The organism is Clostridium cylindrosporum DSM 605 (assembly GCF_001047375.1).
Classification (GTDB): domain Bacteria; phylum Bacillota; class Clostridia; order Clostridiales; family Caloramatoraceae; genus Clostridium_AB; species Clostridium_AB cylindrosporum.
Map to the genome: position 1 here is coordinate 57672 of NZ_LFVU01000002.1, position 57671 is coordinate 115342.

Annotated in this window: 55 protein-coding genes, 1 pseudogene, 3 riboswitches and 1 other annotated feature (2 of these 60 cut by a window edge); of the genes and pseudogenes, 11 read left to right on the plus strand and 45 right to left on the minus strand. The window is 29.9% G+C overall.

Annotated features, from left to right (window positions below; all coding sequences use genetic code 11):
* Together CLCY_RS00875 and CLCY_RS00880 are read right to left on the minus strand one after the other, a co-directional pair.
* Window positions 1-291: the beginning of a ribonucleotide-diphosphate reductase subunit beta gene (locus CLCY_RS00875; RefSeq protein WP_048569252.1), read on the minus strand. Its footprint begins 744 nt before the window's first position; the window shows 291 of its 1035 coding nt (coding positions 1-291); it begins with the start codon at window positions 289-291; its stop codon lies beyond the left edge, outside the window.
* 10 nt (window positions 292-301) lie between these two features.
* Window positions 302-2524: a ribonucleoside-diphosphate reductase subunit alpha gene (locus tag CLCY_RS00880; RefSeq protein WP_048569253.1), complete on the minus strand. Its 2223-nt coding sequence runs from the start codon at window positions 2522-2524 to the stop codon at window positions 302-304.
* A 277-nt stretch (window positions 2525-2801) separates the two neighbouring features.
* Between CLCY_RS00880 and CLCY_RS00885 the strand changes: the two genes are divergently transcribed.
* The gene (locus CLCY_RS00885) at window positions 2802-2981 is read left to right on the plus strand and encodes a hypothetical protein (RefSeq protein WP_048569254.1); all 180 of its coding nucleotides are present in this window, start codon (window positions 2802-2804) and stop codon (window positions 2979-2981) included.
* A gap of 176 nt (window positions 2982-3157) precedes the next feature.
* Here the strand turns inward: CLCY_RS00885 and CLCY_RS00890 are convergent, their stop codons facing one another.
* The 10 genes from CLCY_RS00890 to CLCY_RS00935 all read right to left on the minus strand — a co-directional run bounded on the left by CLCY_RS00890 (window position 3158) and on the right by CLCY_RS00935 (window position 14539).
* Window positions 3158-3496, minus strand: coding sequence for an arsenate reductase family protein (locus CLCY_RS00890; protein ID WP_048569255.1), 339 nt, complete (start codon window positions 3494-3496; stop codon window positions 3158-3160).
* Window positions 3497-3581: 85 nt separating this feature from the next.
* Complete coding sequence (locus CLCY_RS00895; RefSeq protein ID WP_048569256.1) at window positions 3582-4301, minus strand: PHP domain-containing protein; 720 nt, start codon at window positions 4299-4301, stop codon at window positions 3582-3584.
* A 92-nt stretch (window positions 4302-4393) separates the two neighbouring features.
* Window positions 4394-5875, minus strand: a complete 1482-nt coding sequence (locus tag CLCY_RS00900) for a vWA domain-containing protein (protein WP_048569257.1) — start codon at window positions 5873-5875, stop codon at window positions 4394-4396.
* A gap of 19 nt (window positions 5876-5894) precedes the next feature.
* A complete protein-coding gene (locus tag CLCY_RS00905; protein WP_048569258.1) occupies window positions 5895-7076 on the minus strand; it encodes an AAA family ATPase in 1182 nt (393 codons plus the stop codon).
* Between the two features lie 154 nt (window positions 7077-7230).
* Window positions 7231-9009, minus strand: coding sequence for a bifunctional homocysteine S-methyltransferase/methylenetetrahydrofolate reductase (locus CLCY_RS00910; RefSeq protein ID WP_048569259.1), 1779 nt, complete (start codon window positions 9007-9009; stop codon window positions 7231-7233).
* Window positions 9010-9088: 79 nt separating this feature from the next.
* Window positions 9089-10111: a 3-deoxy-7-phosphoheptulonate synthase gene (gene aroF, locus CLCY_RS00915; RefSeq protein WP_048569260.1), complete on the minus strand. Its 1023-nt coding sequence runs from the start codon at window positions 10109-10111 to the stop codon at window positions 9089-9091.
* Between the two features lie 149 nt (window positions 10112-10260).
* Entirely contained in the window at window positions 10261-11205 is a 945-nt protein-coding gene (locus CLCY_RS00920; protein ID WP_048569261.1) for a ribonuclease Z, read from the minus strand.
* A gap of 144 nt (window positions 11206-11349) precedes the next feature.
* Window positions 11350-12249, minus strand: a complete 900-nt coding sequence (locus tag CLCY_RS00925; protein WP_048569262.1) for a chemotaxis protein — start codon at window positions 12247-12249, stop codon at window positions 11350-11352.
* 212 nt (window positions 12250-12461) lie between these two features.
* Window positions 12462-13904, minus strand: a complete 1443-nt coding sequence (locus CLCY_RS00930) for a DEAD/DEAH box helicase (RefSeq protein ID WP_048569263.1) — start codon at window positions 13902-13904, stop codon at window positions 12462-12464.
* A 17-nt stretch (window positions 13905-13921) separates the two neighbouring features.
* Window positions 13922-14539, minus strand: coding sequence for a hypothetical protein (locus tag CLCY_RS00935; RefSeq protein WP_048569264.1), 618 nt, complete (start codon window positions 14537-14539; stop codon window positions 13922-13924).
* A 316-nt stretch (window positions 14540-14855) separates the two neighbouring features.
* Here CLCY_RS00935 and CLCY_RS00940 point away from each other — a divergent pair, with 316 nt between their 5' ends.
* Window positions 14856-15368, plus strand: a complete 513-nt coding sequence (locus CLCY_RS00940; protein ID WP_048569265.1) for a ferritin-like domain-containing protein — start codon at window positions 14856-14858, stop codon at window positions 15366-15368.
* Between the two features lie 150 nt (window positions 15369-15518).
* Entirely contained in the window at window positions 15519-16406 is an 888-nt protein-coding gene (locus CLCY_RS00945; RefSeq protein ID WP_048569266.1) for a DUF1002 domain-containing protein, read from the plus strand.
* Window positions 16407-16477: 71 nt separating this feature from the next.
* Here the strand turns inward: CLCY_RS00945 and CLCY_RS00950 are convergent, their stop codons facing one another.
* Together CLCY_RS00950 and CLCY_RS00955 are read right to left on the minus strand one after the other, a co-directional pair.
* On the minus strand, window positions 16478-17770 hold the full coding sequence (locus tag CLCY_RS00950; protein WP_048569267.1) for an aminotransferase class V-fold PLP-dependent enzyme: 1293 nt from the start codon (window positions 17768-17770) through the stop codon (window positions 16478-16480).
* A 110-nt stretch (window positions 17771-17880) separates the two neighbouring features.
* Complete coding sequence (locus CLCY_RS00955; RefSeq protein WP_048569268.1) at window positions 17881-18309, minus strand: hypothetical protein; 429 nt, start codon at window positions 18307-18309, stop codon at window positions 17881-17883.
* A 290-nt stretch (window positions 18310-18599) separates the two neighbouring features.
* Here CLCY_RS00955 and speD point away from each other — a divergent pair, with 290 nt between their 5' ends.
* The 4 genes and pseudogenes from speD to speB all read left to right on the plus strand — a co-directional run bounded on the left by speD (window position 18600) and on the right by speB (window position 22609).
* Entirely contained in the window at window positions 18600-19454 is an 855-nt protein-coding gene (gene speD, locus CLCY_RS00960) for an adenosylmethionine decarboxylase (RefSeq protein WP_048569269.1), read from the plus strand.
* Window positions 19438-20808: pseudogene (locus tag CLCY_RS00965) on the plus strand (aminotransferase class I/II-fold pyridoxal phosphate-dependent enzyme); the annotation flags it as partial. The gene speD and the pseudogene CLCY_RS00965, both read left to right, overlap by 17 nt.
* A 99-nt stretch (window positions 20809-20907) precedes the next feature.
* Window positions 20908-21762 (plus strand): polyamine aminopropyltransferase, encoded by an 855-nt coding sequence (gene speE / locus CLCY_RS00970; protein ID WP_048569343.1) that lies wholly within the window; start codon window positions 20908-20910, stop codon window positions 21760-21762.
* Window positions 21755-22609 carry an agmatinase gene (speB, locus tag CLCY_RS00975; RefSeq protein ID WP_048569270.1) on the plus strand — a complete coding sequence of 285 codons (855 nt, stop codon included), beginning with the start codon at window positions 21755-21757 and terminating at the stop codon, window positions 22607-22609. The genes speE and speB overlap by 8 nt, the downstream gene beginning before the upstream one ends.
* Window positions 22610-22648: 39 nt before the next feature.
* On the opposite strand, the gene CLCY_RS00980 is transcribed toward speB, so the two are convergent.
* The 13 genes from CLCY_RS00980 to CLCY_RS01040 form a co-directional block, all read right to left on the minus strand.
* Complete coding sequence (locus tag CLCY_RS00980) at window positions 22649-24343, minus strand: HD-GYP domain-containing protein (RefSeq protein ID WP_048569271.1); 1695 nt, start codon at window positions 24341-24343, stop codon at window positions 22649-22651.
* 59 nt (window positions 24344-24402) lie between these two features.
* Window positions 24403-24537: an AgrD family cyclic lactone autoinducer peptide gene (locus CLCY_RS00985; RefSeq protein ID WP_048569272.1), complete on the minus strand. Its 135-nt coding sequence runs from the start codon at window positions 24535-24537 to the stop codon at window positions 24403-24405.
* A gap of 34 nt (window positions 24538-24571) precedes the next feature.
* On the minus strand, window positions 24572-25192 hold the full coding sequence (locus CLCY_RS00990; RefSeq protein ID WP_048569273.1) for an accessory gene regulator ArgB-like protein: 621 nt from the start codon (window positions 25190-25192) through the stop codon (window positions 24572-24574).
* Window positions 25185-25652, minus strand: coding sequence for a hypothetical protein (locus tag CLCY_RS00995; protein WP_048569274.1), 468 nt, complete (start codon window positions 25650-25652; stop codon window positions 25185-25187). The genes CLCY_RS00990 and CLCY_RS00995 overlap by 8 nt, the downstream gene beginning before the upstream one ends.
* A gap of 19 nt (window positions 25653-25671) precedes the next feature.
* On the minus strand, window positions 25672-26223 hold the full coding sequence (locus CLCY_RS01000; RefSeq protein WP_048569275.1) for a DUF5317 family protein: 552 nt from the start codon (window positions 26221-26223) through the stop codon (window positions 25672-25674).
* A gap of 263 nt (window positions 26224-26486) precedes the next feature.
* Window positions 26487-27818 carry an MATE family efflux transporter gene (locus CLCY_RS01005; protein WP_048569344.1) on the minus strand — a complete coding sequence of 444 codons (1332 nt, stop codon included), beginning with the start codon at window positions 27816-27818 and terminating at the stop codon, window positions 26487-26489.
* A 69-nt stretch (window positions 27819-27887) separates the two neighbouring features.
* Entirely contained in the window at window positions 27888-31136 is a 3249-nt protein-coding gene (locus CLCY_RS01010; protein WP_048569276.1) for an ABC transporter permease, read from the minus strand.
* Window positions 31137-31138: 2 nt separating this feature from the next.
* Window positions 31139-31843 (minus strand): ABC transporter ATP-binding protein, encoded by a 705-nt coding sequence (locus CLCY_RS01015; protein ID WP_048569277.1) that lies wholly within the window; start codon window positions 31841-31843, stop codon window positions 31139-31141.
* A 177-nt stretch (window positions 31844-32020) separates the two neighbouring features.
* Entirely contained in the window at window positions 32021-33529 is a 1509-nt protein-coding gene (locus CLCY_RS01020) for a DUF1846 domain-containing protein (protein ID WP_048569278.1), read from the minus strand.
* Between the two features lie 247 nt (window positions 33530-33776).
* Window positions 33777-35441 carry a 2-isopropylmalate synthase gene (gene leuA, locus CLCY_RS01025; RefSeq protein ID WP_048569279.1) on the minus strand — a complete coding sequence of 555 codons (1665 nt, stop codon included), beginning with the start codon at window positions 35439-35441 and terminating at the stop codon, window positions 33777-33779.
* A 57-nt stretch (window positions 35442-35498) separates the two neighbouring features.
* Window positions 35499-35690: a binding site (T-box leader), on the minus strand.
* A gap of 62 nt (window positions 35691-35752) precedes the next feature.
* Window positions 35753-36463 carry a phosphatase gene (locus tag CLCY_RS01030; RefSeq protein ID WP_048569280.1) on the minus strand — a complete coding sequence of 237 codons (711 nt, stop codon included), beginning with the start codon at window positions 36461-36463 and terminating at the stop codon, window positions 35753-35755.
* A 76-nt stretch (window positions 36464-36539) separates the two neighbouring features.
* Window positions 36540-38198, minus strand: coding sequence for a ribonuclease J (locus CLCY_RS01035; protein WP_048569281.1), 1659 nt, complete (start codon window positions 38196-38198; stop codon window positions 36540-36542).
* 87 nt (window positions 38199-38285) lie between these two features.
* Entirely contained in the window at window positions 38286-38957 is a 672-nt protein-coding gene (locus CLCY_RS01040) for a DUF1232 domain-containing protein (RefSeq protein ID WP_048569282.1), read from the minus strand.
* Between the two features lie 185 nt (window positions 38958-39142).
* Between CLCY_RS01040 and CLCY_RS01045 the strand changes: the two genes are divergently transcribed.
* Window positions 39143-39763, plus strand: a complete 621-nt coding sequence (locus CLCY_RS01045) for a manganese efflux pump (RefSeq protein WP_048569283.1) — start codon at window positions 39143-39145, stop codon at window positions 39761-39763.
* A 74-nt stretch (window positions 39764-39837) separates the two neighbouring features.
* Here the strand turns inward: CLCY_RS01045 and CLCY_RS01050 are convergent, their stop codons facing one another.
* The 11 genes from CLCY_RS01050 to CLCY_RS01100 form a co-directional block, all read right to left on the minus strand.
* Window positions 39838-40899 carry an ABC transporter permease gene (locus CLCY_RS01050; RefSeq protein ID WP_048569284.1) on the minus strand — a complete coding sequence of 354 codons (1062 nt, stop codon included), beginning with the start codon at window positions 40897-40899 and terminating at the stop codon, window positions 39838-39840.
* A gap of 1 nt (window position 40900) precedes the next feature.
* On the minus strand, window positions 40901-41635 hold the full coding sequence (locus CLCY_RS01055) for an ABC transporter ATP-binding protein (RefSeq protein ID WP_152668062.1): 735 nt from the start codon (window positions 41633-41635) through the stop codon (window positions 40901-40903).
* A 24-nt stretch (window positions 41636-41659) separates the two neighbouring features.
* Window positions 41660-42343: a TetR/AcrR family transcriptional regulator gene (locus tag CLCY_RS01060; RefSeq protein ID WP_048569286.1), complete on the minus strand. Its 684-nt coding sequence runs from the start codon at window positions 42341-42343 to the stop codon at window positions 41660-41662.
* Window positions 42344-42434: 91 nt separating this feature from the next.
* Window positions 42435-44915, minus strand: coding sequence for a YhgE/Pip domain-containing protein (locus tag CLCY_RS01065; protein WP_048569287.1), 2481 nt, complete (start codon window positions 44913-44915; stop codon window positions 42435-42437).
* Window positions 44916-45093: 178 nt separating this feature from the next.
* On the minus strand, window positions 45094-45477 hold the full coding sequence (locus CLCY_RS01070; protein WP_048569288.1) for a YbaN family protein: 384 nt from the start codon (window positions 45475-45477) through the stop codon (window positions 45094-45096).
* Window positions 45478-45607: 130 nt separating this feature from the next.
* A complete protein-coding gene (gene thiE / locus CLCY_RS01075; RefSeq protein ID WP_048569289.1) occupies window positions 45608-46225 on the minus strand; it encodes a thiamine phosphate synthase in 618 nt (205 codons plus the stop codon).
* Window positions 46226-46245: 20 nt separating this feature from the next.
* Window positions 46246-47028 carry a hydroxyethylthiazole kinase gene (gene thiM / locus CLCY_RS01080; RefSeq protein WP_048569290.1) on the minus strand — a complete coding sequence of 261 codons (783 nt, stop codon included), beginning with the start codon at window positions 47026-47028 and terminating at the stop codon, window positions 46246-46248.
* Between the two features lie 23 nt (window positions 47029-47051).
* On the minus strand, window positions 47052-47849 hold the full coding sequence (gene thiD / locus CLCY_RS01085) for a bifunctional hydroxymethylpyrimidine kinase/phosphomethylpyrimidine kinase (protein WP_048569291.1): 798 nt from the start codon (window positions 47847-47849) through the stop codon (window positions 47052-47054).
* A gap of 117 nt (window positions 47850-47966) precedes the next feature.
* A riboswitch (TPP riboswitch) is annotated at window positions 47967-48064 on the minus strand.
* Between the two features lie 144 nt (window positions 48065-48208).
* The gene (locus CLCY_RS01090) at window positions 48209-49534 is read right to left on the minus strand and encodes an APC family permease (protein WP_048569292.1); all 1326 of its coding nucleotides are present in this window, start codon (window positions 49532-49534) and stop codon (window positions 48209-48211) included.
* Between the two features lie 74 nt (window positions 49535-49608).
* Window positions 49609-49782: riboswitch (Lysine riboswitch) on the minus strand.
* Window positions 49783-49918: 136 nt separating this feature from the next.
* Window positions 49919-50368 carry a YaiI/YqxD family protein gene (locus CLCY_RS01095; protein ID WP_048569293.1) on the minus strand — a complete coding sequence of 150 codons (450 nt, stop codon included), beginning with the start codon at window positions 50366-50368 and terminating at the stop codon, window positions 49919-49921.
* A gap of 14 nt (window positions 50369-50382) precedes the next feature.
* Window positions 50383-51171: an SDR family NAD(P)-dependent oxidoreductase gene (locus CLCY_RS01100; RefSeq protein ID WP_048569294.1), complete on the minus strand. Its 789-nt coding sequence runs from the start codon at window positions 51169-51171 to the stop codon at window positions 50383-50385.
* A 219-nt stretch (window positions 51172-51390) separates the two neighbouring features.
* Here CLCY_RS01100 and CLCY_RS13395 point away from each other — a divergent pair, with 219 nt between their 5' ends.
* The 3 genes from CLCY_RS13395 to CLCY_RS01110 are packed head-to-tail and all read left to right on the plus strand — an operon-like array spanning window position 51391 to window position 52421.
* Window positions 51391-51564 (plus strand): spore coat associated protein CotJA, encoded by a 174-nt coding sequence (locus CLCY_RS13395; RefSeq protein WP_082141648.1) that lies wholly within the window; start codon window positions 51391-51393, stop codon window positions 51562-51564.
* 20 nt (window positions 51565-51584) lie between these two features.
* Entirely contained in the window at window positions 51585-51836 is a 252-nt protein-coding gene (locus CLCY_RS01105) for a spore coat protein CotJB (RefSeq protein ID WP_048569295.1), read from the plus strand.
* A 12-nt stretch (window positions 51837-51848) separates the two neighbouring features.
* On the plus strand, window positions 51849-52421 hold the full coding sequence (locus tag CLCY_RS01110) for a manganese catalase family protein (RefSeq protein ID WP_048569296.1): 573 nt from the start codon (window positions 51849-51851) through the stop codon (window positions 52419-52421).
* Window positions 52422-52464: 43 nt separating this feature from the next.
* Here CLCY_RS01110 and CLCY_RS13255 read toward each other — a convergent pair whose 3' ends face one another.
* The 7 genes from CLCY_RS13255 to CLCY_RS01145 all read right to left on the minus strand — a co-directional run.
* Window positions 52465-53637, minus strand: coding sequence for an ATP-binding protein (locus CLCY_RS13255; protein ID WP_053083209.1), 1173 nt, complete (start codon window positions 53635-53637; stop codon window positions 52465-52467).
* Window positions 53638-53811: 174 nt separating this feature from the next.
* Window positions 53812-54411: a thiamine phosphate synthase gene (locus CLCY_RS01120; RefSeq protein ID WP_242844921.1), complete on the minus strand. Its 600-nt coding sequence runs from the start codon at window positions 54409-54411 to the stop codon at window positions 53812-53814.
* Complete coding sequence (gene thiH / locus CLCY_RS01125) at window positions 54412-55515, minus strand: 2-iminoacetate synthase ThiH (protein ID WP_048569297.1); 1104 nt, start codon at window positions 55513-55515, stop codon at window positions 54412-54414.
* Window positions 55516-55521: 6 nt separating this feature from the next.
* Window positions 55522-56292 carry a thiazole synthase gene (locus CLCY_RS01130; protein ID WP_048569298.1) on the minus strand — a complete coding sequence of 257 codons (771 nt, stop codon included), beginning with the start codon at window positions 56290-56292 and terminating at the stop codon, window positions 55522-55524.
* Between the two features lie 26 nt (window positions 56293-56318).
* Window positions 56319-57125, minus strand: coding sequence for a sulfur carrier protein ThiS adenylyltransferase ThiF (gene thiF / locus CLCY_RS01135; protein ID WP_048569347.1), 807 nt, complete (start codon window positions 57123-57125; stop codon window positions 56319-56321).
* 1 nt (window position 57126) lies between these two features.
* Window positions 57127-57321, minus strand: a complete 195-nt coding sequence (thiS, locus tag CLCY_RS01140; protein WP_048569299.1) for a sulfur carrier protein ThiS — start codon at window positions 57319-57321, stop codon at window positions 57127-57129.
* A 112-nt stretch (window positions 57322-57433) separates the two neighbouring features.
* Window positions 57434-57534, minus strand: a riboswitch (TPP riboswitch).
* Window positions 57535-57594: 60 nt separating this feature from the next.
* On the minus strand, window positions 57595-57671 hold the end of the coding sequence (locus CLCY_RS01145; RefSeq protein ID WP_048569300.1) for a pentapeptide repeat-containing protein. It continues 577 nt past the right edge of the window; 77 of the gene's 654 nt are visible here — the last part of the coding sequence; the start codon falls outside the window, past its right edge; the stop codon is at window positions 57595-57597.

The following is a 57671-nucleotide window of genomic DNA, read 5'->3' on the forward strand; positions in this document are numbered from 1 at the left end:
TCCTAGATTTGCAGTTTGAATAGAATCTAAAAATATTAAAAATGATAATATCTTATCGTATGCTACTTTTTCTTCATTCTTTAATTTACTGTAATCTTTTAAATCCTGTGAAAGATTTATTTCCTCTGGTATCCAAAAATTATTCATAGCATTTCTATACCAATCAGATACCCAAGTATACTTCATATTGTTGAAATCATTTAGATTTGTTGTGTTTCCATTTATCATTTTTCTTTTAATTAAATCAATGTCTCCAAACTCATTAAAAAGCGGTCTTTTCTTTATACCCATAATATCCTCCTTAAGAACTACAACTCTCACACTTTTCTATTTCCAGTGACCTTGAGCGTACATAATATATACTTTTTACACCTAATTTACAGGCTTCTACATATAGATTCATTATTTGTCTCATTGTATAATCAGTAGTTATATATAAATTAAATGATTGTGCCTGATCTATATGTCTTTGTCTAATTGCATTAGCTTTTATACTCATACTTTGATCAACATTATAAGCTGAAATGTAAAACCAGAAGTTTTCCTTTGATAGTTCTGGTGCAGTTTTAGGAACTATACTTCCCTTTTTTTCTTCAAGCCAAAACCTTGAAATAACAGGATCTACACCCTCTGATGTTCCTGCAATAGTTGCGGTTGATCCATTAGGAGCTACTGCTAATAAGTATCCATTTCTGATTCCATATTTCTTTACTTCTCTTTTTAATTTATCCCATCTTTCTGATGTATAATTTCTTAATCTAAAATAATCTCCTGTATCATAATCTGAACCATCAAAAGCACTATACTTCCCTTTTTCTTTTGCTATGTTTAATGAAGCCTTAATTGCAAAATAATTAATATCTTCATAAACCTTATCACAAAATTCTAAATGCTTTTCAGATAACCAGCCAATTTTATTTTTAGCAAGCATATGATGGTATCCACTTGTTCCGAGCCCTACTCCCCTATACTTTTCATTTGTAACCTTCGCATATGGAACTGCATAGTAATTAAGATCAATTACATTATCCATTGCCCTTATTTGAGTTTCAACTACATATTCAAGTTCCTCTTTATCATTTACATCTACATTACCTAGTACTATTGAAGAAAGATTACAAACTACAAAGTCACCTGACTTTGTTCTTTCAATTATTATTTTATTAGAGTTCTCATCTATAACTTCAGATTGTTCAATTTCTAATTCACCCATGTTTTGCATTATCTCACTACATAAATTAGAAGAATAAATCATACCTTTATGTTTATTAGGATTCATTTTATTTGCTGCATCTCTGAAAAACGCAAATGGAGTCCCGGTTTCAGATGCACTTTTTATAATGAGTCTTATAATATCTTTTATCTTCATTGCTCTCTTATCAATTCTATCGTCATTAACACAATCAAAATACCTTTTCTCCCATTCATCTCCATAAAAGTCCTCTAAGGAATATCCTTTTATGGTTTTCACTTCATGAGGACACATCATGTGCCAACTACCATCTATATTACTTTCCGCCATCTTCCAAAATAAATCTGGATAACATATCCCTGGAAAAACATCATGTGCCTTTTTTCTATCATCACCATTATTTGTTTTTATACCTAAAAATTCTGGAATATCTTTATGCCATACATCAAGCCATACTGCAACTGAACCATTCCTAACACCTAATTGATCAACTGCAACCGCTGTATCATTATATAACTTTATCCATGGTATAACTCCTCCTGATGCTCCCTTAAATCCTCTTATTGTTGATCCAAGTGCCCTCACCTTTCCAAAGTATATACCCATTCCGCCGCCAAATTTAGAAATACTTGCAAAGTTATCAAGGCTTTTATATATACCTTTTAAGCTATCTCCAACAGTATCAATAAAGCATGAACTTAATTGATAGAAAGGCTTCCTTGCATTACTCATTGTTGGTGTTGCCATAGTTGCTTTTAATGTACTTAGACAATTATATATTCTTTTAGCCCAGTATAATCGATTTTCCCTTTTCTCTGGTATTGCAAGATGCATTGCTATTCCCATAAACATTTGTTGTGGTAGCTCTAAAACCTCTCTATTATAATTTTGTATTAAATATCTTCTTGAAAGAAGATGTATTCCACTATAGGTAAATAAAAAATCACGATTTGGATCAATTTCCCTTTCAAGCTCTTCAATTTCTTCCTTGCTATAATTATCTAATATATACTTCCCATAAAGACCCAAACTTGTAAGTTCTCTAATAAAACTATAAAAACCTTGATATGGACTTGAATATTTTATACCTCTATTTTTACTTACCTCTTCATAAAGCTTTAAAACGTAAAGTTTTGATGCAGCAAATTGCCATTTTGGCTCAGTCTCAGATGTAAGTTCAAGTAAGGATTGAATAATTGAGTCAATTAACTCATCCCTAGTCATGTTTTCTCTTATAATATTTTTAAGTGCTTTGTGTAAATTATCTATACTATAAATATCTTCACTAGAATCAATCGCACCTAAAGCTATTTCACATAATTTCTCAAGCATATATTACCCACCTAACTACAATATCTTGTATATCATATAGCATATAAATTCCTATATATACTATATATCATCTTTAATAATTATAGTGATTAATTGCTTCATTGTAAAATTAATTATTAATTAAAATGAATTAATAATTAATAATTGCTATCCTTTTCTTCATATACTTCATCTTTTCTTAATTTTTGAACTTTTGTTTTATATACAAAGAATAGAATATAAAAAAATAAAAAAACACATAATAAATTAACACTAAGTTATAGAAGGAGTGATATTTATGACATCTCATAGAGAATTAAAAGTTATAGGAGAAAACTGCACATACTATTCATCAAATTCACTAATATCAGCACTAGGAGTCAGCACACCAACAAGTTGCACAACTTGTTCTAATTGGAGTGGAGCAAAGTGTCTGATTGGAGTTTACGACTCTGTAAAAAATTTAATTAAAGAATAAATTTTCCCTTGTTAATCATCTTCATACCTTAATATATAATTCCTTTATAATATTTATAAAATCCAATACAAAAAGGATAGAATATATTTATTTAAATATATTCTATCCTTTTTCCATCAATGTAAAACACCAAAATTTTATCTAGTAATATTTTACCCTTAACTTTCCTAGCTTATTTATTCCCAAGCTCCCCATACTTCAGGACAATATCCTACTGTAGCAAATTTTCCATTTCTAACAATAGGTGTTTTAAGAAGAAGTGGATTATTTAAAACCATTTCCTCCCTTACCAAAGAGTTTACCATCTTATCCATATTAAGACTATTATAAATTTTAGAATCTGAATTTATTATATCCTTTAGTCCTAAAGAACTTTTAACACTTTGTAATTCACCTTTACTTAAACCTTTTAAATTAAGATCTATTAATTGGTATTTTATTTTTCTTTCTTTGAAATATCTTTCTGCTTTTTTTGTATCAAAACATTTTTTCACTCCAAAAATTTGTATATTCATATTTTCACCACCTGTACTTATTTATATTTTATTATATCAGTATAATTCTTTTCAATATTATATAAAAGATTATTCATAGATTTAATTAACTTCTTTTTCTCTTATCTATATAAGGGCTTTTTTCTAGTTTTGACCTTTTTAAAAACCTTTCTATCTCTTTACTATCGAGATAAACTTCTCCTATTAATCCATGATTAAAATCCTCTGTCTTATTAGTATGAAAATCTGATCCTGCAGTGTAAAACAAGTTCTTCTTTTTTGCAAGGTTAATATATATTTTTGTATCTCTAGAAGTGTTTCTATAATATTTAGCCTCTATCCCATCAAAGGGAAGATCTATAATCTCACGAGTATATTCCTTCTCAATCAAAACCGGATGCGCTAATACAACCTTGGCTCCAAAATATTTTAAAATTTTCATTCCACTTTTTAGTGACACTTTCCCTTTTTTAACTTCTATTTCAAATTCATTTTTAAATAGCTTTTTTAGCTCTTTATCCTTCTTCTTTTTTATATAACATAGAGCTTTTGAAAGTTTCTCTTCCTTATATCTATCATCCTTAAAATATCCTAATATGTGTACCCTATGACCTTTAAATCTTGTTGATAATTCTATACCTGGTATAACCCGAATACTGTGCTTATTTCCTTCTATAATAGCCTCTTCCACCCCAAGAGTTGTATTATGGTCTGTTATAGATATAATATCTACTTTCATTTCACATGCGTATTTTATAACTTCAGTAGGTGTTAATTCTCCATCTGACATAGTTGTATGAACATGTAGGTCCGCTTTCCTAAACATTACTCTCCCCTTAAAACTACTATTAATATATAAGATATTTATAAGCATTAAAAATGTACCTAAATAAAATCTAGGTACATTTAAAAAAGTACTTATAATGTAAATAATGTTTCATTTGTAGCTTCTACAGCTTCATTAGTTAACTCTCTCAAAAGAATTTGGGTGTCATTTATTTTGTTTAGTCCCTCTTCAATATTATCTGCTACATTTACTGTAATCATTCTAAACTGCTTTTTCTCTTTGTTCAAAATAAATTCTTCTATAAAATCTTCATCTAGTGGTGCCTTACCATCTGTTATAAAGATAATATCAGCATATTTATATTTTGCTGTATTTATTAGTTTCATAGCCTCTGTTAAAGGTTCAACAAAGTTTGTTCCACTTCCAATAAATCCCGTTGCTAAATCATACATCTTTCTAGGCTCTATTTTTCTTTTATTAAATTCTATAACTTGTCCTACTTTATAGGAAAAAAGTATACCAACAAAATCCCTTTTTTGTTTGAATGCTATATCAAGTAATGCAATAGCAACAGATTTTGACCATACTTCAAGTTCTCCTTCCATTGAACTTGAGGTATCTATACAGCATATAATAGGACCCTTTGATTTTATTCTATTATTTTTGTATTTATATGACAAAAGTTCTTTTTGATGATATTTTTTATAAAAACTTTTTTTAGTTATTTCATTTGCTAAAAGAAGCTTTTCCGAAGGAAGAACCTTATGAATTTCGTCACCTAGCTTTACACCACAAATTTCTTGCCCTTCTTCTCTGGTTCTTCTTTTTTGAAGTTGACTTGCAGAGGCTTTAAATCTTCCTGCCATTTCAGATATTTGCTTAACTTTTTTTAGTCCCTTAAGTTTTATAGCAACTTCTACTTTTTCATCGTAGGATGTTGGAGTCATTTTTCCGTCATTAAGTCCCCATGATTTAATAGTAGAGTTTATACCAATAAACTCTTTATATGCTGCAGATACACTTTTATACAATATATTAGAAGACAAAATACTTTTTTCTAGATCATTAATACTATTCTCTATAGAGGTTTCAAAACTAGTAATTTTCTCCTTCATAAGCTTTGATTCCTGTAGTTTTAACTCATCTTTACTACTTCTATATTCTAAACATAGCTTTTTATAATCACTTAAAGCCCTTTTATAAGAAAATAATGCTTTTTCATATGATGCAACTTGACTTTTAAAATCATTATTATTATTTATAAACTTTATATAGTTTTGTATAAAATATTTTCCTATAAGTTCAGATCCTAAAAGTGAATTAAAGTAATTAACATTGCAGCTTTTTCTATATGAATCAAATTCATCTGTTTCAAATAGTTTAGTTATTAATCTATTGTTAAATTTATACTCTACATTAATTTCCTTCGATGACTTTATTTTAGGCATAGCTTTGAAAAGAGCTAAATATATATCTTCACTTAATCTTTCATATGTAGGAAATACCTTTATATATTCCTCGATGCTTTTCTTTAACCTTTTGGAACCTTCGTGTATCTCCATATATATATCAAGATCTAATTCAAAATATTCAATGGTATTTTTACTCTCCACCTTTATTCTCCTTATATTCTTACATCATTAAGTCGTCTTCATCAACCTGTTTTGATATATATTCCAAGTAATCCTCAACTTCCTTTTTTAAACTTTCGAACTTTTTCAGAACTCCATCTTCCATAAGTTCTTTTTCCTTCATAATCCTTTTAAGCTTTTCATATAAATATTCTACAGAACTTTTTATTTCAACTATCATTCTTACGTCAGTTATTGTCTCTGATGCATCTACTATTTCTACATATCTTTTCTTAATAGTATTATATTCTTTTTCATATGCAGATACAGATGATTCTTTTAGAACCTCTTCTATTTTTTCAATTTCTGATGGTTCATTCCATAAAACATCACGTAAACACTTAAAATCACTTGAATTTACAGACTCTCTATTATCAAGAAGGGCACTAACTCTTAGTACCTTTAAGCATTCATTTTGTCTTCTATCAGAAACTACTATACCTTCTCTAAGTAATGCATTCATTAGTGCTATATATTCCTTTAAAATAGAATCATCTATCTCAATATTGTCCATTGCTTCTCTTAAAACATTAATATCGTCTATTGTTACTGTTGTAGGTGAATCATTTTTTGAACCTTTACTTAAAAAGTTTTTAAGCATTATCATTTTATTTTGTACATCTCCAACATAATCAACATACATTCTAAATATCATTCTGTCATAAAGGGCAAGAAGTGAATCCTCCTCTGGAAACTCATTTGATGCCGCAAATAATGATATAAGTGGAACATCCACCGGCTTTCCATCGTTATAAAATAACTTTTCGTTTATAAGTGGTAGAAGAATATTAAGTGTAGGTTCATTACACTTAAATATTTCATCTAAAAATACTATCTCCGCTTCTGGAAGTTTATTTTTTGTAACTCTCACAAATTTATCTTGTTCCATTTCTCTAATACTAAATGGTCCAAGGATTTCAGATGGATCAGAGGTTCTATTTAATAGCCATGAAAAATATCTTCCGTTTACTATTCTCTTACATAATTCATCTGTAAGAGCACTTTTTGCTGTCCCAGGTGGTCCTATCAATAACACTGATTGTCCTGTAATTAACGCCTTTATACTATTATCTATTACTTCATCTCTTTCTACAAATATACTTTTTAGTTCAGATGAAATACTTTGAAACTTACTAATTGCATTTTGAACTTTCTGAGTATAGCTAATATTATTTTCTTCCATTGTTACTACCTCCTAAACATACAAATATATTATACATTATTTTTTATATTTTAAAAATTTACTACACCATATATTATAATTCCCAATAAGTAGTATAGCATAAAAATAAGACTACCATAGATTTTTTCTATACTAGGTAGCCTAATTTTAATAATTAATTTATTTTGTCTATAACTCTCTTGACAACCTCTACTCTATTGAATGGAGTTATAAAATAGAACCCATCTACATATGGCTTTAGCTTATTTGCTATGCTTGCTGCTATTTCAACACCAACTTCATATCCTTCTTCCTTTGTCATATCCTTATTGAATTTATTGATACATTCTTCAGGAATAAGAATACCTGGAACTTCATTATGAAGAAACATAGCATTTCTATAACTAACAAGAGGCATTATACCAGCTAATATTTTAGCGTCTTTTCTATCTTTTTTAAGATTTATAAGATAATCTATAACCTCTTGATCAAATATAGGTTGAGTTAAGAAAAAGCTTGCTCCCTTTTCTATTTTCTTATCCATTCTTTTTATTTCAGCTTCCTTATTAGTTACATTTAAGTTAAGTGCTCCTCCGATTGCTATCTTGTCCATCTGGAAAACATCTTTATTCATTTGCTCTATTAATTCAATTAACCTAAATGAATTCAGATTAAATACACTTTTTGTACTTACTCTATCTTCTTCTGATATAGGATCCCCTGTAACTGCAAGAATATTTCTAGTACCTTCAATGTGTGATGCAAGTAGTCCTGACCTAATAGCATTAATATTTTTATCTCTGCAACAAATGTGTGGAAGTACATCTATACCCACTTCTCTTTTTATTTTTGTTGCTACCATTAGTGAATCTACTCTTGCAAGTGCTCTTGGTGAATCAGCTACGGTTATTAAGTCCACTCCAATTTCTTTGCAAAGCTTAGCTCCATCTATAATCCCACTTATGTCAACTCCAAATGGAGGATCTAGCTCAACCGCAATAACAAAATTCCCATCAGAAACTTTCTTAGAAAAGGCGCTAGTCTTTTCTATATTTACTTTCTTTTCTGCTATTTTCACACTTTCAACAGCAAAGGAACTAGGTCCTTCAAATTCTAGCTTTTCTTTTATTTTTGATATATGTTTTGGGGTCGTACCACAGCAACCACCTATTATCTTTACACCAAGTGATTCTATATCAACCATCATATCCGCAAAATAATCTGGATTATTAACATATACGCTTCTTTCATTTATAATGTCAGGATACCCAGCGTTAGGTAGTGCAGATACTATACTACTGCACATATTTATACCCTTTAGTATTTTATATAAGTGCATCGGACCAAGTCCACAGTTAAATCCATAGGCATCTACATCTAGAAGCTTTACACCACTTAGAACTGACTCGAGACTAAGACCTCTTCTTGTAAATCCATCCATTGTAAATGAAAACTGAGTTAGTATAAATGCATTACTATTTCTTTGTCTTATATATGAAATTACCTTTTTTAAATAATCAAGGCTACTAAAAGTCTCAAATACAAATATATCCGCACCAACTTCTAAAAATGAATCAACTATATATATATATTCATCATATAAATCAAATTCCTCATCATCAAATCTTGGCTCTGGTATAGGACCAATACTTGCTCCTACAAATACATCTTTATTTTCAGCTACTTTTCTTGCAATTTTATAACCTTCCTGAATTATTTTTTTAACTTCGTTTTTTGATACTCCAAGTGTAATTGAATTAGCAGCAAAGGTATTTGTTCTAATTAATTTAGCTCCAGCATCTATATATTCTTTGTGTATTCCTTCTATAACTTCAGGGTTTTTTAAATTTGCAAACTCACATTTTGATACATTATCCCCTGTAATTTCTGAATAGTATGTACCCATAGCCCCATCAGTTAAAAGTACATTTTCTAATAAATATTCCCTTACCAACTTGTAATCCCCCTTACGTTATACTCTATGAAGTGTAGCTGAGACTATAATATACCTACAATAAAGTCTTATTATTTAATTATATACCTTCTATATCTCTACCTTCAACCTGCGCTAAAACCTTTATCTTATCCATTATCTTACTAAATTCTTCAGGCTTTATAGACTGTGCACCATCACAAAGCGCCTTTGCTGGATTGTTATGAACTTCTATCATAAGTCCATCTGCCCCTGCAATTACCGCTGACTTAGCTAGTGGCTCAACAAGCCAATTTTTCCCTGTAGCATGTGATGGATCTACAATAACAGGAAGATGTGTTAACCTCTTAACTACTGGAATTGCACTTAAATCAAGGGTATTTCTTGTGTATGTTTCAAATGTACGTATTCCTCTTTCACAAAGAATTACATTTTCATTTCCACCTGCCATAATATACTCAGCAGACATTATCCACTCTTCAATCGTTGAAGATAAACCTCTTTTTAGAAGTATAGGTGTTTTTGTTTTTCCAAGCTCTTTTAGAAGATGAAAGTTTTGCATATTTCTCGCTCCAACTTGAATAACATCAACTCTATCTACAAAGTCATTTAAGTCTTCAGTTGCCATTATTTCTGTAACTATTGGAAGTCCTGTTTCCTTTTTTGCCACTTCAAGAAGTCTAAGTCCTTCTTTTTCTAGGCCTTGAAAACTATAAGGTGAAGTTCTTGGCTTAAATGCCCCTCCCCTTAAAAAGTTTGCTCCACTCTCCTTAACCTTCTTTGCAATTTCTACAATTTGCTCTTCACTTTCTACAGAACAAGGTCCAGCCATTATAGCTAGATTTTTACCACCTATTTTATTTCCTAAAACATCTATTATTGAGTTTTCTGGTTTAACTAGTCTATTTGCTTTTTTATATGGTTCGCCAACCTTAAGTACTTTGTCTACTTCACCAATAGCTATCATCTTATCTTCATCTATTTTTGATGTATCTCCAATAAGTCCAACTATGCAAAAAGTTTCTCCCTGTGACAAATGTGTTTTTAAACCTAAGGCTTCTACATAATCCTTAACCTCTTTTATTGACTCATCCTTACATTTAGGATTCATTATTACTATCATTGTTTTGCCCCCTTCTTAAGAAAAACTACCTTAATAACCCCATATGAATTTATTTCGTATATTATAACATACACTAATACTTATATATATATATTATCGAAAATTATTCTGCCATATAATTACAATTTAATATTAATTTCCTCATTCACCTAGTTAAACTTAAGTGTTTCTATTAATCTATCCTTGGCTAAGTAAGACTCATTAAATACTGCTTTTGCATTATCTATGTAATCCTCTGGATTTTTCAAAGCTGGACTGAAATGAGTCAATATTAATTTTTTCACATTTGAATTTGCAGCTATAGAAGCAGCCTCTTTAAATGTCATATGTTTATTTCTTATCGCTTTATCAATATCCTCTTCTTTTCCATATGTACCTTCACATACAAACAAATCACTATTATAAACAAAATTATTAATATCTAATATTGGTCTTGTATCTGTAATATAACTAATTTTCAAACCTTCCCTTTCTGTCCCAAGAACCATTTCCTTTGTATATAACTTATTATCTATGATAATTTCTTCTCCAATTTGGAGTTTATTCCATATATTTTTAGGGACATTATTTTCAATTGCTTTTTCAATATTAAATTTGGGGTTTCTCTTTATATAAAAACTATATCCAAAACAAGGACTAGAATGCTCAAGCTCTATTGAACTTATTTGAATATTCATTGGCTTAAACAAAACTCCTAATTCTTTTATAGAATATTTATCACCAAAATCAATACTTCCACTATAGTTCTCAATAACTCTTAACTCATATGGAAGATAAGGAACTATATACATAAGACTTTTTACAGCCTCGGCTATTCCCTTTGGTCCGATTATTATTAAAGGATCTACCTTGCCACTATTACCAATAGTTGATAATAACCCTGGTAGACCTATTATATGGTCTCCATGAATATGGGTAATACAAATAATATCTATTGTTTTAAATCCTCTTCCTACCATTTTCATTGATACCTGTGTACCTTCTCCACAATCAATTAAAATCTTTCTGCCTTCATAGTTTATCATCATTGATGCTAAGCTTCTTTCAGGAGTTGGCATTCCCCCTCCACAGCCTAGAAATATTATCTCCATCATAATTAAACACCTTCACTTTAAAATATCTAATTCCTTATAATATTTTAGTATTGGATACTCTACTAATATTATGCGTTTTATATACTAAATCTATATTAAAAAAGTGCAATATCCTCTTCTTTAAGAGCCATTGCACTATAATTTCTATCTACATTCTATTAAATCATCTATAACATTCACTAGTGTTGAAATATCAGGTTTACTTAACTGTGCATCTGCACCAACAGCCTCCCCTTTATGCTTTAAATCCTGTGTTATTAGTGATGAGAATATAATAACAGGTAATTTTCTTAAAATATCGTGTTCCTTAACCTTTCTAGTTAAGGTATGACCATCAAGTTGAGGCATTTCTACATCTGTTATTAGGACTTGTACTTTTTCTTTGAAGTTTTCTCCATACTCATTTGCTAAGCTAATTAAGTAATCAAGTGCTTGCTGTCCGTCATCAAACATTACTAGATTAGAGAATCCTGCTTTAGTTAATGTGTTTTTTAATAGTTTTCTTATTAAGGCTGAATCATCTGCTAGAACTATTCTATAATTACTTCTATCTTTATACTCAACGTTAACTATTCTATCTTCACTAATTCCTGTACTTGGATTAATATCTGTTACTATTTTTTCAAAATCTAAAAGCTGGATTACCTTTCTTTCTAACATTATGTTTCCTATTACCAAAGAGTTTGCGGATATATCATCAGGTCTAGTAATTTTACTCCAAGGTATTCTATGAATAGCTATTACATCATCAACAATAAATGCTACTTTTACTCTATTAAATTCACATATTATAACCTTTGCCTGTGGTTTTTCATTATAGTGTCCGTTTACTACATAATTTAAGTCAATTAAACTTAAAACTTCATCTCTACAAATCATTAGTCCAGCTATTTCAGGACTTGAATCTGGTATACTAGTTATTTTATCTAATAGAACAACTTCCTTTGTCTTTATAACATTTATAGCATAAAACTGATTATTTATCTTAAACTCTAGTATTTCTACCTCTCCAGTTCCTGATTCCAGTAATATTTTGCTTTGCATAGTCGCACCTCACTAACTAAATACTTTAATTATTTATCGTCCTGTTAGGGTAATATAAAAAGGGTGTTAAGTAAATTTTAAGTTAAAATAATCCTAAGTTACCTTATAGTATAAGTCTTTAAAATATATATATGAGAAATTTTCAATAGAAATTATAAAAAAGGATTATAGGTCTTAAATTTCAATCCCTATAATCCTTTTAAAGCTATATTCTATTTCTTTGCAGCTTGTATTGCAACTTTTTTACCTTTAATAGATACCTCTTTATACTTTTTAAGAATTTTAATTCCTTTTCCATTTAAAATATCTACATATGAGAATCCATCTTGAATATCAATTATACCTATATCATCACCAGTTAAATCATCTAAGTTACTAAAACAACCTAGTATATCTAGCGCTCTTATCTTCTTTTTCTTACCACCATTTATGTGTATTTTAACAACATCACTATGGACTTTTTTCTTTTCTACACCTGTTTTATTTGCAAACTTTTTTTGACTTTCTTCAAATATCTGTTTGCCTTTCATTACATCTTCATTAGATGGGCTTTCTATACATTCTATTGTGTGACCTACATAGTCTTCAATTTGTTCTAAGAACTTTTTATCTCTTTTTGATACCAAGGATATTGCGTCACCCTTTTGACCCTTTCTCCCTGTTCTTCCGATTCTATGTACATAGCTTTCTCTTTCCTGTGGAACTTCATAGTTAAATACATGAGTTATATGATCTATGTGTATTCCCCTTGCTGCAACATCTGTTGCAACTAAAACTTTAAACTCCTTATTCTTAAATCTCTCCATCGTCTTTATTCTATCTTCTTGATCCATATCTCCATGTATCTGAGCTGTTAAAATATGCTTTCTTTTTAAAGATTCAAACACTTTTTTAACCATTTCTTTAGTATTACAAAATACAATTGCTGCTTCAGGAGATTGTGAATATAGAAGATCGACTAATATTAAATTTTTTTCTTCATTTTCAACATTTATGAATTTCTCACTTATATTACCCTCTGATAAAATGTTTGAATCAATTTTCAAGATTTCAGCATTTTTCATATAATCTTTACATAAATCATTTATTTCTTCAGGAATCGTTGCAGAGAAAAGTGCTGTAGTCTTATCATTCTTTATACAATTAAGAATTTCCTTTACTTGATCTATAAATCCCATATTTAACATTTTATCCGCTTCATCTATTACAAGAAATCTAACATTATCTAAAATTAAATTCCCTCTATTAATATGATCTTGTAATCGCCCTGGAGTTCCAACTACAACATGAACTCTTTGTTTTAATTCTCTTACTTGATCATTAAATGGTTGTTTACCAAAAACTGCTGCACATCTTACCTTTTTAAGTCTTCCTATATTTCCTATTTCTTCTTTAACTTGAAGAGCTAATTCCCTAGTCGGAACTAAAATAATAGCCTGTACTGCTGAGTTTTCAATATTAATATGTTCACAAATTGGTATTCCAAAACTTGCAGTTTTTCCACTTCCTGTTTGTGATTTCACGATTATATCTTGTTTCTTCAAAAGAAATGGTATTGCTTCAATCTGTACCTTAGAAGGCACTTTGAAACCTAAGTTATTAATTGCTTTTAAAAGGTTTTCATCTAAATTAAATTGATTAAATTTTTCTATCATAAATTCTCCTTAAACTACTATAATTTATATAAAATTTTTTTAAAATATGAAGTAAATCCTTTTCTATCCTCAGAGATATATTTTATATCCTCAATATTATCGACTAAATCATTTTTTAAATTTGCTATAAAACTTAAAAGTGTACTTTTTTCCACCACTTTATAATCATCTAATATTATAACATTTTTTAATATTATTCCATCTAAAGTTTCATATATTAATTTTATAGTATCACCTTTAATGTTATGTCTATAATCAACTATAGGTGCTACTTTTATGTAGTTACTATATTCTCCACATACACTTGAATCTACTATATAGTATGCTTTTTCCTCTTCTTTAACAGATATGAACCAAATTTGACCTTCTTTTATCATTGGCTGTTCATATCCTTTAAATACGTTTTTAAATTTTTCAAAACTCACTCTACCTTCTGAAGCCTCTCCAAGGATTCTAAGTAAATTATCATGGGGAATTACAAAGCTACGTCCAGAAATAGCCCATTCAATATATAAAGGATCCACATTACACTTCTCCAAGAACATATTTAATGTATTATTTCCTTTAGCTATATGTAAAAGTTTTTCAAAATGTCTTATCTTCTCTTTTTCTATTACTATTAACCCTTTCCCCATTTTCTTACTCCTAAATTTTTTTTATTTTACACTATTAATTATATTATAAAAAGGATGTAGTTTTACATCCTTTTTATAATATAATTTCAAACTTTTTAAGAATATAAATCCTTGCAGGAGTTAATATATTAGCTATTTTCTCCAAATTCAAAGCTTTTATTCCTTCCGCACCTATATTTTTATCATATATTACCATAACTAATAAATTATATCAATTTGTGCCTATATTTATATTAGAAACCTGATAGTAATATTACTAATTTCTAATCATAAAATAATATTGTAACTATATAAACAATTGCAAGGAGTTTAATAGATGAAAAATAGCTTCATGGTTAACCTACCCTATCCAAAGATTAATATATCTGAAAAAAATCCTTACTATGCAAAAATAATTTTACAAAACTACGCAGGAATGGTTTCCGAATTTTCAGCAGTATCACAGTATACTTATCAAAAAATAAAACTTTTTAAGTCTTATCCTGAAATATCAGAGGTTTTACTTAAAATTTCTATAGTTGAAATGCACCATCTTGAAGTACTTGGTAAAATGATAATCGAACTTGGAGATGACCCAGGATTTTGGATAAAGAAAAAAGATAAATATAACTACTGGAGCCCAAAATTTGTTGATTATACCAATGAACCAAAAGCTATTATAAAGTCTGATATTACAGATGAATTAAAAGCTATAAAGCAATATGAAAATAGTATAAAAGTAATTCATGATGAAAATATAAATGCTATACTTAAGAGGATTATTTTAGATGAAGAACTTCATATAAAGATATTAACAGGAATCTATGATAAATACTTTAGCAAATGTTAATTTATATAGAAGGGTTGTGACGCAAAAACACAACCCTTTTTTACCGTAATATATTTTATACTTTTACAGTTATTTTTTATGTTATAATTATTAAGCTATCATAATAATAGGATTTTGATCCTTATAATGTATGTAAAGGAGATTTTAACTATGAAATTAAAAAGATTACTAGGCAAAATATTAATTGGGATATTATTTATATCCGCAACTACTTCTATTACTACTAAAACAGTATATGCCGACTCTTATAAAGTTGTTACATTAGGTGCTGACCTTAACAGTAATCAAAAAAATGAAATGCTAAAGTATTTTAATGTTGATAAAAAAGAAGCTAATATACTTGAAGTTACCAAAAGTGAAGAGGAAAAATACCTAGGAGGTGTTGCTTCTTCAAAACAAATAGGAACAAAATCTATTTCTTGCTCATTTGTAGAACCAACAAGTAGCGGTGGACTTCAAATCTCAACCCATAATATATATTGGGTTACTGAAAGTATGATTAGAAACGCTTTGATTACTGCAGGAATAGAAAATGCAATTGTTAAAGCTGGTGCCCCTTTTAATGTATCTGGTACTGCTGCATTAACAGGCATACTTAAGGGCTTTGAAAATAGTAAAGGCGGAGAAAAAATAGATGAAAATAAGAAAAAAGCTGCTAATGAGGAAATAATCGTAACCGGTGAACTTGGTGAAAAAGTTGGACAAGACGAAGCAGCAAACATAATAAATGAAGTTAAAAAGGAAGTAATTAAAGAAAATCCTACAGGGGAAAAGGAAATCGAAAAAATAGTTGTTAATGTAACAAATAACTACGGTGCAAACCTTAGTCAAGAAGAGATTCAAAAAATAACAGATTTAATGAATAAAATCAATAACCTTGATTTAGACTTTAATAAAATTAAAGATCAATTAAATGATGCAACTTCCAAGCTGAAGGATGTTATTTCAAGTGATGAAGCTAAGGGTTTCTTTGAACAGGTAAAGGAGTTTTTCTCAAATCTATTTATATCCATAGGCAACTTAATTGGTAATAAGTAACTAACAATATAATTACTTACAAAATATCAGGTATAAAGCTATAGCTTTATACCTGATATTTATATATAGGCTTATTTGATATGTCTTGTAATTATTTTTTTCAATACATCAATAAACTCATCAATCTCTTCTGTTGTATTATACAAACCAAAACTTGCTCTAACCATACCTGGCATATCTACACCGTTAATTATATAGTTATATGCTTTTTCATTACTTATACCTAATAGTCTTCTCACATATGAATGAGCACAAAATCCACCATGTCTGACGGCTATAGCTCTATAGTCTGCAAGTCTTTCTGCTACTATGTTATGGCCTACCCCCTCAATATTAAAAGGAACTACACCAAGCCTTTCAGTGCACTTGCTATCACCATATAACACAATTCTATCAATGTTTGATAACTTCTTTATTGCATGATCTCTTAGTTCATCTTCGTGAGTTTTAATATTATCAAACCCAATTGATATAAGTGATTTCATTGCGGTAACTAAGGCAATTACCCCAATAAAATTAGGTGTCCCTGCCTCATACTTACCCGGAGATTTTTGCCAATAGACATTATCATCTAGTACTGCCTCCACAGCTCCTCCTCCGTAAAGGAACAAATTTCCATCATTAAATGCTTCCCTAAGTCCTACAACTACACCACTTCCAAAAGGTGCGTATAATTTATGTCCTGAAAAAGTCATAAAATCAATATGGTCATCATTTTCATTACCCGCCATATTTATAGCTCTATGTGCTATTAGTTGGGCAGCATCAACAACTATTTTTGCACCATATTTATGTGTTATCTGTGCTATTTTATTAATATCATTAATATATCCAGTCACATTTGATGCCCCACTAATACTTACAAACTTTACTTTACCTTTTAAGTTTTTAAGTTTTTTTTCTATATCGTTTATGTCTATTTTTCCATTTTCATCAACATCTATATATTCTACTTTAGATACATATCTCCAAGGAATATCATTTGCATGATGCTCCATTCTAGTTGTTAATACCACTTCATCACTTTCTTTAATTAAAGACCTAGCAAGTAGATTAATACCTTCAGTGGCATTCTTCACATATATAACAGTATAATCCTTTCTATTAGAAAGATTAAAAAAATCTAATATAAATTCCCTAGCCTCTTCATAAGCGTCAGTACAATACTCTGACTTTTGTCCTTTACCTCTACCAATTGACCCATACATTAATATATTTTGTATAATCATATTATTTACGCATTTAAATGGTGGTGTAGTTGCTGCATTATCAAAATTTATAGGAACTACACAACGTCCATCTTCTAATGCTACTGGCATATTTATTCCTGCAAATAGTTTTCTATAATCCAATTTTTTATTCATACTCTTACCTCCTTCCTACTAATATATTCACGCCATTAACTTAGAGTTACCTTTATAAAAATAAAAAGGCAATTAATAGAATTCTATCCTATTAATTGCCTTTTATAATCTTAATCTAAAATTATATTGTTAAAAACTCCAAATTCCTTTATAAGTAAACTTGGCCAGTCAGAATTTTCAACTTCTATCCAACTATGATCGATATTAAGCTTTTTAAGCCAAGCATTAATACCACTTCCTACTTTTCCTGCATCTGCACATTCTCTTCCAAATGTTTCTTTGATTATTTTTAATACTTCAAGTTGTTCATCTCTTTCAAGGTTTCTACCTACAAAATCATCTAAAAAATCTACACATTCAATGTATGAAACACTATCTTCACTATAAAGTTCATTAACTAGATCTTGTCTTTTTTTATTTAAATCTTTTTGAACATCCTCTATTTCTTCCAAATTTGACAGATATTTTTTTGCTAATTTTAAAGCTGCAATATCCTTGCCTATTTTTACTATTGATCTTTCCACTTTTAAAAATCTCATATAAATTTATCACCTTATATAAAAAATTTTGCTATTTAACCTAGCAATCTTTTATATTATATCATATTAAATAAACTGACTTTAACAATAATGAGTGAGAATTTTTATACTGGACATAATAAATTATGATGTAAAATTTATATAAAAAAGTTAAAATGTTTCGTATATTTTAGTAGTTTTTATATAAATCGATAATTTTTTATTTGTAATTGTTGAAAATTTATTCTATAATTACATCAATAAATTTTAATTTATTTATTTTATCGTAAAGGAGATTGATTTGAAAAGAAATGGAAAAAGCGCAACCAAATAAACTAAAATTACATGGATTTAATAATCTAACAAAAACTTTGAGCTTTAACATGTACGATATCTGCTACACAAAAACAGAAGTAGACAGAAATGCATACATTGAATATATTGATGAGCAGTACAGTGCAGATAGGCTTACTAAGATTTTAACTACAGTTACTGAAATTATAGGCGCAAATGTTTTAAATATTGCAAAGCAAGACTATGATCCACAGGGGGCTAGTGTAACCATTTTAATTTCAGAGGGACCTGTAGAGTCAGTACCAGGATCTCCTACAACAGCATCACCTGGTCCATTACCAGAAACAGTTTTAGCTCATTTAGATAAAAGCCATATAACTGTTCATACTTACCCAGAATACCATCCACATGAAGGTATTAGTACGTTTAGAGCGGATATTGACGTATCAACTTGTGGTGAAATATCTCCACTAAAGGCGCTGAACTTTCTTATTCATTCCTTTGATGCGGATATAATGACTATTGATTATCGTGTTAGAGGATTTACACGTGATATCGGAGGTCAAAAGATTTATATCGATCACCCAATTGACTCTATACAGAACTTTATTCCAAAGAACATTAAACATCTGTACAATATGATAGATGTTAATGTGTATCAGGAACACATATTCCATACAAAGTGTAAGTTAAAGAAGTTTGATTTAAATAACTATTTATTTGGTTACACCAAGGATGATCTTCATCCAGGTGAAGCGTCAATGATCGTGAAAAAAGTAAAGAAAGAAATGGACGAAATTTTCTATGGTACTAATGTAGAAGAAGCTATGTTTGAGCCGGAGGACTATGATAATTATGAAAAAACATTGTAATACTCCTCTTCTATCTAGGGTTATAGAATATGCCCATAAAGATGTTACGTGTTTTGATGTTCCAGGTCATAAACGAGGAAATTACTTAGAAGAATTAAAGGAAGTTTGGGGAGAGATGACTCTGAAAATGGACGTTAATTCTTCTAAAACTGTTGACAATCTATCTAATCCAACAGGTGTAATTAAAGAAGCTGAAAGCCTAATTGCAGATGCCTTTCAATGTGATAACGCTTTCATGCTTGTTAATGGCTCAACATCAGGAGTTCAATATATGATAATGGCTGCACTGGAACATGGAGATAAGGTTATACTTCCAAGAAATGTTCATAAGTCAGCAATAAACGCTCTAATATTATCAGGTGTTAGACCTATATTTATTGAGCCAGAAATTGATGTAGAATACGGAATAGTAAACGGAATTACACCGGAAGCTCTAAGTCATGCTTTAGATCTTCATAACGATGTTAAAGCAGTACTTGTTATTAACCCTACTTATTTTGGAGCTACATCTAATCTTAAGGAGATTATAAGGATTTCTCACGATAGGGAAATCCCTGTTTTAGTTGATGAAGCCCATGGTGCACACTTTAATTTTCACCCTGAGCTTCCTTCTTGTGGTGCTGCACTTGGAGCGGATTTAGTTACTGTAAGTATGCATAAAACAGGTGGTTCACTTACTCAATCCTCTGTTTTATTACACAATGAAGGATTTATTTCTAAAACAAAGGTACGTTCGACTATCAATCTCCTACAAACCACTTCTGCTTCTTATCTTTTAATGTCTTCTATAGATTTAGCTAGAAAAAAGCTTGTTTTAGAAGGCGAGGAAAGACTAGGCAAGCTTTTAGCATTAACTAAAAATGCAAAACGAGAAATAAATAAAATTCCTGGACTTAAGTGTATTCAAAGAGATTCTTATATTAACTCTAAGGGAGTATATGATTATGATGAACTAAAAATTGTAATCAAAGTAAGTGATCTTGGTTTATCAGGCTTCTTTGTATATGATTTATTAGTTAACGAGTACTCCATTCAAATGGAACTTGCTGAGCCTAATGTAGTTCTAGCTATTGTTTCATTTGGGGACACTGAAGATACAATTAATAAGCTTGTTGAAGCCCTAATGGACGTAAGTAAACGCTTCTTTAATACTTTGCCTAAAAAGGACGTAGATGTTTTATCAAGTTTAAAGAACCCTAAGATTTTACTTACTCCAAGAGATGCCTACTATCATCCTAAAAAGCTTATGCATATAAAGGATACTGAAGGTCTTGTAGCAGGAGAGTCAATAATGGTTTACCCACCTGGTATTCCTTTAATAATCCCAGGAGAACAAATCACTAAAGAAATTATTGATCATTATCTATATCTTAAGGACGAAGGTACAATAACACTTAATGAAGATGATGACCCATATATGATACAAATATTAGATAAAAGTCAGGAGGACAATATGATAGATTTATGGTATACAGAGAACCACCAAGAGGACACTAAGTTTTCAATAAAGGTTAAGGAACATATTCACTCAGAAAAGTCTGAATTCCAACAAATCGACTTTTTTGAAAGCGATACTTTTGGTAGATTCTTTACTCTAGATGGACTTATGATGGTAACAGAAAAGGATGAATTTATTTACCATGATATGATTACTCATATTCCTATGGCTGTAAATCCAGCTATTAAAAATGTACTTATAATTGGTGGTGGAGATGGAGGAACTGCTAGAGAAGTTCTAAGATATTCATCTGTTGAAAAAGTAGATATGGTTGAAATTGACGAAAGAGTTGTAAGACTTTGTGAAAAATACCTTCCTATAACTGCTGGAAAACTTACTGATGAAAGACTTACTCTTCACTTTGAAGATGGTCTTAAGTTTGTTCAAGATGCAAAGGATTCAACCTATGACCTTATACTAGTAGATTCAACTGATCCAATAGGGCCTGGTGAAGGACTTTTCACATATGAATTCTATAATAACTGTAAAAGAGTTTTAACTGATGAGGGTATACTTATAAACCAACATGAGAGCCCATATTACTCAACTTATTCACATGAAATGAAAAGGGCTCATCTAAAGATCAAGGAAACTTTCCCAATAGCTAAGGTTTATCAATTCCATATGCCAACATATCCATCAGGACACTGGCTATTTGGATTTGCATCAAAGAAATTTGATCCAATTAAGGATTTAAAGGCTGATGTATGGAATTCACTAAACATTAAAACAAAATACTACAACACAGATCTTCATATCGGAGCATTTATGTTACCTAGCTATGTAAAGGATGAACTAAACAATGCTTAATACTTATTCAACTAGTTCATTTATAGGATTCGATTCAAACTATGAAGATTCTACAGTAGTAATGTTTGGTGCTCCATTTGATGGAACTACAAGTTTTAGACCAGGAACAAGATTTGCTCCTGCGCAAATTAGAATTGATTCATACGGCCTTGAAACCTATTCTCCTTATCTTGATCTTGATCTTGAAGATTTTAAGATTTCAGATATAGGTGATGTAGATATGCCATTTGGTAATACCGAAAAAGCCTTAGAAGCAATTAAAACTACCTCAAAAGCGATTATTGGAGATGAGAAAAAACCACTTTTAATTGGAGGGGAACACCTAGTGTCCTTACCTGTAATTGAAAGTCTTTACAATGCTTATCCTGATCTTCATATAATACATTTTGATGCACACACTGATCTTCGTGAAGATTATATGGGAGAGAAGCTATCCCACGCAACGGTTATAAGACGTGCCCATGATATTCTTGGTGATAATAGAATATACCAATTCGGCATAAGATCTGGAACTCGTGAAGAATTCAAATGGTCAAACGATCATACTATTATGAATAAATTCGACTTATCTACACTAGAAAGTGCTGTTAAGAATCTTTCAGGTAAGCCTGTTTATTTAACAATTGACCTTGATGTTCTTGATCCATCTGTTTTTTCTGGTACAGGAACTCCTGAACCAGGTGGAATAACAATGAAGGAACTATTAAATGGTATTAACATAATGAAAGATCTTAACTTAGTTGGTGCAGACGTGGTTGAACTTTCACCAAGTTTTGATACTAGTGGAGTTTCAACAGCAGTAGCATGTAAAGTTATTAGAGAAGTATCTTTGATTCTTGCAAAGTAAATTAAAAAGGTATGAAAGACTTACTTTCATACCTTTTATCTATATTCTGTGGAAATTATCCTTATTCTCTTTTATGACCTTAATAAAGACTTTTACTATGTCAGGGTCAAACTGTGTTCCACTACACCTTATAAGCTCCTTAATCGCTTCCTCATAGGTTTTACTCTTATTATATGGTCTATCTGATGTCATAGCATCAAAACTATCTACAATCGTTAATACCCTTGCTAAAAACGGTATATCTTCACCCTTTAACTTTCCTGGATAACCTTCTCCATTATACTTTTCATGATGATGAAGTATTAAAGGTGTAACATTATTAAGCGAATCTACACATTTAACTATATCCATACCATTTTCAGGGTGGTTTTGCACCATATTCCATTCCTCATCGTTTAAAGGCATCTTTTTATTTAAAACTTCCTTAGGAATATTAATTTTACCTATATCATGCATATAAGCACCGTAAATCAGAGTTTTTTTATCTTCCTCAGAAAGATCTAGTTCATCTGCTAAAAGCCTACTATAGAGAACTACTCTTTCTGTATGAGCATAGGTGTACCTATCTTTAGAGTTAATAACACTTATTAATGTTTTAATTGATGCTATAACTTCAACATGCCTTTCCTCTATATTACTTTTTAAATCATCTAATATAGATACATATCTTTCTACTCTGTTTTTCTTAAAGAACTTAGCTTTATATAGGGCATCATCTGCACTTTTTAATAGTTCTATATCATTTGATGCTTTATCAGGATAAACAGATACACCCAGTGATACTGTAAGATTTCCATTTGGTTGGTTCTCTTGACCATCAAAATATGTATTTTCTATATCAATTCTTATTTTTTCTGCTATTTTTATTGCTTCTTCTTCTGTCTTTCTAGGTAGGATTATTCCAAATTCCTCCCCACCATATCTTGCCACTATATCATCATCAGTTACACTTCTTTTAAGGATTGCTCCTATAATCTTAAGTACTTCATCTCCCTTTTGATGACCATATAAATCGTTATAATACTTAAAATAATCTATATCTATAAATATCAGTGAAACTGAACTCTTAACATCATCACTATACTTTACACAAGACCTTAAAAAGTCACGAAAATACCTATGATTATATACCCCTGTTAATCCATCATAATTAACCATATTCTCTAATTCTTTTATATGTTCACCTTCAATTTTCACGTAAAAGCCTAGTGGCCATGAAGTTAATATAAATACACCAGATAATATAATATCATTTTCAAAATATGCATTAACAGGTGCACTTGGTGCAAATATTAAATCTATTAAGAGTATAATAGCAGAGGATGATATGGCAATAATCATTCCTTGTTTAATTCCTGATTGTATAGTAGTTGTAATAACAATAAACAAAAATAAAAATTTATATTGACTCTCATGTATACCTGTAAAAAATATTACAGCTAATATTATCCCAATAAAGGTTATATTTTCTATATGTTGAATATAATTATTTTTCTTAATAACCTTTTCTCTTTTTATAGAAAACATCCATATAGTATAAATAAGCATTAGGGATATAACTACTATGCCTATATAAATAAGCCCATAATTAACATCTGTAGGACTCTCTATATACTCATATTGTTTAAAAAAATATTTAAAAACTATTATTAGTACAAAAAGTAAAGTTGATAACTTTACAATTGATAATATATCATTTATTTGTTTTTCTCTATTATTTTTTATTATACTCATCATTTGTCCTCATAACTAAAAAAATAATAAAAGATCGGATAACCGATCCTTATTATTTTTTAGTTTTCTTCTAAGCATTTTGGCTCCTCTGGTTGATAGGAATACCATAAACATGCTGATGTTGCTACAACTGATGCTGCAACTGTTGCTATAGCAGCAACCGCCATTAATACTTTGTTACCTAACTTTTTCATTTTAGTTCCTCCTTAAAAGTATATTTAAAAGATTCTATTTTTTTAATATAAAATGTGATGCATTAGTTAGTGTAAATGCTTGCCAAGCTATTCCTATGTACATACATATAGCATATATTAAGTACTTATTATTTAAGGTAACTTTATAGCTTAGAATTAAACATATAACAATAACTAAATATACACTTAGTATAAGTATAGAACCTTTCTTTAGCTTTTTTCTTTTATCCTGATTTCTTATTGGCTTTGCTACACTGTCAACAGGTGCAAACATATAAATCAAATAATATGTACCAATAAAAATAATAATTCCAATTAAACTAACTATATAAATATTAAAATCATATATTAACTTTGTTATTAAAAATGTAGGTAATACACAAACTATTGTACCAATAACAATACATTTACCTGGAGTATTTGCATGTGCTCCTCCAGAGTATTTTCTAAGTATAGCTGTTGCAAATGATACAATTAAAGATTCAAGTAAAACCCCTAAAAACAGTCCAAAGACTGATGTTATAACTATAGAAAGTGTAATTTGAAGTATTGCAAATATACCATAAACTATAACATCCCTTTTATCCCCATCAAAGTTTAATTCCTTTGAAATATTATTTCCTAATTTATTAGCTACTTTATCTACCTTAAACATTTTTCAACTGTCTTCTCCTTTTTAATAAAAAGTAACAAATCAATACTACTATCCATATAACCAATAATGAAGGTATGCCATAAAATATTTTTTGTATTGGATTAGCAAAAACTTCACTTATATTCATATCTAAAATTTTTTCTATAATAAATACATTTAACCCTTCACATAAAAGCTGAATTATTAATATTAATATACTTGCCTTAATACAACTTATAATATCTATTTTATTTATAATAGAACTTGTCACTATAATAGCTATTAATGATAAAACAGTATGTACTCCATAATTAATTGGAAGACTTCTAATTAACAAAAATGAAATTGCTACTACAAACCCTGAAATCATAAATCTAGATACCTTTACCTTAAATTTTGAGAATGTTAGTATAGCAAATACAAATAAAAAGGCTTCAGGTATAGCTCTAAATAAAAATTCTATAAACGGTAACTCTAACACTTGTATTTCTCCTTTTAAACTATAATTTAATTATTCTACTTTCATTTATTTTTTTAATAGCAGCATAAATAATAATAAACACAAAAACTCTAATAAATATATCTCCAATACTCAAAATACTATACCCTAAATCAAATATATCTGTTAAGCAAATATATTTTACAGATGAACTTCCCAACACGTGGATATCATTCACCTTAGAAAATGAATCTACTTTAGCATATCCTGTTAAATAAGATAATGCAGGAAAAACAGGCATCATTCCTGAATTAGACTTTATAGCAATATCATTTAAAAGTCCTCCAAGCACTATAAAAGCTGAACCTATTATAGCCTTTATATATATTTCATGCTTAAATATAATAAATAGATATGTACAAAGATACGTTGTCTTTAAAATTCCAGAATATTGTACTAAAAAATAATTACCTAGAAATATATTAATCTGTGCAATTATAATTATAAGTTCCATAAAAATTACGGGATAAAACTCCCACGAATTAAACACAGGTTTTATATTATATCCCTTTACTTTTGCAAAAATCATAGCTAAGATAACAGTTTCAATCATAGTATTCCTCTCTCAATTTGCACAAACATTATTTAAATTTTTAGAACAATTAAAAATCTATGGCTTAATCCCTACTAATTATTATACTACTTTTAATCTACTTTTCCATATTTTTTCTATTTTTTTATATTAATTTAACAAAAATTCATCATTTTTTTACTTTTTTATACATTTATATATATATTTATTCAAAAATTATAAAACACCTAGAAAAAACTTTCTCTAGGTGTTTTATCGTCTTTATAGAAAAATCATTAAAGTTATTAAGAGTATTTAATTCTTCTAACTACCTTTTTCCATAGAATAAACCTATATACACTAAAAGCAACAATTCCCTTTAACATACTAGATATTGCTATACTCCACCAAACTCCATTAACTTCAAAGTAATCAATTAAAACTAAGGCTAGTGGAACTCTAATTACTGTTAATGACACACTTATAATAGCTGAGTATTTTGTTGAACCAAGTCCGGTAAACGCACCATTAGTAATCATCTCAACTGCAGCAAGGATTTGTGAAATTCCAATTATTCTTAAGTAATCTGCTGTAATCTTTATGGTTATTATATCTCTCACAAATATTGCTGCTAACCTTTCAGGTATAGCTATAAATGCAATTGTAATAAATAATGTATAAATTGTTCCGAGTATCAAGGAGATTTTATATCCGCTATTTATTCTATCTAGCCTTTTAGCTCCAAAATTTTGACCAACAAAACTTGCAGCAGCTCCATTAAACCCACCAATTATAGTAAAAGTTATTGATTCTATTTGAAGTCCAATCTTTTGAGCTGCTATAGCATCAGCTCCGAATTTAGAAATAATTTTTGCTAAGGCAATATTTATCAAAGTAAATATTATTCTTTGCATAGAATTTGGAATACCGAGTCTCATTATTTCCTTTAGTGCAATAATATCAAAGTATTTTTTAAAGTTTACAGTATAAAAATCCTTTGAAAAATAAACCGACATTATAAATACAACGATATTAGAAATCACCGTTGCAATTGCTGCACCATTTACACCTAATTTAAAAGTATATATAAAAATTGGATCTAGTATTATATTTAAAATCAATCCTATTCCACTAATCTTTAATGATATTTTATTATTACCAAAGCTAGAAAAAATTCTAGTATAAAAAGTATTAAAAAACACTATTACCATTGTTGAACCATTAATTAAAAGATATGATAAAGCTGACTTATTAACTTTCAAATCATTTATTCCAAGAAAGCCTATGAGACTCTTACCATAAATTAATATAATTGACCCAAATATTATACCTAGGGTAAAGTTTAATATAAAAGAAGTATTTATATATTTATTTACTTCTTCTTCATCTTTTTTTCCTAAGGCATGTGCTACTTTAACACTCCCTCCAATAACCACCATTGCATTTACTGAGTATCCTAGTCCAATGTAAATACTAGATGCTCCTATACTCGCAACAGCACCACTACCAAGTCCTCCAACCCAAATCATATTTACAAAGTTATATGCAAATTGCAAAAGTGAGGTTACCACTAATGGAGTTGCAAGAGATAGTATAACTTTTAAAACGTTCCCTTTTGTTAAATCTATTTTTTTCATCTTTTGTCCTACCATATACTTCATATTATAACTCCTTAAAAAGAGCTACTTTTTTATAAATCAAAATTATTAGTCAATTGACTTTAAAGATTCTACCATATTTATTTTTTTAAGTTTATAATACATAAACCAATTAACTAAAAGCCCAAAAACAATTGTTAATAATGCAGATATAATATAACTAAATAGTTTAATATCTCTTCCAAACATAATTGATTCAAGTTCTGCTGTTACCATAATGAATCTATGAAGAAAAGTACCTAAACTAAGCCCAAATAAACTTCCAATAAAAGTTAATATAATATTTTCTCTAAATACATATGAAGACACTTCATTATCATAAAATCCTAAAACCTTTATAGTTGCTATCTCTCTTAGTCTTTCACTTATATTTACATTTGTAAGATTATATAAAACTACAAAAGCGAGAGCACCTGCTGACACTATCATAAGAAGTACTACATAATTTAAGTTAGAAATCATGCTATCAAATGATTCCATCAAGGTTGAAGTAAATTTAATGGAATTAATGTTTGTCTCTTTCATTATATCAATTGAGATAGCTTTTTCAATTTCTTTATTGGTATTTTTCACTTTTAAAAGTATTTGATTGTATTTTACTTCCTCATTAAAAAGATTTTTATAAAATTCAGGAGTCATGTAAACATAGTGAGAAATATAATTTTCTGATACTCCCTCAACTAATACATTATGCTTATTTTTATTTTTATCCTCAATGGATATAAAGTCTCCTATTTTAACTCCTAATATTTTAGAAATCTTTTCTGTAATAATTACCCCTTTATTAGAAATAGTATATTTTTCTCCAGATACTCTATTTATAGTATTTACAAAGCTATTCATTTTACTTGAATTTTCTAAAACAAATATATTAACTTCTTTCTCTTTATTTCCTTTAGATACATTAATATTCTTTATTCTTACATTTTCAAAATCTAAAATTCTTTTATCCTTAGATATAGCTTCTAAGTTCTTATTTTCTTCAATACTTAGAACCTCAGACTTATAACTTGCAACTGCATTATACTTAAAAACATCACCATATTGTTTTTCAACAATTGATGAAATTGAATCACGAATTCCAAATCCACTTACCAAAAGAGCTGTACAGCCTGATATACCAATCACAGTCATAAAAAAACGCTTCTTATATCTAAAAATATTTCTTGCAGTTACTTTCTGTATAAAGTTCATTCTACTCCATATAAAACCTATTCTCTCAAGTAAAATTCTCTTTCCTTGTTTTGGAGCTTTAGGCCTCATTAAAAGTGATGGTTCCTCTAATAGTTCTTTATAACAAGCAAGCAATGCAGATAAGGTAGTTACTAATGTAGCTACAAGGATTGCAATTAAAGAAACTCCAATATCAAAATTTAAGATTATAGGTGGCAGTGTGTAGGTCATACTTGTATATGCGTTATATATGACAGTAGGAAATACAGTTAATCCTACAATAAGTCCAAGTATACTTCCTCCAATACTAGCAAAAGCTGCATATACTATATATTTAAATGCAATAGAGGCTTTATCGTAACCAAGACCCTTTAATGTACCGATATTTACTCTTTGTTCATCTACCATTCTTGTCATAGTTGTAAGACATATAAGTGCCGCTACTAAAAAGAAAAATAAGGGAAATACCTTTGCAATAGCACTTATACTTTCAGCTGAATTTCCAAAGTCAACAAAACCATAGTTAGCATTTCTATCTAGTACATACCATTTACCTTCCTTAATACCTTTTATGTCTTTTTCTTTTTGTTTAATCTCATTATCCGCTTTTAAAAACTCTCTATCCGCTTTTTCTTTATTTTTATTATATATATTTTCAGAACTTAAAATCTTAGCTTTACCCCTTTTTATCTCTTCTTTAGCTTTAACAAATTCTTTTTGCGCTAAAACTTCACTATTCTTAATTTTTAATCTTTGCTTACTTATTTCTTCCTTTGCATTGGCAATTGTAATAAAAGATTCTTTAAATTTTATTTGAGATAATTCTAACTCTTGCATCTTTAAATCTAAATTCTTTTTAGCACTGTCTATATAAGATTCTAATTCAACAAGAGTTTTTCTTGTATCAATTATTTTCTTCTCTAATTCCTTTTTCTCAATATCTGATTTATTACCATAGGCTACTTCATTTTCCATGAAACTTATTTGAGATTTTAACTCATTTATTTTATTTTGCTCTTCTCTTATTTTAGTTTTAGAAAGCTCTAAATTCTTTTCAACGCTAGGTTTATTTTTTATAAAATCGTTATAACTATTATTTAATGCTTTCTCATTAGCTATAAGATTATTTTCTTCCATATCTATTCTAAATTTGGAGTCTTCAATAAGCTTTTTAAAACTACTTTCTTTTTTAATTAGTTGCTTTTCCCCTTTTTCTAAGTCATCCTTAGCTTTATTTATTTTTATTTTTGCATTTGAAAGCTCTTTATATGCTGAGGATCTTTTATCATTTAGCTCTTTCTTTCCAGCTTCTAACTTTTCATTTGCATCACTTATAACTTCATCGTATCTTAATGAAGCTCTTTTCTTACCTAAGTTTTCTATTTCTTTTTTTACCTTTTTCACATTTTCATCATACTCATCACTATAGGAAAGTAGACCTTTTGTTCCCTTTAATGTTATATTTACATCAGTATATATTTTACTTTTAAACTCATCTTTAGGTACCATAATAAAAGTATCAAGCTGACCGTTTCCAATTGTACTGCTACCCTTTTGCTCAGAAATATAATATGGTGTTTGAACCTTACCTACAACTGTGTACTTAGTATTTTTAAAGGTATCTTCCAAACTTTCATTATTATCACCATAAATCTCTATCTTTGAGCCTATGTTAATATTCTTTTCCATTAGTGAAGATTCAATTACACATTCTCCGAGTTTAACTGGAAACCTTCCTTCAACTAGGCTTGGCTTATTTATATATTCTCCAGGTTTATCACTTAATTTATCTAAATCAAGTGAATGTACTCTAATTACTAATTCTTTTTTATCAATATTAGTTAGAACATCTTTGGAATAACCTCCTGAAGTTCTCTTAACTTCTTTTATTTTGCTCAATTCATTTATATCACTATCTGTTAATCCAAGATTTGAAATAAGTTGAATATCCATAAGATTATTTCTATCAAAATAATTATCTGCTGTTGACTCCATTATTGGCGATGCAACATTTACACCTGCAAAAAAGGCTACCCCTAATGCAACAATAAAAAATATAGACAAAAACCTTCCAATAGACTTTTTAACTTCTCGAGTAGTATCTTTAATAATAGAAAATTTCATAACTACCACTCAATCCTTTCTACAGGTACTGGTTTCTCATTTTTTTCTATGTTATGTATCTTGCCGTTTCTTACAGTAATTATTTTGTCTCCCATTGGTGCCAAAGCCATGTTATGAGTTATAACAACTACCGTCATACCTATTTTTCTATTAGTGTCTTGTAAAAGTTTAAGTATAGACTTTCCTGTATTATAATCTAAAGCTCCTGTAGGTTCATCACAAAGTAATAGCTTAGGATTCTTAGCTAAAGCCCTTGCAATTGCAATCCTTTGTTGCTCTCCTCCTGATAGCTGAGATGGAAAGTTATCACGTCTACTCTTTAAACCTACCGCTTCTAGAATTTCCTCAGGATTAAATGGGTTTTTACATATTTGTGTTGCAAGTTCTATATTCTCTATTGCAGTTAGATTTTGTACTAAATTATAAAACTGAAATACAAAACCTATTTCATGTCTTCTGTATGCGGTTAAACTTCTTTGATTATAGGAACTTATGTCTTTACTGTCTACAAAAACTCTTCCACTAGTTGGCATATCCATTCCGCCTAAAATATTTAATATAGTACTCTTACCTGCTCCACTAGCTCCGGCAACCACAACAAATTCACCTTTGTTAATAGAAAAATCTACTCCATCAAGTGCATTTATTTTTACCTCACCCATTTTATATGTCTTTTTAACATTAGAAAATTCAATAAAACTTACCAAGACAATTCCCCCTTAAGCAATTTCTAAATTCATTATTTTTATGATAAAAACTATTACCATATGATTACAATAATACATTTTTTTACCTAAGTGTATAGTTTAAACAAATTAAAAAGAAACCGTAAAATAATTTTACGGTTTCTTTTTATATAAATTCATATTTAATAAGAATAAGATTTATGCATTATAATATAAGTTCGCTGTTGGGTATTCAGGATCACTTGTAATATCTATACCAAGTTTTCTAAATGTTTGTTCATCACTTCTACTTAATATAGTAGTAGAATGTGCTTGAGACCCCTTAAGCATTGATAATTTTTCAAGGGCTACTTGAGCTGTTGGATTTGTAACTGCACATATACTCAATGCCATTAAAATTTCTTCACAGTCTAGTGGAGTGTTTTTACTATTAAGAGTATTAGATTTAAGATTTATAATTGGTTCAAGTATAACAGGTGATATTAAATGTATATCATCAGAAATATTAGCAAAATGTTTAACTGCATTTAATATTACAGCAGCAGTTGCATCCATAACGCAAGAACTTTTACCTGTAAGAATTGAACCATCCTGAAGTTCTATAGCAACAGCTGGACAAACCTCATTTTTTGTTGATTGTTCTTTAAGCTTTGCAGAGTGTTCTCTAGCTGGTATAACAACCTTTCTATCTGTTTCTTTTAGATTAAGCTCTTCCATAATAAGCTTTACTCTATCAAAAGTATCTTTATCTACGTATCCTTTTTTGTATTCACATCCAGTTTTAAAGTATCTTCTTATAACTTCTTGTCTTGATGCTTCCTTAACTATCTCATCATCAATAATTCCAAAGCCTACTCTATTAACCCCCATATCCGTAGGTGATTTATAAATAGACTCTTCTCCTGTAATTTTTTCTATAATTCTCTTTAACACAGGGAATGTTTCAATATCTCTATTATAGTTAACAGATACTTTATTGTATTCGTCAAAATGGAAGGAGTCTATCATATTTACGTCCTTTAGATCAGCTGTTGCAGCTTCATACGCTATATTTAAAGGATGTTTAAGTGGAACGTTCCATACCGGGAAAGTTTCAAACTTTGAATATCCTGCAACTTTACCTTTTTTATATTCATGATATAGCTGGCTTAAGCAAGTTGCAAGCTTACCACTTCCAGGACCTGGCGCTGTAACAACAACTATAGGCTTTGTTGTTTCTATGTATGGATTTTTACCATATCCTTCGTCACTTACTATAGTATCTACATCTGTAGGATATCCCTTAGTTGCTTCATGTTTATAAACCTTTATTCCACGTCTTTCAAGCTTATTAATGAAAACTGTGGTTGCAGGCTGTCCGTTATATCGAGTAATAACAACACTGTTAACATCAAGTTCATGACTTCTAAGATCATCAATAAGTCTTAAAACGTCTATATCATAGGTGATCCCAAAATCTCCTCTTATTTTATTTCTTTCTATATCTCCTGCATATACACAAATTACAACTTCTACTTTTTCTTTTAACTTGTGTAATAATTTAATCTTTGCATTCTCATCAAACCCAGGTAAAACCCTTTTTGCATGAAGATCAAAAAGAAGCTTTCCACCAAACTCTAAATATAATTTGTCATAATTATTAACTCTTTCTAAAATAAATTTGGATTGTTCTTCCAAGTATTTTTCATGATCAAATCCTATCTTCATATCTACTACCTCGCTACACTTTAAAATATCCTTATCTATTATTACATAATTTTATTCTTTAGTAAAATACTATTCTAATATATTACGCAATCTATTTTTCAATAATAAAAACCCTTTTTTATTATTTACCACTAAGATATATTATCACAAATATCAAGCATAAAAAATAAAATTATTAATGGAATTTTTATACTATAAAAACAAAAGAGTAGGTTATATAATATCAACCTACTCTTTATAATTACATTTATTTATATAGTCTATTTATAGCGCTGAATACAGCCTTTACAGATGCTAATGTAATATTACTATCTACACCTACACCATATGTTTCACTTCCATTATCTTCTCTTTTTAATTTAACATAAGCGGCAGCCTTAGCCTCTGAACCTCCACCTAATGAATGTTCATTATAATCAAGTATTGAAGTATTAACAAGGTTATTCTTGACTAGAGCCTTCTTTAGTGAGTCTATTGGACCATTACCTTCAGCTTCAATATCCATTTCTTCGCCACGGTAAAGAAGCTTAACATTAACTCTTGTTACTTCATTTCCTTCAGATGATTCATCGCTAACTCTACATTTAATTAACTTAAATGGTGATTCCTTTTCTAAGTACTCTTCCTTAAACTTATCCATAATTGTATCAGCAGATACTTCACCCTTTTCCTCTGATACCCCTTGAATAATACTTGCAAATTCCTTATGCATTAATTTTGGCATTTTAAATCCAAAATATTGTTCCATTACAAATGCCACTCCACCTTTACCAGATTGACTATTAATTCTAACTAATGCTTCATATTTACGTCCTAAATCACTTGGATCAATAGGAAGATATGGTACTTCCCATATATCACTATCTCTTTCCTTGTATTTTTTAATTCCCTTGTTTATAGCATCTTGATGTGATCCTGAGAATGCTGTAAATACAAGATCCCCTGCATAAGGATGTCTTATATGAACAGGTATCTTACAACATCTTTCATATACATCAATAATCTTTTCAATATCCTCTATGTTAAGTTCTGGGTTTACACCATGTGAAAACATGTTAAAGGCAATGTTTAAAACATCTACATTCCCAGTTCTCTCACCATTTCCAAATAATGTTCCTTCAATTCTATCAGCTCCAGCAAGTAGTGCAAGTTCCGCTGCTGCAACTCCTGTTCCCCTATCATTATGAGGATGTACACTTATGATAATACTATCTCTGTTTTTAAAATTTCTTCCCATCCATTCAATTTGATCAGCATAAACATTTGGAGTATCCATTTCAACAGTTGAAGGTAGATTAATTATTACCTTTCTATCAGGAGCTGCACCCCATGTATCTACAACTTCCTGACATACATCTAGTGCATATTCAACCTCTGTTCCTGTAAAGCTCTCAGGTGAATATTCAAGAACTATTTCACCATTAAATTTATCCGCATACTCTTTTACAAGCTTTACTCCATCAACTGCAATTTTTTTAATTTCTTCTTTACTCATATTGAAAACAACATCTCTTTGAAGTATAGATGTAGAGTTATAAATGTGAACAACTGCCTTTTTCACATCCTTTAATGCCTCAAAAGTTCTTTCAATAAGATGTGGTCTTGCCTGTGTTAATACCTGTACTGTAACGTCATTAGGAATCATATTCTCATCAACAAGTTTTCTTAGAAAGTCAAATTCTATTTGTGATGCTGATGGAAATCCTACCTCTATTTCCTTAAACCCAATTTCTACAAGTAAATTAAACATTTCAACCTTTTCTTCAACAGTCATTGGATTAACTAGTGCTTGATTTCCGTCTCTTAAATCAACGCTACACCAAATAGGTGCACTAGTTATCTCCTTATCTGGCCATGTTCTATCCTTTAACTTAATAGTTTCAAACCTTTTATATTTTTTGTAGTTTAGCATCTATATTCCCCCTTATCCCACTGCCATAAAATAAATAAAAACCGCGTAAATCATTCCTATTGGAGCGATTTACGCGGTACCATCCAAATTTTCTCTTAATTAAAATAACGGTAATAACCGGCGAAGCTTACTTAATTTCACCCCGCTGCTCATGAGCAAGTTCAAAAGTGATAGTTTGAGGACTCTCACCATACGTCCATCTCTCTTTAAAACCTCTTTCTTTCTACTACTCTCAATCAATGCTTTAATTCAGTATTGTTTAAAGGCAATGTTACTATATTTTAATTTATATGTCAATATCTTTTATAAATTTATTTTATTCCAAGTATCTCTAAAGGGTTTTCAGTAAAGTTTAAAACTAATTTACTTGGAAAATCTGCTTCTTCTAATACATCTATGCAGTTAGCGAATTCACCAACATCATAATATATATGCGAGTCACTTCCTAAAATTATCATTACCTCATGTTCTTTGCAAAGTCTTAGCATTGTTTTAACATTTTCTCTTGCACCAACTCTATGAGCATTTGGATTTAATGACGAGTTATTGACCTCAAGAAGTACTCCATTGTCCTTAGCTGCTTTAACTAAAGCTTCATAATTAATTGGAACCCTATTATCATCTGGGTGTCCAATTATTTTTATATATGGATTTTCCATTGCCTTAATTAGTGAATTTGTATTTTCCTCGCATTCTCCAACCTTTATACATGGTGGATGAATACTTGCAATAGCATAGTCAAGTTCTTCTAAAACATTATCTGAAACATCGATATTACCCTCAAAATCTATAATATTAGCCTCGATTCCTTTAAGGATTCTGACTCCATTTATAGTTTCTTTTAAAACTCTTAAATTTTGAAAATGAATAATATCTGAACTTCCAGGCATTGTAGGAGCATGATCCGATATTCCAAGAATCTTAATCCCTTTTTTAGCTGCCTCATCAATATTCTCTTTAATTGTACTATATGCATGCCCGCTAGATATAGTATGCACATGTACATCTAAAATTGCTTTCATTGTCTCAACTCCAATTATTATAGTTATTATAATATAACTATACCATATACTGTGTAAATTAAATTATAATATGAAGTTAAATTTCCATAATAATAGGTATTATGCTAGGTCTTCTTTTAGTTTTTTCGTATAAAAATCTTTCAATTGCTCTTCTAGTAGTTGTCTTTAAAACGCTCCACTCCACAATTCCTCTTTCTAAACATCTTTCTATTTCAATTCTAGAAATCTCTTTAACTTCTCTTATTAACTCCTCAGACTCTTTTACATATACAAAGCCCCTTGTAATTATGTCTGGTCCAGCAGCTAGGGTACATGTTTCTCTTTCAATTGTAAATACTACAGTTAACATTCCGTCTTCCGCTAGTACCTTTCTATCCCTAAGAACTACACTTCCAACATCTCCTACACCAATACCATCTACAAAAATCTTCCCTGTTTTTACCTTGCCCGAAATATTGGCAGATTGTTTTGATAGTTCTAGTACTTGCCCAGTTTTAACTATGAAAACCTTCTCGTGATTCATTCCAAGACTTTTAGCAAGGTCTCCATGTAATTTTAAGTGTCTATACTCTCCATGCACTGGCATAAAATATTTAGGATGTACTAATGTATGTATAAGTTTAAGTTCTTCTTGACAAGCGTGTCCTGATACATGTACCTCTTCCAAATCTTTATATATAACCTTTGCACCCTCACTTAGTAACTTATCAATTACTCTAGATATTAGCTTATCATTTCCAGGAATAGGCGAAGCAGAAATGATAAAAAGATCATTTGGCTCAACTTTTATTTTTCTGTGGGTTGAAAATGCAATCCTAGCAAGTGAAGCCATAGATTCACCTTGGCTTCCTGTGGTTATTATTGTTACTTCTTCGCTTTTATGATCTGTTAGTTCGTCTATATCTAACTTATATTCCTCTGGAAGATGTAAATAACCAAGTTCAATTGCTACATTAGATATATTTTCCATACTCCTACCATTAAATGCAACTTTTCTTCCATACTTAATTGAAGCATCAATAATTTGCTGCATTCTATGGATGTTGGATGCAAATGTAGCAACTATAACTCTACCCTCTGCCTTAGAAAAAATCCTACTTAGTGTTTCACCAATTTTCCTTTCTGATATTGTATATCCCTTTCTCTCTACGTTAGTACTGTCTGCCATAAGAAGCAGTACTCCTTCCCTACCAAGGGCTGAAATTCTATCAAAGTCCATAACTAAGCCATCAATTGGAGTATAATCCACCTTAAAATCCCCTGTGTGTAGTATTACTCCTACTGGTGTATGAATAGCTAATGAGCAAGAATCAGCAATACTATGTGTATTTCTTATAAACTCAACACTTAAAAATTCTAAATTTACAGTGTCTGAAACTTTAACATCATATAACTTTGCTACATCAAGCATTTCATGTTCTTTAAGTTTTGTTTTTATTAATCCAAGTGCCAGTTTTGTTCCATATACAGGAACATTAATCTGTTTTAAAATATATGGTAATGCACCAATATGATCCTCATGTCCATGTGTTATAAAAAATCCTTTAACCTTATCCTTGTTATCAAGTAAGTAACTTACATCAGGTATTATAAGGTCTACACCATACATCTCCTCATCTGGAAAAGCAACACCACAATCAATTACAATAATTTCATTTTTATATTCAATAACTGTCATATTTTTCCCTATTTCTCCTAGTCCACCTAAGGGAATCACTTTAACATTATCATTCATTATCGCTATTTCTCCTTTAAAACATAATATACTCTAATGTTATTATTCCTAATAAATCTAAAATATATAACACTACAACTCTATTTATTATTTATCTTCTATACTATCCATAGAATTAAGTACTATTTTCATAGCGATAAAATCGTCTAAAAAACCAATAGGAACTATAAAATCAGGCAGGACATCTGTTGAAGTTATAAAGTATAAAAGCGCACTTCCTGTTAATATAATTTCTCTTAAAGAAGTATTCTTGGAACAAAATCTTTGATACATATGCGTTAACTTCTCTAGAAATGCACCACTTCCATTAAGATTAGTTAATTTTTTCTCAAAGTTTTCATATATAATATTTTTACCCTCAGTAGTTTTTGCATATTCCTCATATTTTTTAAGTTCAAAGGATATAGTCTTTTTAAGTTCACTATTCTCTGGTAGTTCTATCATCTTTAATAGGGATTCCAATTCATCATAATTTTCATCAAAACAGTAAGTTCCTTTATCCCTCATACAAATCTTATTATCCACCTTAGATAAATTGTATCCAGCAGCTTGCAAAAGGACTTCTAAAGAAATATTAAGTGCCTTTGAAAACCTATCTAAGTGATTCATATTAGCTTTCTGCTTATTATTTATTATTCTAGATATAGTAGCTTTATCAATTTCAGTTTTAATACTTAGCTTACCAATTGATAATGAATTTTCTTCTAATAAACTCTTCAAAATAGTACCTAACTTCCCATTATCATTTCTATCCTCCACTTTATCCACTCCTTATAGCCTTAAAGTTTTAATCTTAATTAAATATATGAGTTACATAAGATATAAGTTCTACTAATTCATCTATTTTGTTGAGATATTGCTAACAATGTGTTGACGTAACTGTAACACTTTACATATTTCTTAATAAAATAGATTAATAAAATATTTAAAGGAGTGAAATGAAAATGCTCGAATCTATTCTTCTTGTTTCCCTTTTATGTGTTGACTCATTTGTTGTAAGCTTTGGATACGGTACAAACAATATTAAACTGCCTATAAAGTCGATAAATATAATTACACTTGTATCCTCCTTAGTTCTTGGTATATCCTTATTCTTAGGTTCTATTATAAGCAGGATACTAACCCCTTCCATAACCTTAGCTATCTGTTTTTCTATTTTATTTCTAATAGGTTCTTTAAGATTATTTGAAAGCATATTAAAATCATATCTTAGAAGAAAATCAATTAACTCTAGAAACTATACATTTAATATTTTTGATGTGAAATTTAATATTGATATGTCTGTCGCTAAGGAGTGTTTAGATAGGAATAAAACGAAAATTGTAGGTGTAAAAGAAGCCTTTTCTATTGCATTAGCTTGTTCCCTTGATGGAATGGCTATTGGCTTTGGAGCTGCCTTAGTTGGTATTAACTATATTGAAGTTATAATATTATCTTTTATATTTAATACAATTGTACTGATACTTGGTAGCTTTATAGGCCGAAAAATTAATGAAAAGATAAGTTTAAACCTATCGTGGATTAGTGGACTTCTCCTAATTATAATAGCATTTATGAAGCTATAGCAGTAATACTTGTAAATAAAAAAGGTATAGAAAAAACTCTATACCCTTTAATTAATTTATTTATGACTTACTTGCTATATTCTTCTATATTTTTTAAGTACTAAGGAATTTAATATAATAAAGACTAACGTATACCCAATTAAAACAACTATATCTAGATATATATCCTTTAAACTTGCTCCTCTTATAGCTATACTTCTTAAGGCATCAGCACCATAAGTTAATGGAAATACCTTCGATAGTATACTCACCCATAAAGGAGCTTCCCTTAAGGAGAATAATCCGCAGAATAGTATTTGTGGAACAATTACTATTGGAATAAACTGTATAAGCTGAAATTCATTTTTAGCAAATGCGGATAAAAATGTTCCAAGTGACAAGGATACAGCTGCTAAAAGAACATTTACTATTAATATAGAAAGGAAACTGCCTTCTATAATTAGGTTTAATCCATATATCATAAATAGTTGTATAACAAGGGTTTGAATTAAAACAAAAAATCCAAAGCCCCAAAAGTATCCAAATACTATTTCTATTCTTTTTATAGGTGTTGCAAGGAGCCTATCTAGTGTTCCACTTATCCTTTCTCTTAGAAAAGCTATTCCAGCCATTAGGAATACAAAAAAGAATATAAAGAATCCCATCATCATAGGTGCAATAGAATCAAATAATGACATATTTTCATTTCCGTTAATATACTGAAATTCAATTTCTATTGGTTTAATTTTAAGCTTTGAGTACTTCATTACATCAGAAACTATTTCTTTAGTATAATTTGAAGTTGACTCTAGTATGCTTTTTTTAACTACTCCATTTATATCTGTTTCTGAACCCTCTAAACTAACCTTTAAACCCCCATTTGCAAATTCTACAATTCCATCTATCTCTCTATTTTTAAGTTTATTAAATGATAAGTATCTATCCTTTACAGCAACTATATCAGCCTTTTTTTCAAGTTCTGATTTTACCTTTGAAGGTAAGTTAATAATTTCTAATTTCGGTCTACTTAGTGAGGAATTCAATATTACATTTAATAAAAATATAACAAAGATTGGGGCAACAATCAAAAGTCCAAGTGAACGTTTATCTCCTTTTATTTGTTTTATTATTCTTTTTGCAACAGTAAAGCTTCTCATACTATATTTCCTCCCTTGAAGTACTAAAATATAAAAATGCTTCATCAATATTATCTGCATTAGATATTTTCATTAACTCCTTAGGACTACCATCAGCTATAATTTTTCCATCTCTTATCAAGGATAGTCTGTCACAGTTATAGGCTTCATCCATTACATGTGTAGTAACAATAATTGTTCCCCCAAGGGATTTAATTCTTTTAAACTCATTCCAAAAGTTTTTTCTAAGTAAAGGGTCTATTCCTACTGTTGGTTCATCAAGTATTAATAGTATTGGATTGTGAAGTAATGATATTGCAAGGGATAGTCTTCTTTTCATTCCCCCTGAAAAATTTTTAACTAACTTTTTCTTATTATTAATTAGATCAACGAGCTCTAGAACCTCATCAGCTCTTTCCTTAGCTATCTTTCCTTTTATTCCATATAACTCAGCAAAAAACAATATATTATCAAGTGCACTTAAATCATCATACAATGCATCGCTTTGTGCCATATATCCAATACTTTGTACAACCTCAAGTGAGGGAATTTTATATCCTAGTACCACAACTTCACCTTGAGATGCCTTTACCATTCCCATTATACTTTTTATTAAAGTGGTTTTACCAGATCCTGATGGGCCAAGTAGTCCTATGATTTCCCCCTTTGGAATCTCTAAGCTGATATTATCTAAAATAATATTTTTATCATATGAAACCTGGAGATTTGAAATACTAACAACACTTTCTTTTTCCATGTTCATTCCTTCTTTCAAAATATTTTATATATTTTCTTTGGCAATTCCATAAAGAACTACATCAATCATCTTTCTCATTTCCTCCTCCTTATTTTCCCATACCAAATACTCTGAAACTAGGTCATTGAAAATAATAAACCCAATTAATGAGCTAATAATACTTCTTGAAATAAGGCTTTTATCTATATTTCTAAAATTATTATTTTCTATATTTCCTTCCACAAACCTATCTATTAATTTCGTTAATTTCGGAAATATTTCCTCCTTTAAGATCTCAAATAATTCTTCAAAGTACATAGCCTCCACTAAAATTGTTTTAAGTAAAGGATAATTACAGCTAATAATTTTCAATCTATATACTAACAGTCTACTCATTTCATTACATAAATTTTCTCCACAACTTTCAAGCTTATTTTTTTCATAGTGTAATTCAAGAAAAGGAGTTAAAAAATCTATACTTATTGGAACAAGTAGACCAAACAGTAGATCCTTTTTAGATTTATAGTAATTAAAAATGGTTCCCTCAGACACATTCGCCTCTCTAGCAATATCGCTTATTCTACTTCCTCGAAACCCTTTTTGGGAAAATACTTTTATCGCAGAATCAAGTATTTGTTTCTGTGTCTTTGAAATATTAATTTCATACTTACATTGATTATTGAGAAAATCCCTTAAATCTCTAGAATTATATATTTTTTCATTATACATTCTCTCTTCCTCCTAAAAGCAAATTTAAATCTACTTGAAAAATAAACCCTAGGGTATAATCCTAGGGTTTATTAGTAAGAGTATTATTTAACTATTTAGTATTTAATTCTTCACTTACCTTCCCAACAGAATGCTTTCTTCCTTCTATAACTTCTTGTAGTCTTTCACCTACATTTTTGAATACAATAGTTATTGTTAAGAATACAAGCATAATTATTCCTAGTATTAGGGCATCCTTTCCAATCAAGGAATAATCTATTGTAGTTGCAGAAATTACTTCCCTTAATATTTCAACGCTATAGGTAAATGGCATATAAGGGTGTAATGCCTTAAATATGTTTGGCAATACCTCTATTGGGTATGTTCCAGAACATGAAGTTAACTGTAATATTAGAAGTACTATACTTAATAATCTTCCTGCATCTCCAAATAGGGATATTAAACATTGTACAATTGAAACAAATACTAGTGAGAAAAATATTAGAACTCCAAAATACGCAAATAAGTTTGTTGGCTTTAATCCTAATTTTAATAATGCAAATCCAAGTAAAAGTGCCTGCATAATACCTACAAATCCAAATGATAAGAACTTACCAAAAACCTTATTAAACTTAGATGTGTTTAAATCATCATCTGTCTTTGATGATATTACAAAGAACATCATAATTGCTCCTACCCAAAGTGATAGAGACATAAAATATGGGGCAAATCCTGTTCCGTAATTTGCTACTTTATTAGTAGGTGCCTTTACTACTTCAACAGGTTTTGAAACAAATTCTCCCATTGTTTTTGATGAATTTACAAGTCCAGATTTAATTTCATTTGAACCATCCTTTAGCTTATCTGAAAGCTCCTTAGAACCGTCATAAAGCTTTCCTACTCCATCCTTTAATTCTGGAATTTTGCTACCTAGTTCACTTACACCTGAGTTTAATTTAGTTTGTCCATCAAGTAATACCCCTGACCCTGTCATCATTTGTTTAGATCCATTATATAGTGCACCTACCCCTTCAGTAAGTTGCACAGAACTTCCTTTCAGTTCTTTAAGCCCTCCATTAATTTGACCTGCACCATTATTCAGCTTACTTATTCCGCTGTTTAATGTAGTCATATTATCTGAAACAGCCTTTAATCCACTTCCAAAAGAACCTGGATTTTTCTCATTAAGTCCTGCCTCAAGAGCATCAAGCCCTGTACTTATTTTACTCACACCAGAGCTTATAGCACCTAAATTGCCTGCGAGCTTTGTTGTTGCATCAGCATACTGGCTTACCTTATCTGTGTAGTTTTGAACACCATTATTATATTCATTAAAACTTGAACTTAAACTTTCTGTTCCTTGCTTTAATTTTTCAAGCTTTACCTTAGCATCTTTATTAGCTTCATTATATGCTTGTAGCTTTTGAAGTGCCGATTCTATATCTTTTTTATCTCCAGTTTCTATAGCCCTTTGAAGATCCTCTGATACTGAATTCATTACCTTAGATGAAGTTGATACACCACTTATTAAATCATCAACTCCGCTTTTAACTTTACCATATCCATTTAAAAGTTCATTTGAAGACTTTGATATTTTTTCTCCTCCATCTTTAAGAGCTGATGATGCACCTTCTAAGCCCTCTGTTTTTCCTTTAGAACTTCCTGATAAAGCACTATTTAATTGATCAGCACCTTCTTTAAGTTGATTCACTACTGGATAAATACTTGCATTAAATGAATCGTAAAGCTTTTTACTACCTTGTGAAAGCTTATTTGATCCACTTCCTGCAGACTCTAAACCATTTTTCAATTCATTTGAACCATCATATAACTTATCTACCCCTGTGTTTAGCATTGGTATCTTATTATTCATTTGTCCTAGTCCATCACTAACTTGTGATATTGCTAAATTTAGCTTTAACTGTCCATCATATAGTTTATTTGATCCATCTTGTAATTTATTAACACCATCTGAAAGCTGAGGTGTTTTGTCATTTAACTTACTTATTCCATCATATAACTTCCCACTTCCATCTGCTGCACTAGTAAGTCCATCCTTTACATCGTACAGTTTATCAAATGATCCAGTTACATAATTATCTGTAACACTTTCAATAATATTTCTTTTTAATTCTTCCTCAACCTTTGCGCTAATTTGAGAAGCTAAGTAATTTTTCTTTTCATTACATACTAATTTTAAATTAGCTACTTGAGGTTTTCCTTCCTTTGCAGAAATAATCTTTTGTGAGAAGTCTTCAGGTATTACAAATTTAGCATAATATTTATTTCCTGCAACTCCTTGATCTGCATCTTTTTCTCCCGTAAATCTCCAGCCTACATCTGTATTATCTTTAAGGTCATTAATCATATCCTTACCATAGTTTACAGTATCTCCATCTAGTTTTGCTCCCTTGTCTAAGTTTACAACTGCAACTGGCATTTCATTTAATCTGCTGTAAGGATCCCAAAAAGCATCTAAATATAGTAAAGAATATAAAAGTGGAACAACTATTATTGCTATTACTGACACTCTTATTATTCTGTTTTGTAAAATACTTTTTATGTCCTTACCTGCTACTTGTAGAAAATTCATATCCTCACCTTCCTTATTTAGTTTTTGTACTGAGTAGTCAGTATAATATATAATATATACCTTTTTCAAAAAATATCAAGTGAAATTTTGTTAATTTTTTAAAAATCTATATAATTTAATCAAACAGGTATTCTAGAAATAATAAAAAAAGCCACATAAAATGTGGCTTTAAATAGGCTTAATTATTTTCTAATTTAATAGTTTTTATCTTGAATATAAAGTAATATAACTTTACTATTATAACAAGTAAAAGTATCAATGTTACTACAGGCTTATTTACCAATAACATTGATACTATAATCATAGTATCTGCAAATATTAATATTATTATCTTTCTTTTAAGTGTCATTGACTTTTCTCTTATAAATTCTTCTAAATGCTTCTTATAGATTTTACTACCTTTAAACCAAATGTTTATCTTTTCTGATCCTCTAACAAAACAAAAGGATGAAAGAAGTAAAAATGGTGTTGTAGGCAGTATAGGTAGTACTATTCCTATAAACCCAAGTATTAATGATATAATTCCTACTGTCACATATATTATTTTTTTAAATCTACTCAATTTATCCCCCTACTACTTAATACAATATTTTATAATTAATATACTATTTACCTTACTACAATTATAATATATCAAAAATCAAAAGTAGAGTGTTTTAAACTTATAAGTTTATAATCACCCTACCTTATAATCAATTATCTAATTTTTTTATCCAAGCTTGACATTCACTTTTAATATTAGCCGCCCCTAATATAGCTGATATTACTGCATATCCTTCAATATCGTAAGGCTTTAAAATATCAATATTATTTAAAGTTAAACCGCCTATAGCGACAATAGGTATATTTACATTGCTTTTTATTGACTCTAAAGTTTCAAGGGAAACATCCTTTGCATCCTTTTTTGTTTTAGTGCCAAATACAGCACCTACACCTACATAGTCTGCACCGTTTTCTTCAGCCTCTATTGCCTCCTCTAGGGTTCTAGCTGAAACACCTAGTAACTTATCTTCTCCAATAAGCTTTCTAACTTCATTTGCTGGCAAATCACTTTGTCCAATATGTACACCATCAGCACTGCAAATAAGCGCTATATCTACTCTATCATTTATTATGAACTTAACATTGTATCTATTAGTTAACTCTCGAAGCTTAATGGCCTTCTCTAGAAATTCTTTACCTGATGCATCCTTCTCTCTAAGTTGTAGTGTAGTTACTCCACCTTTTAGTGCCTCTTCTATACAATTATAAAAATCTCTCCCATTTAATATACTAGAGTCTGTTACTAAATATAGATTAAAATATTTCATTTTATACTCTTAACCTTTCGCTACTCATCTATTTTACTAAGTTCTTTTAATTTATCTTCTGTTAAATCATATACACTATTCATTAGACTTTCTTTAAAACTTCCTATGGATGGATTTTCAGTATCTGCTATCTCACCACTTAAAGACATAGTAATAACTCCCATAGCTGCACAGCCTAATACATCCTTTGATGCTCCTAAATAACTTCCTATTAAGCTGGCGCTCATGCATCCAGTTCCAGTAATGCTTTTAAGTTTACTTGTTCCATTAAGTATTTTAATTACCTTTTCCCCATTTGTAATAAGATCCACTTTCCCAGTAGCAACTACTACACATTCAAGCTTTTTTGAAACTTTTTTTATTATATCTGAAATATCTTCTTCATTATCAAAAGAATCAACACCTTTTCCTCTAACATCAAAGCCACCGATATGCTTTATTTCAGATATATTTCCCTTAATAACATCAAACTTAACTTCATTTAATAATCTACTTGTAAATTCACTTCTTGTTTTTGTTGCAAATACACCTACTGGATCAAGAATCACTGGCTTATTATACTTATTTGCAGCTATTCCTGCTTTAACAAATAAATCCAGATGTGATGAATTCATAGTTCCTATATTTATTACAACAGAGTTTGATATACTTACTATTTCTTCTACCTCTTCATATGAATAACTCATTAAAGGACTAGCACCAATTGCAAGTGTAATATTAGCACAATCATTTATTGTTACCTCATTTGTATAATGAAGAACTAGTGGATTTATCTCCTTCACCTTATTTATTAATTGAAACATTGTAATTCCCCCTTTTAAAACATCTATCTCTCAAAGTTATGAAAATGATGTACAGGTCCAACACCATGTCCTATATCAAAACTTCTCTTTATCGCTTCAGTTATATAGTCCTTACTAAGCCCTACAGCCTTTTCTATAGAATATCCAAGGGCTAAATATGATGCTATTGCTGATGATAATGTGCATCCTGTACCATGGGTGTTTTTCCTATCTAGTCTTTCAGAAGTAAATCTTTCTATGATATCCTCTCCTATTAAAAGGTCAACTGCATCTCCTTGTAGGTGTCCCCCCTTCATAAGAACATATTTAGGTCCCATTTTAAGAATTGCTTCCCCAGCTTCTTTCATATCATCTAATGAGTTTATTTTTACTCCTGTTATTTCTTCAGCCTCTAATACATTTGGTGTAACTATAAATGCCTCTGGAATAAGATATTTTACTAGATTTTGTTTTGCTTCCACTTTAAGAAGGTAATATCCACTTTTAGATATCATAACTGGGTCAACAACTAGATATTTAGGTTTGTATTTTTTAAGTGATTCAACTATTTCAAGTATTATTTCAGGACTTGAAACCATTCCTATTTTAACCGCAACTGGAGGTATATCCTCACATACCACTTCTATTTGTTTCCTTATTATTTCATTTGATAATTCCTCAACCAAGAACACTCCCTGAGTATTTTGGGCTGTTATTGCGGTAATGACACTCATTCCATATGTTCCAATAGCGCTAAATGTTTTAAGGTCTGCTTGCACTCCAGCTCCTCCTGAAGAGTCTGATCCTGCAATAGTTAAAGTCGGAATTTTATAATTACTCATTTTAATCCTCCCTTCAAAATAAAAAGCAGCTATAATCCTAGCTTGGATATAGCTGCAAATGTATGCACATATAAAATACACTAAACATATATGAATTTAACATATGTTAATGAATCCTATAAATTCAAGTAGCTTTCCTACGCTGGTATTATCCAGATCAGGTACAAGGGTTGATAAATTATCTCTCAGCCATTTTGGCACCCCTAGCAAATTATTTAATTTATGCTTTAATTATATCCCAATTAATTGATTTTTCAAAAAGTATTTTTATATTTATGTTAATTAATATAAATATAAAAAGGTCTTAATGAAAACATACGTTTCATTAAGACCTTTTAAAAAGTACTATTTAGTAAATATTAATTTTCACCACATTTATTTTTATGATAGTTATATACATAAAATGGTATTCCAACTAACATTAAAATGAAGCCCCACATAACTATCTCAGCGCCTGATCCATATATAGTCCATATAGTATAAACAAATGCTAATAATGGAACAATTGCTTTCTTTATAAATATCTTAATATCAAACTTTTCCTTACCATTAAACATTAAGAACATTTCTGCAGCAGCTGTTAATAGGTAAATAGGTAAAAATGATAATGTTGCTAGTATAGTTATAAACGTAAAGGCTGCAACCATACTCTTTTGATAATTCATAACAAGTAGTATGTTTACAAGAACTGATCCAATAATTAATGAGTTAGTAGGAGTATTATACTTTGAATGTAGCTTCCCGAAAAACTTAGGGAATACTCCATCTTCTCCTGCAGCAAAGGCTACACGAGCTGTAGATAATAACCAACCCATTGTTGTTCCTAAAATACATATAACAATTGCTATTGTAAGAGGTTTTCCAATGGAGCTACCAAGTGTTAATGATAATATATCTGTAAATGGTGCTGTACTCTTTGCTAGCTGATCGTTTGGCATTGCCCCAATACTTACAACACTGATTAACATATAAATCACAGCTGTTATAATAATACCGTAAATTGTACTTTTTCTTACATTTTTCTCTGGGTTTTTAATTTCTCCTGCTGTTACGGCAGCGCTTTCTAAACCAACAAATGCCCATAATGTTGAAGTAGCTGCAAGTGGAATTGTACTTAATCCCTTACCAGCTGGCATTAATGGTGTAAAGTTACTTGAGTCAAAACTAAAGAATGCTATAATAACAAATAGTCCAAAGAAACAAATTTTAAATGCAGTAGCAAATGCCTGGAACTTTCCTGCTTGCTTTACATTTACAATGTTAATAATAGTAAAAATCCATAATACCGCACTTGAATAAATTATTGAATATAATGGGTTATTTAATGCTGGTATTAATGCAGCGCTATAACTTGTAAGCGCAACTACTATAGCAGCATTTCCAATCCAAGAACCATTCCAATAAAGCCATGCACATAAGAATCCTGTAAAGTCCCCAAATGCTACTTTAGTATACTGATATGCACCACCTGTTTGTGGATACTTTGAACCTAAATTAGCAAATGAAATTGCTATAAGTATTGAACCCCCTGCTGTAAGAACCCAAGCAATTAATGTAGCAAGTGGTCCTGATAATTGTGCCAGTGTAGCTGGAAGCATAAATACACCTGAGCCTATCATGTTTCCACACACAAGCATCGTAGCTACGAATAAACTAATCTCTTTTTTTAATCCTTTGCTTTCCATATTCCTCTCCTATTTTTAGGTAAAAAAATAAGCTCAAAGCTAAAACTTTGGGCTTGCATTATTAAAATTACAAACACAAAGATAGCTCTCCACAATACTATTGTGACAGTCTTGCACATATTATGTACAAAACCAGCATATTCCCTTAAAGCGTTAGAAATATACTTCGGCAATAATCCCTTTCATATTGAGTCATCGTGCTTACCTTATCAATACTACTCTTAATTACTGCTACCTCTATCTTACCTAGATATTTAAAATTATTTCTATGTAATTGTAATCAAATTCATACATTCTGTCAATTTTTTTTATATTTATACATAAAAACACAAAAAAATATTCTATTTGAGTTAATATACCCCATAAACTTTAGTAATCTTTGTATTAACTATGTATATTTAGTATTTTTCTACATAGATTAATTAGACTCTCTTCAAATTTAACATTATCTTCCTTTTGCCTTTTTTTAGGTCCCTTAACTCTTCCTCCCGCATCTCTTATTTTTTTAGATATATGCCTACTATATAAAAGCTGATCTATGTTTAAACTATCATATATAAGTCCGTTTTGATTAATAGGAAATCCACTCTTAGACAAAACCATTGCGGCAAGTCCATAATCCTGTGTAACTACAACATCTCCTTTATTTACTTTGTTTACAAGGGCAAAATCCACTGAGTCTAAACCCTTTGATATGACTATAGTCTCTACACCTTCTCTATGAAACGTATGTGAAGTATCACACATTATAATAACTTCTAAATTAAACATTTTTCCTACTTTTATTGATATGTCAACTACAGGACATCCGTCTGCATCTATTAATATCTTCATATTTTCTCCTTTATCTAGTCTAGTAGCTTCCATCCTTTAACTGCAATTTTATAATAAATAAACTTCGGAGTAAATCTTGAAGCTACACACATAATTTTATTTCCAAACCCTGGGATAACAATAACCTTTAATTGCTTTTCTATCTTGCCTAGTGACGTACTAACTACTTCTTTTGGTGTCATCCATCTAACTACACCTTTATTCTTAAGTTTATCTTCATCCATTTTTAGTTTTTCGTGAAAATCAGTTCTTGTAAATCCAGGGCATAGAGCCTGAACCTTTATATTATAATCAGCAAGTTCCAATGCTAATGATTGAGAAAAGCTTGTCAAAAATCCCTTTGTAGCACAGTACATACCTGAAGTCGGAAATGAATTAAAGGAAGCTATCGAGCTAACGTTAATTATATATCCTTTTTTTCTCTTCTTCATCCCCTGAGAAATAACATGACAAAGCTTAACTGAAGCTAAAATATGTACATTAATCATCTCTTCTTGATTTTCATATTTATCCCTTGTAAATGTATCCGCTGCACCGTGTCCTGCATTATTTACTAAAAACTCAATATTATCTTTTTCCTTAAGAAATTCTATAAATGAATCTAATTCTTTTTTATTTGATAGATCTAAAACCTTTACTTCTACTTTTACATTAAACTCTTTCTCTATATCAATAGACACCTGATTTAACAACTTATCACGCCTACCAACTATTATTAAATTATATCCTTTTTCAGCAAGCCTTCTACTAAATTCTTTCCCTATACCACTGGTAGCTCCAGTTATAACTGCTACTTTATCCATAATACTTCCCCCTAAAGTAAGAATCTCACACTATTATTCCATTTTAATAATTTCCGATTAGTATACCATAAATTGTATACTAATTCTATTTAAACTAATATTGATTCCTATTCCATGTTTACAAAAAATTATAAATTACCCTTTACATAAGTATCACAAATATATTTAATTTACATAGTATATATAGAGATAACATTTAAAGAAAGGGAGATAATTCTTATGTACCAAGACAAGCACAAAGACCATAAGTGTTTTTGCATTAAAGAATACGCTGAAGCATATGTATTGCCTCAAGTTTACGAAAATTTATTTTCAGTAGAAAATGCCTTTAAAAAAGGAACCATATTTATGGATCTTTATAGGCCATATCATCAAAAAGAAAGCATACATTAATTTTTAATGAGGTGATTTATATGCATGGAAATAGTTTGTTAGATGCTATAAGAAAATATCAATTTTATGCTGTAGAGCTTAACTTATTCCTTGATAATTTTCCACATGATGAAAAAGCTACAAGGGATTATGAACTTGTTTCTCATAGATTGAATTGCTTAATAAATAAGTATGAACATGAATATGGACCGCTTACAAACTTTGGTTCATCATTCAAAAATAATCCTGAGAAATGGGTAAACCAACCATGGCCATGGGAAAGTTATAAGTAGGAGGATAGTAGTATGTGGTATTATGTTAAAACTTTAGAATATCCAGTAAATCTTAAAAACTCAAAGGACCTTAGAATGGCAAAGTATCTTATTACTCAATATGGAGGTCCAGATGGTGAGCTAAGTGCGGCTCTTAGGTATTTAAATCAGCGTTTCTCAATGCCAACTAATAAATCTAAGGCACTTCTTACTGACATTGGTACAGAAGAAATGGCCCATGTTGAAGTTATTGGAACAATGGTTCACCAACTTATGGCTAATGCATCATTAAAAGAAATAAATGAAGCTGGACTTGCTGGACATTATGCTGACCATGGAAGAGGACTATTCTATACTGATGCTACTGGTAACCCTTGGACAGCAACCTATATACAGACTAAAGGTGAAGCAATTGCAGACCTTACTGAGGATATGGCTGCAGAACAAAAAGCTCGTGTAACCTATGAATGGTTAATAAACTTAACAGATGATCCAGCTATTAAAGATATATTAAAGTTTTTAAGAGAAAGAGAAGTTGTACACTTCCAAAGATTCGGAGAAGCATTAAATGATGTTCAGGAAAAAATGAAGGATTATAAATCGTAAAAATAAAAGAAGGCTTAAATATTTAAGCCTTCTTTTTATTTTCTTAAAGAGTATTTAGGGACATTATGAATTGCTTTGCAATTCTACCTGAACGCCCTGTATTTAAGGCTGCCCATTGTAGCGCTTTTTCTTTTAGTATATCCTCTTGTATATCAATACCCTTAATTTTTGCAAGTTCCATTACTATATTAAGGTATTCTACCTGACTTGCAGAAGTGTAAGTTAATGTTATACCGAATCTTTCTGATAATGAATACTTTTCTTGTCTAGTGTCTGATACATGTATGTCTTCACCTTGTCTATCATTCCATGTTTCACGAATAAGATGACGTCTGTTTGAAGTTGCATATATTAGTATATTTTTTGGCTTAACTTCAACTCCACCTTCTATTAATGCCTTCATATTTTTGTATTCAGACTCAAATTCCTCAAATGATAGGTCATCAAGGAATAAAATAAACTTAACTCCTCTATTTCCTATAACTGATAATATATTATTAAGATCCATAAAATCTGATTTATTAAGTTCTAATACTCTAAGACCACTACTACTATACTTATTTAGTAGTGCCTTTATTGATGATGATTTACCTGTGCCACTATCACCAAATAATAATACATTATTAGCATCATTGCCCTTTAAGAATTCCTCTGTATTTTTAACCAATATACTTCTTTGTCTTTCATAACCTATTAGTTCATCAAATGTTATTGGGTCACATTTATCAATTCCAATTAATCCAACTTCACGACTCCATTTAAATGCCTTATATCTATTCATAAGGCCTGCTCCATTTTTATAGAATAATTCTAATAATTGGTCTAATATATCCTCTGGCTTTTCATTATTATTCATTATACTAAGGATTTTTTCTTCCTTGCTATTACCTTTATCCTCCATATTGCAAAACTCCATGTGGGTATTAAATAAGTATACTATTTTTTCGATATCCTTAAGTGCTATATTATATATAGCACTTTCTACATTTTTACCCTTATGTTCTGCCATTAGTGTAAGTGGATTTTCATCATTAGAGATTAAATAACATATGTAAGACTTTAATATGTTACCCTCTAAAGAAAGTCTATAGCCCTCTCTAAGTAATTCTGATAAAGTCTTGTTATAAACTTCTTGCTTATACTCCTTTTTTAGTTCTATTAAGTTTTGTATAATACTACTATTATTAAAACTATCAAATAAAATAAACTGCTCCATAAACATATTCCCCTTTACTTTTTCATAAATTGATTAAATTTAACTTTATACAACATTCTATATTAATTTAATTGTACTCCTTAAAATTATATAATATCAAGATAATTTAAAATAAAACATCTATATGTATATAATATCTACCATAACTAGTACAAAATCAAAAGGAACTCCACACTATGGGAGTTCCTTTTGATTATTATCAAGTAATTTATCGATTAAATCTTTAACATTATTACTTTGCATTATTTCACTCATGATTCCTATTCCATTTGCCCCAGCATCATAAACTTCTCTAAAGTTGTACCTTGTAATTCCTCCTAAAGCTATAACCTTAGTATCTACCCTATGTGCTATTTCTCTTATAAATTCTACTCCCTTACCTTCTACTCCCTTTTTACACTTAGTTGCATATACATTTGATGCAAGTATATAACTTGCTCCTTTTTTATTTGCAATTATTGCTTCTTCAAGGGTGTGAACAGAAACTCCAACTATAAAGTTATTAGTTAACTTATAATTAAGAAAATCATTAAATGTAAGATGTATACCAAATGCTCCAACCTTTTTAGCACATTCAATATTCGAATTTATTATTATTTTAGTTTCTTCACTAATTGTATGTTTTATTTTATAATATAGCTTTTCTAAATTACATGTAGAAAGATCCTTCTCTCTTAATATAATCCTTTTAACACCAGAGTCTGAAGCTTGTTTCAAAACCTCTATGTATCTTTTTTCACTAACTAAATGTCTATTTGTAATTAGGTATATCATTTATATTCTTTCCCAATCCTTAAAAATTGGTTGATATCCAAGTTTTTTAATCATAGCCTTTATCTCTTCAGCGCTTCTATTATCTTCAATTTCAAACTGCTCTTCTCCAGCATCCTCTAGAGTATTTCCTCCAACTTTTGTGCTGACTCCTGCACTAAGTTTTCTTACACCAAGTGGAATTAAACTATCTCTAAATCCCTTTCTCTCCCTAGTTGATATATTTATATCTGCAGTAGGATTAAATATCTTAAAAGCTAGAAGCATTTGCACAAAATTTCTATCATTTACCTCATTAATATCATCGAAATCTCCTTCACATGGTCTTATCCTTGGAAGGGCATAACTGATGCCTACATCTCTATACTTTCTTGAAATATATTCCCCATGTAATGCTGTAAAAAAGGCATCTTTTCTAAAATCACTAAGACCAAGGAGTGCTCCAAGACCTATATTTCTCATTCCAGACTTTGCCCCCCTTTCAGGTGCATCAAGTCTAAATTTAAAATCCTTTTTAGGCCCACTTATATGAACCTTATCATATACCTTTTCATCATATGTTTCCTGATATATAGTCAAACTATCTACTCCCGAATCAATTAGCTCGCTATATTCCTCCTCTGTCATTGCATATACCTCTATAGCAATTGATGGAAACATGTTTTTAAGTACATTTACACAGTCTTTAATATATGAAATAGGTGTATGGTATTTGCTTTCTCCTGTTAAAATTAATATATGTTTAAATCCTTTTTTACTTATATGTTTACCTTCACTTGCTACTTCTTCTAATGTAAGTTTTTTTCTATGTATATTATTTTCTGCATTATAACCACAATATGCACATTTATTAACACAGTAATTTGCTAAATACATTGGAGTATACAAAAGCACACTTCTGCCAAAATGATTTAAAGTCAAATCATATGACTTTTGTGCCATTTCTTCTAGTAATTCCTGTGCTTTAGGTGATAATAAATTAAGTAAATCTTCATAACTTAAATTACTTTCATTTATACTTTTTCTCACATCTTCAGTTGTAACTTTTTTAAAGTAATCCTCAAAATCAAATTTTTTAAACATTTCTATTGTTTCATAAAAACTCATTTCTACTTATCTCCCATCTAAAAACCCTGTTAATGGGGATGAGGCATTAGCTTTATTACTTACTTCTCCGAATTTAGATAAATATCCGAGTCTCCCACCTTCAACTGCAAGCTTAAAGGCCTTTGCCATTTGAACTGGATTTTTTGATGTTGCAATAGCAGTATTAACTAAGCATGCAGCAGCTCCCATTTCCATTGCCTCCATAGCCTGTGAGGGTTTACCTATTCCTGCATCTACTATTATTGGAGCATCTATTTCTTCTATCATCATTTTTATTAATTCCTTTGTCTCAAGTCCCCTATTACTTCCTATTGGAGACCCGAGTGGCATAACTGCTGCTGCACCTGCTTCAAGCATTCTTTTACCATAATAAATATCAGGACTCATATAAGGTAGAACCACAAAACCTTCCTTTGCTAAAATTTCAGTAGCCTTTAATGTTTCATGATTATCCGGCATAAGGTATTTGTTATCAGAAATAACTTCTATCTTAATCCAGTTACCACATCCCATAGCCTTAGCGAGTCTAGCTATTCTTACCGCCTCATCTGCATTTCTTGCTCCTGATGTATTAGGAAGCAGTATGCTATCTTTACCTATATACTCTAGTGGGTTTTCATCTTTATTATCAAAATTTACCCTTCTTAATGCCATAGTAATTACCTGTGAACCACTTTCCTCTAATATATTAGGTATTAGACTATTAGATGAGTATTTACCTGTTCCTACAAATAGTCTTGATTTTAAAGTAACTCCCCCTATACTTAGCTTGTCCATAATAACACTCTCTTTCATACTTAAATTTATACATCTATTTCTTCACATAAAATTCTAACAACCATATTAACCATATGGTTAGCACAAATTGCAACTCTTGGGGCCATTAATCCTGAACCCTCCTTTGCTCCATTTACCCCATCGCCACATAAGTAAAATTTACTGGTTATCTTTTTAGTTTGTATTAAGTTAGATGAATAATATCCAGCCATACCTGAAGATGCAATTAAATATGTATCCTTCATTTTAGTTAAAACTTCATTTGATAAAGTTGACTTACAAATAGGGCAATCAAAGGCTTCTAGAATAATATTACAATCATTAAAAACACTTTTAATATTGCTTTTATCTAAATACAGTTTATGTATAGTAATATTCATAAATGGATTAATCTTCTTTAAAATATCCCTAATTGCTTCTACCTTTAGTTTTCCTATATCATCAATAAAATACTGTTGTCTATTTAGATTCGAAGGCTCCACTACATCATAATCACATATTACTATTTCCCCAACCCCCATTCTTGCTAGAGATATAGCTATATTTGAACCAAGACCCCCTGCCCCTGCAACACCAACTTTTGACTTTTTTAACTTCTCAAAAACTCCTGGAGTATGCCTTGCAATCATAAGATTTTCTAGTTCTTTTTCTGTTGGGATTTCACCCTTCTTTATTAGAGTAACTCTATCCGCTTCTTTTAAAGGAACATCTTCCTTTATTTGAAATCCATTGAGTACAATAACATCTGAATCTTTCTTGTACTTATTTCTTATCGAAAAAGCTGTGTCATTACTATCAGCTTCCACGTATAATTCATTTACCTTTATTTTAATTTTAGCCACCTCCAACAAAACTCAATACCTCAATACTATCATTTTCCCTAAGTAAAAAAGTTCTATATTTATCAATAGGAACTATTTCAAGATTTACTTCTACAACAACCTTTTTTTCCTCTAGATTTAGCTCATTTAATAGCTCTTTAACCGTTACTTCTCTTTCAAAACTTAATTCTTTACCGTTTACCTTCATTCTCTACCCTCCCTTCTAAATCTTCAAAAAACAAAAAACTTCTAACATAAAATATGCTAGAAGTAAATCACAAAATAAACAATTTAGATAGTATATCTATATTGCATTATTAATATTAAGTAATCTGCTTCCCTACGCTGGTATTATCCATATCAGGTTATAAGAGTTAGGATACATATCCCTCTCAGCCTTACGGCACCTCTAGCATTTCTTACCATTACTAAATTAATTATATATATTGTTTAGTTATTCTTCAAGTGTTTAAAACATTTACTATATTACTGTTTGATTAATTTTTTGTATTAATCTAATTATGTAACTTAATGTATGAAAGTCTCTATCAATATAAT

What these genes read in the sequence shown, in the direction of transcription:
- speB (WP_048569270.1), top strand. Translation starts at nt 21,755, where the DNA reads ATGCTTAATACTTATTCAACTAGTTCATTTATAGGATTCGATTCAAAC.
- CLCY_RS00945 (WP_048569266.1), top strand. Translation starts at nt 15,519, where the DNA reads ATGAAATTAAAAAGATTACTAGGCAAAATATTAATTGGGATATTATTT.
- CLCY_RS01055 (WP_152668062.1), bottom strand. Translation starts at nt 41,635, where the DNA reads ATGGAAAAAGAAAGTGTTGTTAGTATTTCAAATCTCCAGGTTTCATAT.
- CLCY_RS01005 (WP_048569344.1), bottom strand. Translation starts at nt 27,818, where the DNA reads ATGAAAAAAATAGATTTAACAAAAGGGAACGTTTTAAAAGTTATACTA.
- CLCY_RS01030 (WP_048569280.1), bottom strand. Translation starts at nt 36,463, where the DNA reads ATGAAAGCAATTTTAGATGTACATGTGCATACTATATCTAGCGGGCAT.
- CLCY_RS01035 (WP_048569281.1), bottom strand. Translation starts at nt 38,198, where the DNA reads ATGAATGATAATGTTAAAGTGATTCCCTTAGGTGGACTAGGAGAAATA.
- CLCY_RS01110 (WP_048569296.1), top strand. Translation starts at nt 51,849, where the DNA reads ATGTGGTATTATGTTAAAACTTTAGAATATCCAGTAAATCTTAAAAAC.
- thiH (WP_048569297.1), bottom strand. Translation starts at nt 55,515, where the DNA reads ATGAGTTTTTATGAAACAATAGAAATGTTTAAAAAATTTGATTTTGAG.
- speE (WP_048569343.1), top strand. Translation starts at nt 20,908, where the DNA reads ATGATAGATTTATGGTATACAGAGAACCACCAAGAGGACACTAAGTTT.
- CLCY_RS01050 (WP_048569284.1), bottom strand. Translation starts at nt 40,899, where the DNA reads ATGAGAAGCTTTACTGTTGCAAAAAGAATAATAAAACAAATAAAAGGA.
- CLCY_RS00985 (WP_048569272.1), bottom strand. Translation starts at nt 24,537, where the DNA reads ATGAAAAAGTTAGGTAACAAAGTATTAATGGCGGTTGCTGCTATAGCA.
- CLCY_RS01130 (WP_048569298.1), bottom strand. Translation starts at nt 56,292, where the DNA reads ATGGACAAGCTAAGTATAGGGGGAGTTACTTTAAAATCAAGACTATTT.
- thiM (WP_048569290.1), bottom strand. Translation starts at nt 47,028, where the DNA reads ATGTTTCAATTAATAAATAAGGTGAAGGAGATAAATCCACTAGTTCTT.
- aroF (WP_048569260.1), bottom strand. Translation starts at nt 10,111, where the DNA reads ATGATAGTAATAATGAATCCTAAATGTAAGGATGAGTCAATAAAAGAG.
- CLCY_RS13255 (WP_053083209.1), bottom strand. Translation starts at nt 53,637, where the DNA reads ATGGAGCAGTTTATTTTATTTGATAGTTTTAATAATAGTAGTATTATA.
- CLCY_RS01000 (WP_048569275.1), bottom strand. Translation starts at nt 26,223, where the DNA reads ATGATTGAAACTGTTATCTTAGCTATGATTTTTGCAAAAGTAAAGGGA.
- CLCY_RS00980 (WP_048569271.1), bottom strand. Translation starts at nt 24,343, where the DNA reads ATGAGTATAATAAAAAATAATAGAGAAAAACAAATAAATGATATATTA.
- CLCY_RS01045 (WP_048569283.1), top strand. Translation starts at nt 39,143, where the DNA reads ATGCTCGAATCTATTCTTCTTGTTTCCCTTTTATGTGTTGACTCATTT.
- CLCY_RS00880 (WP_048569253.1), bottom strand. Translation starts at nt 2,524, where the DNA reads ATGCTTGAGAAATTATGTGAAATAGCTTTAGGTGCGATTGATTCTAGT.
- CLCY_RS01105 (WP_048569295.1), top strand. Translation starts at nt 51,585, where the DNA reads ATGCATGGAAATAGTTTGTTAGATGCTATAAGAAAATATCAATTTTAT.
- CLCY_RS00885 (WP_048569254.1), top strand. Translation starts at nt 2,802, where the DNA reads ATGACATCTCATAGAGAATTAAAAGTTATAGGAGAAAACTGCACATAC.
- CLCY_RS00890 (WP_048569255.1), bottom strand. Translation starts at nt 3,496, where the DNA reads ATGAATATACAAATTTTTGGAGTGAAAAAATGTTTTGATACAAAAAAA.
- CLCY_RS01120 (WP_242844921.1), bottom strand. Translation starts at nt 54,411, where the DNA reads ATGATATACCTAATTACAAATAGACATTTAGTTAGTGAAAAAAGATAC.
- thiE (WP_048569289.1), bottom strand. Translation starts at nt 46,225, where the DNA reads ATGAAATATTTTAATCTATATTTAGTAACAGACTCTAGTATATTAAAT.
- CLCY_RS00940 (WP_048569265.1), top strand. Translation starts at nt 14,856, where the DNA reads ATGAAAAATAGCTTCATGGTTAACCTACCCTATCCAAAGATTAATATA.
- CLCY_RS01065 (WP_048569287.1), bottom strand. Translation starts at nt 44,915, where the DNA reads ATGAATTTTCTACAAGTAGCAGGTAAGGACATAAAAAGTATTTTACAA.
- CLCY_RS01020 (WP_048569278.1), bottom strand. Translation starts at nt 33,529, where the DNA reads ATGAAGATAGGATTTGATCATGAAAAATACTTGGAAGAACAATCCAAA.
- CLCY_RS00905 (WP_048569258.1), bottom strand. Translation starts at nt 7,076, where the DNA reads ATGGAAGAAAATAATATTAGCTATACTCAGAAAGTTCAAAATGCAATT.
- CLCY_RS00955 (WP_048569268.1), bottom strand. Translation starts at nt 18,309, where the DNA reads ATGAGATTTTTAAAAGTGGAAAGATCAATAGTAAAAATAGGCAAGGAT.
- CLCY_RS01100 (WP_048569294.1), bottom strand. Translation starts at nt 51,171, where the DNA reads ATGGATAAAGTAGCAGTTATAACTGGAGCTACCAGTGGTATAGGGAAA.
- CLCY_RS01090 (WP_048569292.1), bottom strand. Translation starts at nt 49,534, where the DNA reads ATGGAAAGCAAAGGATTAAAAAAAGAGATTAGTTTATTCGTAGCTACG.
- CLCY_RS01060 (WP_048569286.1), bottom strand. Translation starts at nt 42,343, where the DNA reads ATGTATAATGAAAAAATATATAATTCTAGAGATTTAAGGGATTTTCTC.
- CLCY_RS00990 (WP_048569273.1), bottom strand. Translation starts at nt 25,192, where the DNA reads ATGTTTAAGGTAGATAAAGTAGCTAATAAATTAGGAAATAATATTTCA.
- CLCY_RS00935 (WP_048569264.1), bottom strand. Translation starts at nt 14,539, where the DNA reads ATGGGGAAAGGGTTAATAGTAATAGAAAAAGAGAAGATAAGACATTTT.
- speD (WP_048569269.1), top strand. Translation starts at nt 18,600, where the DNA reads ATGGAAAAAGCGCAACCAAATAAACTAAAATTACATGGATTTAATAAT.
- CLCY_RS01010 (WP_048569276.1), bottom strand. Translation starts at nt 31,136, where the DNA reads ATGAAATTTTCTATTATTAAAGATACTACTCGAGAAGTTAAAAAGTCT.
- CLCY_RS13395 (WP_082141648.1), top strand. Translation starts at nt 51,391, where the DNA reads ATGTACCAAGACAAGCACAAAGACCATAAGTGTTTTTGCATTAAAGAA.
- CLCY_RS00895 (WP_048569256.1), bottom strand. Translation starts at nt 4,301, where the DNA reads ATGTTTAGGAAAGCGGACCTACATGTTCATACAACTATGTCAGATGGA.
- leuA (WP_048569279.1), bottom strand. Translation starts at nt 35,441, where the DNA reads ATGCTAAACTACAAAAAATATAAAAGGTTTGAAACTATTAAGTTAAAG.
- thiD (WP_048569291.1), bottom strand. Translation starts at nt 47,849, where the DNA reads ATGAGTAATTATAAAATTCCGACTTTAACTATTGCAGGATCAGACTCT.
- CLCY_RS01095 (WP_048569293.1), bottom strand. Translation starts at nt 50,368, where the DNA reads ATGAAGATATTAATAGATGCAGACGGATGTCCTGTAGTTGACATATCA.
- CLCY_RS00930 (WP_048569263.1), bottom strand. Translation starts at nt 13,904, where the DNA reads ATGATAGAAAAATTTAATCAATTTAATTTAGATGAAAACCTTTTAAAA.
- thiS (WP_048569299.1), bottom strand. Translation starts at nt 57,321, where the DNA reads ATGAAGGTAAACGGTAAAGAATTAAGTTTTGAAAGAGAAGTAACGGTT.
- CLCY_RS00920 (WP_048569261.1), bottom strand. Translation starts at nt 11,205, where the DNA reads ATGATGGAGATAATATTTCTAGGCTGTGGAGGGGGAATGCCAACTCCT.
- CLCY_RS00925 (WP_048569262.1), bottom strand. Translation starts at nt 12,249, where the DNA reads ATGCAAAGCAAAATATTACTGGAATCAGGAACTGGAGAGGTAGAAATA.
- CLCY_RS00950 (WP_048569267.1), bottom strand. Translation starts at nt 17,770, where the DNA reads ATGAATAAAAAATTGGATTATAGAAAACTATTTGCAGGAATAAATATG.